This window comes from Cupriavidus necator (assembly GCF_040578825.1).
Taxonomy (GTDB): domain Bacteria; phylum Pseudomonadota; class Gammaproteobacteria; order Burkholderiales; family Burkholderiaceae; genus Cupriavidus; species Cupriavidus necator_E.
On the sequence record NZ_JBEFLI010000016.1, the window covers coordinates 1 to 57671 of the forward strand.

Annotated in this window: 43 protein-coding genes and 4 pseudogenes (1 of these 47 running past the window's edge); 20 read left to right on the top strand and 27 right to left on the bottom strand. The window is 67.3% G+C overall.

The genetic code is table 11. From position 1 onward, the window contains the following. Positions 1-154: 154 nt before the first annotated feature. The 5 genes and pseudogenes from AB1I47_RS10510 to AB1I47_RS10530 all read right to left on the bottom strand — a co-directional run bounded on the left by AB1I47_RS10510 (position 155) and on the right by AB1I47_RS10530 (position 5232). Positions 155-1129 (bottom strand): acetate--CoA ligase family protein, encoded by a 975-nt coding sequence (locus tag AB1I47_RS10510; protein ID WP_354683694.1) that lies wholly within the window; start codon positions 1127-1129, stop codon positions 155-157. A gap of 125 nt (positions 1130-1254) precedes the next feature. Beyond that, positions 1255-2079 (bottom strand): annotated as a pseudogene (locus AB1I47_RS10515) (thiolase family protein); the annotation flags it as partial. Between the two features lies 1 nt (position 2080). Further along, positions 2081-3318 (bottom strand): annotated as a pseudogene (locus tag AB1I47_RS10520) (ABC transporter substrate-binding protein). 42 nt (positions 3319-3360) lie between these two features. Beyond that, positions 3361-4416 carry a cyclase family protein gene (locus AB1I47_RS10525; RefSeq protein ID WP_354683695.1) on the bottom strand — a complete coding sequence of 352 codons (1056 nt, stop codon included), beginning with the start codon at positions 4414-4416 and terminating at the stop codon, positions 3361-3363. 3 nt (positions 4417-4419) lie between these two features. Further along, positions 4420-5232, bottom strand: a complete 813-nt coding sequence (locus AB1I47_RS10530; RefSeq protein WP_354683696.1) for an IclR family transcriptional regulator — start codon at positions 5230-5232, stop codon at positions 4420-4422. 378 nt (positions 5233-5610) lie between these two features. Here AB1I47_RS10530 and garD point away from each other — a divergent pair, with 378 nt between their 5' ends. Next, the gene (gene garD, locus AB1I47_RS10535) at positions 5611-7170 is read left to right on the top strand and encodes a galactarate dehydratase (protein ID WP_354683697.1); all 1560 of its coding nucleotides are present in this window, start codon (positions 5611-5613) and stop codon (positions 7168-7170) included. A 49-nt stretch (positions 7171-7219) separates the two neighbouring features. On the opposite strand, the gene AB1I47_RS10540 is transcribed toward garD, so the two are convergent. The 3 genes from AB1I47_RS10540 to AB1I47_RS10550 all read right to left on the bottom strand — a co-directional run bounded on the left by AB1I47_RS10540 (position 7220) and on the right by AB1I47_RS10550 (position 11370). After that, positions 7220-9001, bottom strand: a complete 1782-nt coding sequence (locus tag AB1I47_RS10540) for a cytochrome c biogenesis protein DipZ (protein ID WP_354683698.1) — start codon at positions 8999-9001, stop codon at positions 7220-7222. A gap of 307 nt (positions 9002-9308) precedes the next feature. Then, positions 9309-10058 (bottom strand): creatininase family protein, encoded by a 750-nt coding sequence (locus AB1I47_RS10545; protein ID WP_354683699.1) that lies wholly within the window; start codon positions 10056-10058, stop codon positions 9309-9311. Positions 10059-10083: 25 nt separating this feature from the next. Then, positions 10084-11370 (bottom strand): MFS transporter, encoded by a 1287-nt coding sequence (locus tag AB1I47_RS10550; RefSeq protein WP_354683700.1) that lies wholly within the window; start codon positions 11368-11370, stop codon positions 10084-10086. Positions 11371-11568: 198 nt separating this feature from the next. On the opposite strand from AB1I47_RS10550, the gene AB1I47_RS10555 reads away from it, so the two are divergent. After that, positions 11569-12516 carry a LysR family transcriptional regulator gene (locus AB1I47_RS10555; protein WP_354683701.1) on the top strand — a complete coding sequence of 316 codons (948 nt, stop codon included), beginning with the start codon at positions 11569-11571 and terminating at the stop codon, positions 12514-12516. On the opposite strand, the gene AB1I47_RS10560 is transcribed toward AB1I47_RS10555, so the two are convergent. Then, positions 12513-13364 carry a LysR family transcriptional regulator gene (locus AB1I47_RS10560; protein ID WP_354683702.1) on the bottom strand — a complete coding sequence of 284 codons (852 nt, stop codon included), beginning with the start codon at positions 13362-13364 and terminating at the stop codon, positions 12513-12515. The two genes, AB1I47_RS10555 and AB1I47_RS10560, sit on opposite strands and share 4 nt — an antisense overlap. A 94-nt stretch (positions 13365-13458) precedes the next feature. Between AB1I47_RS10560 and AB1I47_RS10565 the strand changes: the two genes are divergently transcribed. Together AB1I47_RS10565 and AB1I47_RS10570 are read left to right on the top strand one after the other, a co-directional pair. Beyond that, positions 13459-14769: a DUF3422 family protein gene (locus AB1I47_RS10565; protein WP_354683703.1), complete on the top strand. Its 1311-nt coding sequence runs from the start codon at positions 13459-13461 to the stop codon at positions 14767-14769. 194 nt (positions 14770-14963) lie between these two features. Continuing rightward, positions 14964-15383 (top strand): PaaI family thioesterase, encoded by a 420-nt coding sequence (locus tag AB1I47_RS10570; RefSeq protein ID WP_354683704.1) that lies wholly within the window; start codon positions 14964-14966, stop codon positions 15381-15383. 174 nt (positions 15384-15557) lie between these two features. Here AB1I47_RS10570 and AB1I47_RS10575 read toward each other — a convergent pair whose 3' ends face one another. Further along, complete coding sequence (locus AB1I47_RS10575; RefSeq protein ID WP_354683705.1) at positions 15558-16466, bottom strand: DMT family transporter; 909 nt, start codon at positions 16464-16466, stop codon at positions 15558-15560. A 213-nt stretch (positions 16467-16679) separates the two neighbouring features. Between AB1I47_RS10575 and AB1I47_RS10580 the strand changes: the two genes are divergently transcribed. Next, positions 16680-17366 (top strand): hydrolase, encoded by a 687-nt coding sequence (locus AB1I47_RS10580; protein WP_354683706.1) that lies wholly within the window; start codon positions 16680-16682, stop codon positions 17364-17366. 174 nt (positions 17367-17540) lie between these two features. Here the strand turns inward: AB1I47_RS10580 and AB1I47_RS10585 are convergent, their stop codons facing one another. Both AB1I47_RS10585 and AB1I47_RS10590 read right to left on the bottom strand, forming a co-directional pair. Next, a complete protein-coding gene (locus tag AB1I47_RS10585; RefSeq protein ID WP_354683770.1) occupies positions 17541-18122 on the bottom strand; it encodes a hypothetical protein in 582 nt (193 codons plus the stop codon). A 77-nt stretch (positions 18123-18199) separates the two neighbouring features. Then, a complete protein-coding gene (locus tag AB1I47_RS10590) occupies positions 18200-19606 on the bottom strand; it encodes a selenium-binding protein SBP56-related protein (protein ID WP_354683707.1) in 1407 nt (468 codons plus the stop codon). Positions 19607-19904: 298 nt separating this feature from the next. Between AB1I47_RS10590 and AB1I47_RS10595 the strand changes: the two genes are divergently transcribed. Next, a complete protein-coding gene (locus AB1I47_RS10595) occupies positions 19905-20855 on the top strand; it encodes a YihY/virulence factor BrkB family protein (RefSeq protein WP_354683708.1) in 951 nt (316 codons plus the stop codon). A 19-nt stretch (positions 20856-20874) separates the two neighbouring features. On the opposite strand, the pseudogene AB1I47_RS10600 reads toward AB1I47_RS10595, so the two are convergent. Further along, positions 20875-20976, bottom strand: a pseudogene (locus AB1I47_RS10600) (NAD(P)(+) transhydrogenase (Re/Si-specific) subunit beta); the annotation flags it as partial. On the opposite strand from AB1I47_RS10600, the pseudogene AB1I47_RS10605 reads away from it, so the two are divergent. Further along, a pseudogene (locus tag AB1I47_RS10605) lies at positions 20974-21818 on the top strand (RNA-guided endonuclease InsQ/TnpB family protein); the annotation flags it as partial. The pseudogenes AB1I47_RS10600 and AB1I47_RS10605 sit on opposite strands and share 3 nt — an antisense overlap. Here the strand turns inward: AB1I47_RS10605 and AB1I47_RS10610 are convergent. Then, positions 21812-22744, bottom strand: coding sequence for an MBL fold metallo-hydrolase (locus tag AB1I47_RS10610; protein ID WP_354683709.1), 933 nt, complete (start codon positions 22742-22744; stop codon positions 21812-21814). The pseudogene AB1I47_RS10605 and the gene AB1I47_RS10610 overlap by 7 nt on opposite strands. Before the next feature lie 387 nt (positions 22745-23131). On the opposite strand from AB1I47_RS10610, the gene imuA reads away from it, so the two are divergent. From imuA to AB1I47_RS10625, 3 genes are read left to right on the top strand one after another with little or no spacing between them, the layout of a single operon-like run. Then, a complete protein-coding gene (imuA, locus tag AB1I47_RS10615; protein ID WP_354683710.1) occupies positions 23132-24028 on the top strand; it encodes a translesion DNA synthesis-associated protein ImuA in 897 nt (298 codons plus the stop codon). After that, a complete protein-coding gene (locus AB1I47_RS10620) occupies positions 23961-25556 on the top strand; it encodes a Y-family DNA polymerase (RefSeq protein ID WP_354683711.1) in 1596 nt (531 codons plus the stop codon). The genes imuA and AB1I47_RS10620 overlap by 68 nt, the downstream gene beginning before the upstream one ends. Beyond that, positions 25553-28972, top strand: coding sequence for an error-prone DNA polymerase (locus tag AB1I47_RS10625; protein WP_354683712.1), 3420 nt, complete (start codon positions 25553-25555; stop codon positions 28970-28972). The genes AB1I47_RS10620 and AB1I47_RS10625 overlap by 4 nt, the downstream gene beginning before the upstream one ends. 303 nt (positions 28973-29275) lie before the next feature. Here AB1I47_RS10625 and AB1I47_RS10630 read toward each other — a convergent pair whose 3' ends face one another. The 7 genes from AB1I47_RS10630 to hppD form a co-directional block, all read right to left on the bottom strand. Next, positions 29276-30136: a MipA/OmpV family protein gene (locus AB1I47_RS10630; protein ID WP_407935820.1), complete on the bottom strand. Its 861-nt coding sequence runs from the start codon at positions 30134-30136 to the stop codon at positions 29276-29278. Positions 30137-30249: 113 nt separating this feature from the next. Beyond that, positions 30250-32460: a xanthine dehydrogenase family protein molybdopterin-binding subunit gene (locus AB1I47_RS10635; protein WP_354683713.1), complete on the bottom strand. Its 2211-nt coding sequence runs from the start codon at positions 32458-32460 to the stop codon at positions 30250-30252. Then, entirely contained in the window at positions 32457-33455 is a 999-nt protein-coding gene (locus AB1I47_RS10640; protein ID WP_354683714.1) for an FAD binding domain-containing protein, read from the bottom strand. The genes AB1I47_RS10635 and AB1I47_RS10640 overlap by 4 nt, the downstream gene beginning before the upstream one ends. 8 nt (positions 33456-33463) lie before the next feature. Further along, on the bottom strand, positions 33464-34084 hold the full coding sequence (locus tag AB1I47_RS10645) for a (2Fe-2S)-binding protein (protein WP_407935821.1): 621 nt from the start codon (positions 34082-34084) through the stop codon (positions 33464-33466). Between the two features lie 359 nt (positions 34085-34443). Then, positions 34444-35640 carry an amino acid aminotransferase gene (locus AB1I47_RS10650; RefSeq protein ID WP_354683715.1) on the bottom strand — a complete coding sequence of 399 codons (1197 nt, stop codon included), beginning with the start codon at positions 35638-35640 and terminating at the stop codon, positions 34444-34446. Positions 35641-35761: 121 nt separating this feature from the next. Then, the gene (locus tag AB1I47_RS10655) at positions 35762-37156 is read right to left on the bottom strand and encodes an amino acid permease (protein WP_354683716.1); all 1395 of its coding nucleotides are present in this window, start codon (positions 37154-37156) and stop codon (positions 35762-35764) included. A 188-nt stretch (positions 37157-37344) separates the two neighbouring features. Beyond that, complete coding sequence (gene hppD, locus AB1I47_RS10660; protein WP_354683717.1) at positions 37345-38424, bottom strand: 4-hydroxyphenylpyruvate dioxygenase; 1080 nt, start codon at positions 38422-38424, stop codon at positions 37345-37347. 407 nt (positions 38425-38831) lie between these two features. Here hppD and AB1I47_RS10665 point away from each other — a divergent pair, with 407 nt between their 5' ends. Then, positions 38832-39305, top strand: a complete 474-nt coding sequence (locus AB1I47_RS10665) for an Lrp/AsnC family transcriptional regulator (RefSeq protein WP_354683718.1) — start codon at positions 38832-38834, stop codon at positions 39303-39305. A 13-nt stretch (positions 39306-39318) separates the two neighbouring features. Here the strand turns inward: AB1I47_RS10665 and AB1I47_RS10670 are convergent, their stop codons facing one another. Continuing rightward, entirely contained in the window at positions 39319-41274 is a 1956-nt protein-coding gene (locus AB1I47_RS10670; RefSeq protein WP_354683719.1) for a PAS domain-containing sensor histidine kinase, read from the bottom strand. Between the two features lie 412 nt (positions 41275-41686). On the opposite strand from AB1I47_RS10670, the gene AB1I47_RS10675 reads away from it, so the two are divergent. The 3 genes from AB1I47_RS10675 (at position 41687) to AB1I47_RS10685 (ending at position 45101) form a co-directional block, all read left to right on the top strand. Beyond that, positions 41687-43630, top strand: a complete 1944-nt coding sequence (locus AB1I47_RS10675; protein ID WP_354683720.1) for a response regulator — start codon at positions 41687-41689, stop codon at positions 43628-43630. Positions 43631-43808: 178 nt separating this feature from the next. After that, on the top strand, positions 43809-44432 hold the full coding sequence (locus tag AB1I47_RS10680) for a response regulator transcription factor (protein WP_354683721.1): 624 nt from the start codon (positions 43809-43811) through the stop codon (positions 44430-44432). 45 nt (positions 44433-44477) lie between these two features. After that, on the top strand, positions 44478-45101 hold the full coding sequence (locus tag AB1I47_RS10685; RefSeq protein ID WP_354683722.1) for an Hpt domain-containing protein: 624 nt from the start codon (positions 44478-44480) through the stop codon (positions 45099-45101). A gap of 80 nt (positions 45102-45181) precedes the next feature. Here AB1I47_RS10685 and AB1I47_RS10690 read toward each other — a convergent pair whose 3' ends face one another. Together AB1I47_RS10690 and AB1I47_RS10695 are read right to left on the bottom strand one after the other, a co-directional pair. Continuing rightward, positions 45182-46084 (bottom strand): patatin-like phospholipase family protein, encoded by a 903-nt coding sequence (locus AB1I47_RS10690; RefSeq protein WP_354683723.1) that lies wholly within the window; start codon positions 46082-46084, stop codon positions 45182-45184. Between the two features lie 213 nt (positions 46085-46297). Then, positions 46298-47038, bottom strand: coding sequence for a YceH family protein (locus tag AB1I47_RS10695; protein ID WP_354683724.1), 741 nt, complete (start codon positions 47036-47038; stop codon positions 46298-46300). Between the two features lie 225 nt (positions 47039-47263). On the opposite strand from AB1I47_RS10695, the gene AB1I47_RS10700 reads away from it, so the two are divergent. Further along, a complete protein-coding gene (locus tag AB1I47_RS10700; protein WP_354683725.1) occupies positions 47264-49024 on the top strand; it encodes an FAD-dependent oxidoreductase in 1761 nt (586 codons plus the stop codon). Between the two features lie 11 nt (positions 49025-49035). On the opposite strand, the gene ada is transcribed toward AB1I47_RS10700, so the two are convergent. Both ada and AB1I47_RS10710 read right to left on the bottom strand, forming a co-directional pair. Further along, positions 49036-50100, bottom strand: coding sequence for a bifunctional DNA-binding transcriptional regulator/O6-methylguanine-DNA methyltransferase Ada (ada, locus tag AB1I47_RS10705; RefSeq protein WP_354683726.1), 1065 nt, complete (start codon positions 50098-50100; stop codon positions 49036-49038). Positions 50101-50126: 26 nt separating this feature from the next. Further along, a complete protein-coding gene (locus AB1I47_RS10710; RefSeq protein WP_407935822.1) occupies positions 50127-50939 on the bottom strand; it encodes a 2OG-Fe(II) oxygenase in 813 nt (270 codons plus the stop codon). A 222-nt stretch (positions 50940-51161) separates the two neighbouring features. Between AB1I47_RS10710 and AB1I47_RS10715 the strand changes: the two genes are divergently transcribed. Then, positions 51162-51641, top strand: a complete 480-nt coding sequence (locus AB1I47_RS10715; protein ID WP_354683727.1) for a nuclear transport factor 2 family protein — start codon at positions 51162-51164, stop codon at positions 51639-51641. Positions 51642-51736: 95 nt separating this feature from the next. On the opposite strand, the gene AB1I47_RS10720 is transcribed toward AB1I47_RS10715, so the two are convergent. Next, on the bottom strand, positions 51737-53452 hold the full coding sequence (locus AB1I47_RS10720) for a dipeptidase (RefSeq protein WP_354683728.1): 1716 nt from the start codon (positions 53450-53452) through the stop codon (positions 51737-51739). A 301-nt stretch (positions 53453-53753) separates the two neighbouring features. Here AB1I47_RS10720 and AB1I47_RS10725 point away from each other — a divergent pair, with 301 nt between their 5' ends. The 4 genes from AB1I47_RS10725 to AB1I47_RS10740 all read left to right on the top strand — a co-directional run. Continuing rightward, the gene (locus AB1I47_RS10725; protein WP_354683729.1) at positions 53754-54485 is read left to right on the top strand and encodes a glutathione peroxidase; all 732 of its coding nucleotides are present in this window, start codon (positions 53754-53756) and stop codon (positions 54483-54485) included. Between the two features lie 146 nt (positions 54486-54631). Further along, on the top strand, positions 54632-56023 hold the full coding sequence (locus AB1I47_RS10730) for a dihydrolipoyl dehydrogenase (protein WP_354683730.1): 1392 nt from the start codon (positions 54632-54634) through the stop codon (positions 56021-56023). 103 nt (positions 56024-56126) lie between these two features. Beyond that, positions 56127-56675, top strand: a complete 549-nt coding sequence (locus AB1I47_RS10735; RefSeq protein ID WP_354683731.1) for a TetR/AcrR family transcriptional regulator — start codon at positions 56127-56129, stop codon at positions 56673-56675. A 229-nt stretch (positions 56676-56904) separates the two neighbouring features. Then, positions 56905-57671: the start of a TonB-dependent siderophore receptor gene (locus AB1I47_RS10740; RefSeq protein WP_354683732.1), read on the top strand. It continues 1435 nt past the right edge of the window; 767 of the gene's 2202 nt are visible here — the first part of the coding sequence; it begins with the start codon at positions 56905-56907; the stop codon falls past the right edge of the window.

The following is a 57671-nucleotide window of genomic DNA, read 5'->3' on the forward strand; positions in this document are numbered from 1 at the left end:
CACCGCCAAACACCCAAGGCAGGAGCCCGGTGCGCGAATCGCGCACGCCGGGATCTGTGCGGGGGGTGCTCAGTAATGGGCATTCCTACCGCGACATCCGTATGGATGCAAGAAAAGTCTGGCTCTGGTAGCGGAAGACGCCCGCCGAGAACTCCTAGCGTGCGCTGTTCGCCACTTCCATCAGCGCATCGACCACCACCACGCCATCCTGGCCGGCCATTACCGGGTTCAGGTCGATCGCGCGGATCGCGCCGCCCGCCTCATGGATCAGCTCGCCGACCTGCGCCGCGAGCCGGCACAGCGCACCGATATCCACCGCTGGCTCGTTGCGCACGCCGCGCAGCACCGGGGCGATGCGCAGGCCGGACAGCGCCCGTTCCACGTCGGCTTGCCCGCAGGGGGCCAGCAGCACGGCGGTATCGCGCAACACCTCCACGTACTTGCCGCCATCGCCGATCACCAGCACCGCGCCGAAGACGGGGTCCCAGTGCGCGCCGATCATGCATTCGCGCTGGCCGCGTGTCATGCGGGCGACGACGATGCCTTCACAGTGCGCGCCCATGGCCTGCAGCGTGCGCATCTGGCGCGTGAAGGCGCTCGCGACGGCCTCGGCATCGTTGCAGTGCAGGGCGACCAGGCCGTGCTCGCTCTTGTGCGGCACCTGCGGCGAACTGGCCTTGACCGCCACCGGCGCACCGATGCGGCGCCAGCCGGCGACCGCGGCATCGACGTCCTGGCAGAGGTAGTGCTCGACTACCGGCATGCCGGCCGCTGCCAGGCGCGCCAGGCTGGCGGCCTCGCTCAGCGTCGCGCCCGGCGATGCGCCGGACTGCAGGGCTGGCGCCGCAGGCATAGGTGGCTCGCCTTCGGCCGCGATCTGCCCGAGCCGTTGCTGGTGCGATACCAGTTGCGCAAACGCGGCCAGCGCTTCGGCTGCGCTGGCGTAGGTTGGCACGCCGGCCCGGCGGAAGGCCTCGGCCACCGGCGGCTGCCACACCGCTACGGCGATGGGCTTGCCGGCCGTATCGGCAAAGGCGGCGGCATCGCGGGCAAAGCGCGGCACGTCGTAGCCCATGCCCGAGACCGGGATATCGAGCAGGAACAGGTCGGCGCTCGGGTCCTGCGCCACCACCGGCAGCACCTCGCCGAACAGCGTGCTGTTGGTCAGCAGCGCGGCGGTGACGTCGACCGGGTTGGCGGTGGCGGCAAAGCCCGGCAGGCGCTCGGCCAGCGCGGCCTGGGTGGCATCGGACAGAGGTAGCCGATGCCGCTGGCGTCGCCACCGGCTTCGGCAAAGGCGCGCCGCGCGGCATCGGCGGCACCGGTCTGCATCACGTCGTCGATGGCACTGAGGTGTTGGTGCCGGTGGGCTTGTCCCGCGCCAGCAATGCGCACCGGTGTGCCGGCGCCGGGCTCGGCCGACACCACCACCGCCACCGCGCCGTCGGAGATGGGGCAGCAGTCCGACAGCCGCAGCGGCGTGGCGATCGGGCGCGACGCGCGCGCGTCGGCGGCGGACAGCGGCTCGCGCAGGTGCGCATCGGGATGCGTGCCGGCATGCGCGCGCATCAGCACGGCAAAGTCAGACAGCGCATCGGCATGCATGCCGGTTTCGTGCAGATAGCGCGAAGCCAGCAGTGCGTAGTAGGCCGGCACCGAAGCACCGTTGGGCACCTCGGCATGCGGCTCGCCGACTTGCGCGAGCGTCTGGATCGACTGGTCGCGGCTTTGGCCGGTGAGGCGGTTTTCGCCGGCCACCACCAGCACGTGGCGGCAGCGGCCGGCGCGCACCAGCTCGTGCGCCAGCATCGCCATCACGCCGCCGGTGGCGCCGCCTGCGGCCACGCCGTGCGCATAAGCGGGCGTCATTGACGCGTATTCGCAGAAGCGGTCGGCCAGCATCAGGTGCGGCAGCGTGGTGGCATAGCCGCACAGCACGCCGTCGATATCGCTGCGGGCGAGGCCTGCATCGGCCAGCGCCGCATCGGCGGCCCGCGCCATCAGCGTCAGCGGCGTGCTGCCTTCAAGGCGGCCGAAGCGCGTGTTGCCGGTGCCGCGTACGTAGGTCCGGATCGCCATGTCAGCGCCTGAGCAGCGGACACTGCGACTTCGATGCCGGCATGAAGGCCTGCTCGCCGGGCACGGTGGCCAGCACCTTGTAGTAGTCCCACGGATATCTGGATTCCGCCGGCGACTTCACCTCGAACAGGTACATGTCGTGGATCATGCGGCCGTCCTCGCGGATGCGGCCGTTCTTCGCGAAGAAGTCGTTGATCGGTGTCGACTTCATCTTCTTCATCACCGCCGCGGTTTCATCGGTGCCTGCCGCCTGTACGGATTTCAGATAGTGCATCACCGACGAATAGGCGCCCGCCTGGCTCATGTTCGGCATCTTCTTCAGCTTGTCGAAGTAGCGGCGCGACCACGCGCGGGTGGCGTCGTTCATGTCCCAGTAGAAGGCTTCGGTCAGCACCAGTCCCGCTGTGGTCTTCAGCCCGATGGCGTGGATGTCGTTGATGTAGAGCAGCAACCCGGCCATGCGCTGCGTGTTGTTGCGCGTCAGCCCGAACTCGGAGGCGGCCTTGATCGCGTTGACGGTGTCGCCGCCGGCGTTCGCCAGGCCCACCACCTGCGCCTTGCTCGACTGCGCCTGCAGCAGGTACGAGGCAAAATCGCTGGCGCCGATCGGGTGGCGCGCGGCGCCCAGCACCTTGCCGCCGGTCTCGTTGACCACGGCGGTGGCCGAGTCCTGCAACGTATGGCCGAAGGCATAGTCGGCGGTCAGGAAGAACCACGACTTGCCGCCACGCTGCACCATCGCACGTGCGGTGGTGTTGGCGAGCGCATAGGTGTCATAGGCGTAGTGCACCGACACCGGCGTGCACAGGTCGTTGGTGATGCGCTCGGTGCCGGGGCCGGAGAACACCACGATGCGGTTCTTCTGCCTGGCGACTTCCAGCACCGCCAGCGCCGGCGCCGAAGCGGCGACATCGAGGATGGCATCGACATTGGCCGTGTCGAACCATTCGCGCGCCTTGTTGGCGGCAATATCGGCCTTGTTCTGGTGATCGACCACTACCAGCTCGATCTTCTGCCCAGCACCTTGCCGCCGAAGTCGTCGATGGCCATCTGCGCGGCGGTGGCGCTGCCGCGGCCGGTGACGTCGGCGTACAGGCCGCTCATGTCGAGCAGCATGCCGATCTTGACCACATCGTCAGAGATGGCGGCCTTGGGCTGCTGCGCCTGTGCGCTGCCGCAGGCGAGTGCCGCGGCGATGGCAAGGGCGCTGGCCGCCCTGCGGCAAATCGAATGGTTCATGGCGTCTCCGCTGACTTGTTGTTGTCGGCTTATGTTGTGGGATTACACGGTGGCGACCGGCGTCACCGGCGACCCCACCGCGCCAGGCAGGCGCAGCGGCGGCGCGGTGAGCTGGAAGCGCGTGCGCCCGTTGGCGCGCAGCCAGTCGGCCAGTTCGCGCAGGTACCACAGCTCGCCCAGCGGCAGGCCCAGCTTGAACAGGCAGTGGTGGTGCAGCGGCAGCAGCGGGTGGCTGTTGTCGCCATCGGGCGCGGGGCGGGCCGGGTAGCGCTCGACCGCGTAGTTGTCGGCGATCAGCGCGGCGATACCGGCATCGGTGATCCAGTTCAGCAGCTTGTCGTCGCGGCCATCGAGCGCGCTGCAGCTATGGTGCAGCACGGCTTCATCGGGCTCACGCTGCATCGACAGCACCACCTCGGCAAAACCGGTGCGCAACAGCAGCATGTCGCCGCTTTCCACTTCCATCTTGTCCGCGTCCATCGCGCGCATCAGGTCGTCGTAGCCGATATTGCGCAAGTCCGTGCCGAAGGTGTGGGCCAGGTCGACCAGCACGCCGCGGCCCTGCATGCCCTTGACCGCGAAGTTTTCGATGCCTAGCGCCTGCGCCGCGCTGTGGTCGTGGCCGCAGGGATGCGCGGCGAAGTGGTCGTCCTCGGCATAGTCCACCGGGCCGACGATATGCTCGTTGGCCCGGTAGCCGTTGTAGTAGACGCGCTCGGCCCGGCCGTCGCCATCGGCATCGAACAGCGCGCCCACGTGCGCCAGCGCATCCCATTGCGTGCTGTACTGCAGGCACATCAGCACCTGGTCGTCGCTGATGACGTCGGTGGCGGCCGGATCGACCTTCGCCAGCGGGAAGTTGACGTAGGGGCTGTCGTCGCGGAACGTCGGGCGCAGCACTGGCGGATGGCGGCGCGGGTTGAGCTTGTTGCCGCCGGGATAGTCCAGCGGCAGCGACAGGCAGAAGCTGATGCCGGCCTGTACCTCGCGCGCACCCTTGACCACCTGCTCGGGGCCGATCAGGTTGACGCGGCCAAGCTGGTCGTCGGGGCCGAAGTCACCCCAGTTGGAACCTTGCGGACGTTGCCTCCAGCGCATCGGTCATGCCTCCTCTCGCGTACGTGGCCGGGTGGCCGGCCGGTCTGTGGTGGGGATGGCGCCCCCGTGGGAGCGCCAGGTTGTGCAGATGGTGTCGGCCTCGCGCCGCAGCGCGCGCGCCATGGCGGCCACGCGGCCGGTAATGCGTTCATTGAGGGCGGCGATGCTGAGCGCACCCAGTGGGTAGCCGTCCGGGCCCGGCAGCGCGATGGCGATGCCGCCCATGCGCTCGACCACGACGTCGAGCAGCACCGCATAGCCGCGCGCGCGCGTGGCCTGCACATGGCCGAGCAGCATCTCGCGGCTGAAGCGGGGGTAGCGGCGCATGGCCGGGGCGATGCCCTCGAGCACGGCATCGACCTCGGCATCGGGCAGCGCGGCCAGCAGCGCCAGGCTGCCGGCGCCGATGCCCAGCGGCCGGCGGCTGCCGATCTCCAGGTAATTGGCGCGGATCGGGAAGGTGCCCAGCCGCAGTTCGATGCAGACGGATTCGCAGCCGCTCGGCACCGACAGGATCGCGGTGTCCTCGAAAGTGTTGGCCAGCCGGATCAGCGCGGGCCGCACCAGCGGGCGCAGGTCGGTGCGATGCAAGGTGGCGGCATGCAAGGCCAGCCATTCCGGACCTGGCGTGAAGGCCTTGGTGGCCGGGTCGCGCTGCACCAGGCCTTCGGCGGTCAATGTTTCCAGCAGCCGCAGCGCCGACGCCTTGTCGACGCCGGCGGCCAGCGCCAGGTCGGTCAGCCGGCTGTTGCGCACGTCTGTCAGCGCGCGCAGCAGGCGGCAGGCTTTCTGCAGCGAGGTGCTCTGGGTGGTCACGCCGGTCGTCTCCTGTCCGGTTTTCGTTACGTGAAACCGGTATGTGCCTTTATAGACGATGAAACAACGGGGAGCCTCCTGCGATGCCGCAAAGTTTTGCGGGTTGAAATCGTGGGGGCCTGGGGGAAGGGCCGCGCGGCGCAGATGCGGCCCGGCCTCATATGTTGTCGTACAACTGTGCGACGACTTTATTTTTTTAATGGAGGGCCGTTCGATAGAGTGGGGCTAACGCCACTCCTGACAATGAAAATGCTGGCGGTAACTCCAAGATGTAAGGGAAATCCCGCAGTCGAAGCCTCGATATAACAGATAGAATGTCGTCAGACAACGTAACACTATCGCAGGCGCCCCGTGCCGCCCGCCCCGGAGCAACAAACAATGAGTGAAGCGATTTCCGCGCAGGCCGTGCGCCCCCTGTACATCACGATGCATGCGAACGACAACGTCGCCATCGTGGCCAATGACGGCGGCCTGCCGGTGGGGGCAACGTTCCCGTGCGGCCTGACGCTGGTCGAGGGCGTGCCCCAGGGGCACAAGGTCGCGCTGGCAGACCTGCGCGAGGGTGACGCGGTGATCCGCTACAACGTGGTGATCGGCTACGCGCTGAAAGACCTGCCACGCGGCAGCTGGGTCAACGAGCGCGTGATCCGCATGCCCGCGGCGCCTGAACTGCACGACCTGCCGGTCGGCACCCGCGTGACGCCGCTGCCGCCGCTGGAAGGCTATACCTTCGACGGCTACCGCAACGCGGACGGCTCGGTCGGCACGCGCAATATCCTCGGCATCACCACCACCGTGCAGTGCGTCGAGGGCGTGGTCGAGTTCGCGGTGCGCCGTATCAAGGAGGAACTGCTGCCCACCTACCCCAACGTCGACGATGTGGTCGGCCTGGAGCACACCTATGGCTGCGGCGTGGCGATCGACGCGCCCGATGCCGGCATTCCCATCCGCACCATCCGCAATATCGCGCTGAACCCGAATTTCGGTGGCGAGGTGATGATCGTCAGCCTGGGCTGCGAAAAGCTGCAGCCCGCGCGCCTGGTCGGCGCCGGCACCATCCCGATCCAGAAGGAGGGGGAGCCTGACGTGGTCTGCCTGCAGGACGAGCAGCACGTGGGCTTTGCCTCGATGATCGATTCGATCATGGCCACCGCGGAAAAGCACCTGCAGCGCCTGAATGCGCGCCGGCGCGAGACCTGCCCGGCCTCAGACCTGGTGGTGGGCGTACAGTGCGGCGGCAGCGATGCGTTCTCCGGCGTTACGGCCAACCCGGCGGTGGGCTTTGCCACCGACCTGCTGGTGCGCGCCGGCGCCACGGTGATGTTCTCTGAAGTGACCGAGGTGCGCGACGGCATCGACCAGCTCACCGCGCGCGCGGCCTCGCCGGAAGTGGCCGAGGCACTGGTGAAGCAGATGGCCTGGTACGACCAGTACCTGGAGAAGGGCCAGGTCGACCGCAGCGCCAACACCACGCCGGGCAACAAGAAGGGCGGCCTGTCCAACATCGTGGAAAAGGCCATGGGCTCGATCGTCAAGTCCGGCACCGGCCCGATCCACGGCGTCAGCGGCCCGGGCGAGAAGGTCACGCAGAAAGGGCTGATCTATGCGGCTACGCCGGCGGGCGACTTTGTCTGCGGCACGCTGCAGCTCGCCGCCGGCATGAACCTGCACGTCTTCACCACCGGTCGCGGCACGCCTTACGGCCTGGCCGAGGTGCCGGTGATCAAGGTCTCGACCCGCAACGACCTGGCGCGCCGCTGGCATGACCTGATGGATGTCAACGCCGGCCGCATCGCGACTGGCGAAGCCACCATCGAAGAGGTGGGCTGGGAGCTGTTCCAGACGCTGCTGGCGGTCGCAAGCGGCAAGAAGTCATGGGCCGAGCACTGGAAGATCAAGAATGCGCTGGTGCTGTTCAACCCGGCGCCGGTGACCTGAGCCTCAGGCGGCAGGGGGTAGCTGCTGCTGCTGCTGCGGCGGCGCCGCATCATCCGAAGGTAAAGACGTAGGCCTGGACGCCGGGGTCGAGAAACCGGATTTCAAAGGTTCGCTCACCGACTTCGCCGGCCTGGCGCACGAGTTGGTAGAGACGCGTGTCCATGACGGTCCCACTACCCGCTGCATCGACGTCCGCGCCGTGATTCGCACCGGGCGCCTTGCCGTCGATGGTTACCTGGAAGCGCACCGGTTTGCCGTCGGCCGCGGGCCCGAGCACGAGATGGAGGTCGCGCGCGCGAAACCGGTAGGTAATACCGCCGCCCGCGCGATTGAGCGTAGCCTGCTCGGGATTCACGGTCCAGTTGCCGCTCAGCCCCCACTGGTTCAGCGACGGCTTCGCGATCGTGTAATCCCGCGCGGCGTCAGGACTCAGCCCCTGGGATGAAGCGAAATTCGACGCCTGCCGATAGCCGAGATAGGTCTCGGGAGTGCGGACGTTGCCGAGATCGGGAGCCGCTTCGGCGCCGCTCGCCTGCGGCTGTACGGCATCGATCGCGGTCGCCTGACTGCCGGCTTCCCTCAGCAACGCCTGGATGGCCTGTTCCGACTTGTCATAGTCGCCCTCGCCGAACTGGTGATGACGAACCTGCCCCTTCGCGTCGATGACATAGAAGGCCGGCCAGTACTGATTGCCGAAGGCGCGCCAGATCGCGTAGTTGCTGTCCACGGCAACGGGATAGCTGATGCGGTGCCTGTCGATCGCCTTGCGGATGTTGCCGGTGTTCTTTTCGAAAGCAAACTCCGGGGTGTGCACCCCGATGACGGTCAGGCCCTGATCCCTGTACTTCGCCTCCCAGGCCCGGATATAGGGAAGGGTGCGAAGGCAGTTGATGCAGGAGTAGGTCCAGAAGTTGACCAGCACGACCTTGCCACGCAGTTGTCCGGCCGTCAGCGGCGGCGAATTCAGCCACTCGACCGCGCCATTGAGCGACGCTATCTGACCCTCGACGGGGAGGCCGCTGCGGAACGCCCGCTGCGTGTCGGCGACGGCCCGCATCATGCCGTCGCTCGCCGCCGGAAGCGTCGCCCGCTGCGGCTTGCTGGCGGAGAAGGCATTCAGGACGCCTTGTTCGAGGCGCGTGGTGCTGGCGCCTGAGAGTTCGGCAAGCAGGCCGACATCGGCGCCCAGCCCGATGGCAGCGACACTGCCAAGGACGGCCGCCCCGAGCCCGCGCCGCAGCCATTCTCCGGCAACCAGCGATCGCTTCATGGCCGCAAAGACGCGGCCACTGACCAGCAGCGCGACGGCGAGCGAGGTGGCTGCGCCAGCCGCATAAGCCATCAGCAGCGCGGCGGTCTGCGCGCTGGCGCCATGCAGCGCGGCACCTGTCAGCACCAGGCCCAGGATCGGCCCCGCGCATGGCGCCCAGAGCAGCCCGGTGGCGATGCCGAGGAGCAGCGCCGCACCGGTCGCCGGCGCCGGCCGCGGCCCCGGCCCCTTGGACGGCCTCAGCAGGCGGTTTGCCAAAGCCACGACCGGCTGCGTCAGCTTGCTGGCCAGCGGCGGTGCCAGCAGCGTCACGCCGAACACCGCAAGCAGCGCCAGGGCGACGTACCGGCCATACGTATTGGCGTGGATCGCCCAGCCAGCGCCGGCCGCGGCCAGCGTGGCAACGGCGGCAAAGCTCATTGCCATGCCGGCGAGCATCGGGAGGGTGCTGCGGACAAAGGGCTGGTCCGCGCGCGCAAAGACAAACGGCAGGACGGGCAGGATGCACGGACTGAGTATCGTCAGCACGCCCCCGATGTAGGCAATGATCAGAGCAGTCATGATTGGGGTCTCCGGCATGTTGCTGGGGCCACGACTGTGGGCCAGCGATGCATGCAGACAGGGTAAGCCGCCACCGTATCAGTCATGTATCGGGGACTGGCTGCGGATGTAAGGCAGGTTATCCGCGCGCCCGCCGGATGCATTGCGATACAAAGCGATGGCCCCGACTGCCCCGAAGCGGCGCAACTGCCATGGCGGCGCCGCATGCGAGGTCGTCGGCTCTTCCGCTCCCTTCCCAAACGTGTCCCGCATCGGCAGAGTGCCGCGCGCAGCATTTCCCGACGTCCCGCAGGCAGGTCCGGCGCAATCAGGCGGGCACCGGCTCGCGGCTGAAAGCCTCCAGTTCCCGTGCCAGGCTCTGTGCCGCCAGCCGGACGAGCGCCTCGCCCTTTGCCGGCGTTGCCTGCCCGGGGTCGGAGCCAATGCGGCCGTCGGGATAGCGCGCGCGGAAGTCGAGCGCCTCACGGATCGGACCTGACGGGGCGATCCGCGGCGCATAATCGGCCAGTTTGATGGCGTCGGGGAAGGCCCATTGCGTGACGGCGATCTCGGATGGCGTGGCGTGCGAGCCATGGCCGGTGGGGAACTGCTCGCGCGCCAGTTCACCGACGCCCTCCAGGTCCCACCAGTTGCACAGCTTGAGCGCGAACCCCGCGCGGCGCCTGCCGAAACTGGCTTCCGCGTAAATCTCCGAGAACGCGGCCTCGATCGACGCGACGTTGCCGCCATGGCCGTTGAGGAACAGGATCTTTTCGAACCCGTGGCCCGCCAGCGAGCGGATCCAGTCACCGATGGCGGCGATAAAGGTCGACGGGCGCAGCGAGATCGTGCCGGGGAAGCCGAGATGATGCTGGGCCATGCCGATATTGAAGGTTGGCGCAACCAGGATATCGGCATCCTTCTCGGCTTCGCGCGCGATGATCTCCGGGCACAGCCAGTCGGTGCCGAGCAGTCCGGTCGGACCATGCTGCTCGTTCGAGCCGATCGGGACGACGATGGTGCGGCTGCGCGACAGGAACTGCTCGACTTCAGCCCAGGTGGATAGATGTAAAAGCATTGGTACTCCTTTCTTCTGAAGGGGATTACTGTCTCGCGGGCAGCTTGTGGGCGAGGATGATCACTGCGGCGACCACCGGCAGCAAGGCCATCACCAGCACGCCGAAGTGGAGGTTGCCCGTGGCCGTCTTGGCCCATCCGATAATGGCCGGGTCCCAGAAGCCGCCGGACAAACCGATGGTGTTGATCAGTGCAATGCCGCCCGCCGCGGCCGGGCCCTTGATGTACTCGGCTGGCATGGCCCAGAACACCGTATAGGCCATCCAGAACGCCATGGTCGCGAGCGTAAGCAGGATCAGCGACACGACCAGGTTGCCATCGGCAAGGGTCGACGCGGCGAGCAGCAGGCCGCCGGCCAGGGCCGGCACCGCGCTGTGAAAGCGCCGTTCGCCGACGCGGTCGGACCTGCGGCCCATGACAAACATGCCGAATGCGGCAGCCACATAGGGCAGCGCCGAATACCAGCCCAGCTGCACGGTATCGTTCACGCCCTGTGCCTTGATCATGGTCGGCAGCCAGAAGCTGATGGCGTAGATGGTCGCAATGATGCAGAAATACGCGAGGGCGAGGACATAGACCCTGGCATCCTTCGCCACTGCCATGAAGGAATGCTTGTGCGCCGCGGGGACCGCAAGTTCAGCCTCGAGCAGGCGCTTTTCATGGTCGGTCAGCCAGGTCGCTTCCGACGGCCGGTCCGGCACCAGCCGCAGCGCGAGGATGCCGAGCAGTACGCAGGGCAGGCCCTCGACCAGGAACATCCATTGCCAGCCGGAAAGGCCGGCGGTGCCTGCCAGCGCGGTCATCAGCCACGCGGATACCGGGCCGCCGACAATGCCGCCAAGCGGGCCGGCGATAAAGACGATCGCGATGGCGCGGGCCATGCGCTGCGGCCCGTACCAGCACGACAGGTAGTAGATCATGCCCGGCGCGAAGCCGGCCTCGAAGACGCCCAGCAGGAAGCGCATCGCATAGAACATCGGCACGTCGCGAACGAACAGCATGCAGGCCGAGGTGATGCCCCACAGCACCAGGATGCGGCTGAAGGTCTTGCGTGCCCCCACCTTCGGCAGCAGCAGGTTGCTCGGCAACTCGAACAGCACGTAGCCCAGGAAGAAGATGCCGGCGCCCACGCCATATGCGGCATCGGAAAAGCCCAGCTCGCTTTGCATCTGTAGCTTGGCGAAGCCGACGTTGACCCGGTCCAGGTAGGCGAACAGGTAGCAGACCAGCAGGAAGGGCAGCAAGCGCCAGTTGATCTTGCTGTAGAGCGACGAGGCGTCGTCGACAGCGCTCGTGGTGGGAATTGCCAACATGCCGGTCTCCTGTATTGCGCGTGGTTTAGTTCTTCGTTTTGCTGATAGTGGCAGCGCAGGGTTTAGCCACCAACAGCAACTAAGTCCACGATTCGTTCCCTTTTGAGCAACACACCGCCGCATGGGCCGGCAGGATCGCCGCGGTTCAGGTATGGTTGGCGCCGGTTCAATCCCCCTCGGCGAAGTGGATGTTTCGATATGCGCGAAATCAATCAGCAGCGGCTGCGGTATTTCCGTGAAGTCCTGGCCCACGGCACCATCCGCGGGGCTGCGGACAGCCTCAACACCTCACCCTCTGTGATCACCCGGCAGATCAAGCTGCTCGAAGACGAACTGGGCGCCACGCTGTTCGAGCGGGAGCCGCGCGGGCTCAAGCCGACCGCGGCGGCCGCGCACCTGCTGGAATTCTGGCGGGGCTACCGCTCGCACCAGGAGAAGCTCGAGGACCAGCTGCACGCGCTCAAGGGGCTGCAGCAAGGCGAGGTCCAGATTGTGCTGAGCGAGGGTTTTGTGGATCCGCTGGTCAACGAAGTGCTGGCGCGGTTCTGTGCGCGCTACCCCAGGCTCGATATCAGCATGCAGATCCTGCCGGTCGACGACGTGCTGAACGAAGTCGCGGAAAGCCGCGCGCATATCGGCCTTGCCTACAATCCGCCGCCGCATCCGCGCATCGAGTACCGCGCCAGTTCATCGCAGCCCGTGGTATTGCTGGTCCGGCCCGATCACCCGCTGGCCCTGCGGGGCGGTGCCGCCAGCCTCCAGGACATGCTGGCCTATCCGCTCGCGATGATGCCGGCATCGTTCGGCATCGGACATGCGGCCAAGATGGTCGAGTTCGCCGAGAACATCAAAATCCGCCCGACGCTCGTCAGCAACTCGCTGACCGCGCTCAAGCAATTCGTTGCGTACGAGAACTTCGTGACGCTGATCGGCGAGTTCGCGGCCTATCGCGAGATCGCGGCGGGCACCCTTGCCGTGGTACCGGTCGATCATCCGCTGTTCCAGGGCACCCAGGCACGGCTGCTGGTGAAGACCGGCAGGCCCTTGCCCGCCGCGGCGCTCGAACTGCTGGACCATATCTGCCTGCACATGACGATGTTTGCCGGGCGCGGCGATTCAGGCGCCGGGCCGGCAACGCCTCACTAGCGCTGCAGTTCGGACAGGATCTGTTCGGCCAGGAAGTCGCACGGCGGCCGCTTCGACTTTGCGCTGCGCGCCAGCACCAGCTCCAGCGAGGCCAGCTCCGGCAGCCCCTGCGCCGGGCCAAGGATGGTGAAATGCGCCGGCACGGCGCAGCGCGCCAGCGGCGCCACCGCCAGCCCCGCTTCGACCATGCTGAGCAGGCCGAGCAGGCTGGGGCTTTCATAGGACATGCGATACGCGATCCGCGCCTGCTCCAGGCTGCGGATCGCGATGTCGCGGGCGACGCTGCCCGCCTGGAACACGGCGATGGGCAGCGGCCGCTCGTTCCAGATCTCGTGCGCGGCCGGCGAGGCGGCCCACACCATGGGCTCCAGCCGGATGAACTCGCCGGACAATCCCTTGACCCGCGTCGCGCAGACCAGGTCGACCGCCCCGTCCTTGACCATGGGCGCCAGCGCCACGCTAGGCTGCCCGATAACCTGGATCTCGACCTTGGGGTAGGTCGCGGAAAATTTCTTCAGGATCGCGGGCAGCAGCGATGACGCATAGTCGTCCGGCATGCCGAGCACCACGCGCCCGGTCACGTCGGGACGGACCACGGCGGCCCAGGCTTCGTCGCGCAAGGCCAGCATGCGGCGCGCAAAGCCCAGCAGCACTTCGCCTTCCGGCGTCAGCAGCACGTTCCTGGGTTTGCGCACGAACAAGGGCTTGCCCAGTGCCTGCTCAAGCGCCTTGATCTGCATGCTGACCGCCGACTGCGAGCGATGGACGAGCTCCGCCGCACGGGAAATGCTGCCGGTATCGGCCACCGCCACCATCATCGTCAGCACATCCAGGTCAAGCGCTTTCATTGGTATCAGGAAAACTGAAGCAACGGATCAATATTACGCGTTTTTCTTAACCATCGGCGCTCAGGCATACTGGCTCGAAATGTTTGCAACCTTTATGGCACAGCCGATCATGGACCACCCGTTGCGCGACAGCCTTGCGCGTGAATTGCATGCCCGACCCTTCCTGCGCATCGGCGGCTCCGCGTCGCTCGCGCATTTCGCCATCTATGCCGACGGCGATACCGCCGTCCACCACGCCTTGCTGACCTCCTTGTGCCGGCTGACCGGGCTGGAAGAACCGGCCGATGGCGTGACGCACTATTCCGGGCAATGGGGCGGCGACAAGCAACTGAAGTGGGAGCGGCACACCGAGTTCTCCACCTTCACCTTCGTGGCCCGGCGCGGCGATACCGACTACTTCTCCGACCTCGCCACCTCGCATATCCCGGCCGACTGGTTCGACAATTTCGCCGGCAAGCGCCTGGTGGCGCTGCGCATGGAACTGGTTTCGGGCGAGGCCGCGGCCTATGCGCGCGACAACGTGCGGCAATGGATCGATGGCCCCATCCTGGCGGGCAGCCACGTGCTGGGCGGCGGTGAGGTGTTCTGCGACTGGACCATCCCGCCGGACGGCTTTTCGCGCTTCCTGATCATCGACAACGGCTTTCGCGAAGTGCAGGGCGGGCGACTGCTGCAGCGGCTGTACGAGATCGAGACCTACCGGATGATGGCGCTGCTGGCGTTGCCGGTGGCGCGCGACCTGGGCCGCAGCGTGGATAACCTGCAGCGCTCGCTGGCGCCGCTGATGCGCAGCATGGACACAAGCGAAGGCGGGCGCCATGATGCCGAATTGCTGGAGCGGCTGACACACCTGGCGGTGCGCATCGAGGCGCTGGCCGAATCCGGCAACCGCTTCAGCGCGTCGCGCGCCTACGAGAAGCTGGTGCTGGCGCGCATCCAGGAACTGCGCGAAGAGCGGATCGAAGGCATCCCCACCATCGCCGAATTCATGGAGCGCCGCTTCGCCCCGGCCATGGAGACGTGCCGTTCGGTCTGGGCGCGGCACGAGCAGTTTGCCGGCCGCGTGGCGCGCGCGCTTGACCTGCTGCGTACCCGCGTGAACCTGGCGCAGGAGCAGGACACCACGCGGCTGCTCGAGGGCATGGACCAGACCGCGCGCAGCCAGTTGCGGTTGCAGCACGCGGTGGAAGGGCTGTCGGTCGCGGCCATTTCCTACTATGTGCTGTCGCTGGCGGGAACAGGGCTCAAGGCGCTGCATGCGGTCCATATTCCGCTGGACCCGGAGCTGATCAAGGGCATGCTGATCGTGCCAGTGGTGCTGCTGGTGCTGCGCGCCACCAGACGCAGCAAGCATGCGGGGGAGAAGACTGCAGCGCGGCGGCCGGCGGCGAATCAGGCGGCATGAATCAGCGGCGTAGTGCTCAGGGGTAGGTTGGCCGAGGGAGGTATTCACGCAAGCAAAAGGGGTGGTTCGCGAAATAGAGATTTACCGGGATGGGCAAATCGCGCGGAAATTACGCCCTGGCCATCGCTTGAGAGCTTACCGGTCTCGCCAAGCAACATGATGACGGTACCGGAACCACAGCGAGCATGCGTGACATGACAATCCCATCCACCGATCCCTCCCCGACCGAAGCGTTCTGTCTCGATAACCCCGCACTGGAGAGCATCGGCGTCAGGATCAGCCAGTGGCGCTGTGATTACGTGGAGCTTGAACTGGCGGTCGGGCCCGAGATGCTCAACCGCAGCCGAGTGATCCATGGCGGCACCCTCTGCACGTTGCTCGATGCAGCCACTGGCTACTCCGGCCTTTATTCGGCGCCGGGCGAAACGCCGCTCCATGCCGTCACGCTGTCGCTGACCTCGAACTTCCTCAGCAATGGCACGGGTCGCCTGCTGACCGCGAAAGGCTTCGTCGATCGGCGCGGCCGTTCCATTTTCTTTTCGCGCGCAGAGGTCTGGCTGGACCAGGACTTGCTCGTGGCCACCGGCGTCGCCACGATGAAGTACCTGAACTAGTGTCCTGTTCCGCAAATACCTTGCCATGAAATCGCCCAGTTAGCCGCCATGCGTCGTTGCCCGTCGTTGCCATCGCTACGGCTATGGCGCCTCCTCGCGCCTAGCCTGACGACCAACTGCACGATTTCATTTTGGCAAGCTATCTACGGAACAGGACACTAGCGGCCGGCGCAATCAGCGCCGCTGCGCCAGCCAGATGCCCGCGCCGATGGCGGCGAGCCCCACCGCGTGGTACCAGCGCGGCCAGTCGCCCAGCAGCAAGGTCGACAGCAGCGCCGCGAACACCGGCGTCAGCGTGATGAAGAACACCGGCAGCTGCGCGCCGGCGCGCGCGATGGCGCGGTCCCAGGCAAAGTAGGCCAGCAGGGAGGGGATCGTCGCCACATACAGCAGGATGGCAGCGACCTTGCCGTTCCATTGCAGCGGCTGGTTCAGCGTCATCAGCTCCCACGCCGTCACCGGCGCGCTCGCCACCAGGCCGGGGACGATCTGCGCGAACAGCAGCACGGGCAGCGGCACTTCGGGACGCTGCTTGCGCAGCAGCCAGGTATAGGCGCTCCAGGCAATGGTCGCCGCCACCATGAACAGGTCGCCAACGACGAAATCGAGCTGCGCAAGCCGGCCGAGCTCGCCGCGCACCAGCACGAACCCCACCCCCACCAGGCATAGCAGCGCGCCGGCGACATGCCATGGCTTTACCCGTTCCTTGAAGAAGGTCGCGCCGATCACCAGCAGGAACAGCGGCGTGGAAGCGCCGATCAGCGTCACGTTGATCGGCGTCGATGTGGTCAGCGCCAGGTACTGCAAGGCGTTATAGCTGGCGATCGACAGCATACCCATGGCGCAGATGACGCCGGCATGCCGGCGCAGCACCGCCCGGTGCTCGATCACGCCACGCCAAGCATAGGGGGCCAGCAACATCCCGGCCAGCAGCCAGCGCACGAAGTTCAGACTGATCGGCGGCACCGTGCCGGCGGCAAGGCGGCCGACGATCGCATTGCCGGCCCAGCTCAGCGGCGGGAAGGTAAGCAGGAACAGGGTGGTCCAGTCGATACGTCGGGTGCCGTGGATGGTGGCGTGCATGGGAAGCGTTGCTCTTGTTGGTGGCGCATTATCCGCCGGGACCCGGATGGCCGCCGGCAGCGGGCGACGGGGCTTGTTTCAAAAAATTTGAATGACTTTGTGATGCATGAGTCCGCTCGTACGTCACTTATCTCCGTATAGTTCATCCCATCGCAGCGCTGTAAGCAAAAGCGCGTTGCTTAAATCCACTGAACGATTAACGGAGAAAAAACCATGTCGAACCCCAAGCTGGAAGTCCTGACCCCGCAAAACAGCCAACTGATCTTTATCGATCACCAGCCGCAAATGGCATTCGGCGTCCAGTCGATGGATCGCCAGCTCATGAAGAACAACGCGGTGGGCCTGGCCAAGGCAGCCCGGATCTTCGACATCCCCACGACGATTACCACGGTCGAATCCGATTCCTTCTCCGGATACACCTATCCCGAACTGCTCGATGTGTTCCCCGGCAAGGAAACGCTCGAACGCACCTCGATGAATTCCTGGGATGACCAGAAGGTGCGCGATGCGCTGGCCGCCAATGGCCGCAAGAAGGTGATCGTGGCCGGGCTCTGGACCGAGGTCTGCAATACCACCTTTGCGCTGTGCGCGATGGCCGAAGGCGACTACGAGATCTACATGGTGGCCGATGCCTCGGGCGGCACCAGCAAGGAAGCGCACGACTACGCCATGCAGCGCATGGTCCAGGCCGGCGTGGTACCGGTGACATGGCAGCAAGTCCTGCTGGAATGGCAGCGCGACTGGGCCCGCCGCGATTCCTACGACGAAGTGATGGCGCTGGTGAAGGAGCACTCGGGTGCGTACGGCATGGGCGTGGACTACGCCTACACGATGGTGCACAAGGCCGCGCAGCGCACGGCCGGCAAGCACGAATCGCTCGCTCCGGTGGCCGCGGCTTAAGCGGCTGACATCGCCAACAGCCAGCCATCCCGACCGGAGAACAAGATGAACGTACGTCAGAGGCTCTTGCAGAGCGCATGCCTGCTGGGATGCTGGCTGGTGGTGAGCATGGGCAGCGTCGCCGCCGCCGCGGTGGTGGTGCAGACACTGCCGGCCTGATCGGGCCGCGGGTGCTTACCGTGGCACGAAAGCCAGCGCCAGGACCCCAACCAGAACCAGGCTCAGCGCCCAGACCTTGTCCAGGTTGAACCAGCTTCGCGCCACGAACTTCAGCCCGAGGTAGCGGTAGACCAGCCAGGCCATGGCGCCGCCGACGGCGACCATGGCAAGGGTATGGACAACGGAAACCACCACCGCCATGCCGAGATTGGCCGTTGCCAGCACACCAGCCGCCCGGTGTCCCGGATCGGTCTCGGCCCGGCAAAGCCCGAGATAGATCGGCACCAGCATCAGCCCGGCGCCGTGCGCGATGGCCACGGCAAACGACCACAGCGCCAGCCGCGATGGCGCGATACGCACCAGCGCCCGCGGATGGCGCGGCCAGATCAACAAGGTGATGCCAAAGCCGATGAGCAGCAGGCTGGCAACGAGCTGGATCTGCGCTTGCCACGCGATCACCGCGGCAAGCATGCCAAAGGGCAGCGTCACCGCCAATACCGCAAGCGCGTGTCCGACTGCAAGATAGCCCAGCGCCGCGAGCAGCGCGCGCCGGCTTTGTTCCAGCAAGCCGTTCGACACTGCCAGCGGCCACCCCATTGCCGGGTTAAGGCCGTGGTAGAAGCCGCTTGCCAGCACCGCCGACCACAGGCCGATCTGCTCCCAAGGGGGACTGATCAAGATCTGACCGAGGGATAGCAGAAAGAATCGGTCGAGCAGTCGCCGCCTTCCAGCCGGATCTGGTGGGCGCGGTAGCCTTCGGGGAAGTCGACCCAGTAGTCATCGGCCAGGACCAGGCCGCCACCGGGATCGGCGCGTGCCATGACCTGTGTTCCGGGAATGCCGTCCGGGTAGAACTGGTTGTCCCAGGTGGAGTAGAGCGAGTTGGTCCAATAGACGCGCTTGCCGTCGCGGCTGATCTCGACCATTTGCGGGCCGCCCGTGAAGGCTTTGCCGTTGGGGTGTGGCGTGCGCCGGGCGATGCCGCCCAGATGGACCGAGCCGGACAGCTTCGGTTTGCGCGGGTCGGTCACGTCATACTGGCGCATCTCGCCCGTGCCCCAGCATGAGACATAGAGAAACTTGTCGTCGAGCGACAGATCGATATCGGTCACCAGCGGCGGCACCGCGCCGAAGCCTTGCAGCAATGGCGGCAGCAGATCCTTGGACGCAGGCTCCGGCGGGATGGTCGCCGTTTTTTCGACATGGAATTCGCCGCCTTCGCGCCACCAGGTCCAGATCGACCCTTCCAGGTTGGTGGTATCGACCACCACGCCAACGAAGCCATATTCGCGGATCGGGTCGTGCGCCGGCCTGACTTCCAGCGCCATCTGGTGATTGGCGCCAAGGTCGATGGTCTGCACATTGCGCCGCCCGCGCAGATCCCAGAAATGCAGCTTGTGCCCGTATCGGTTGGCCAGCAGGTCTTCGGCCACCAGGCCGTTTTCGAACTGCGGCGGCAGCGCCCATTCGCTGGACACCATGTAGTCGCGCGGCAGGTTCCACCAGAAGTCGTAGTGCTTCTCCTGCTCGCCGCGGTCGATCTCCCAGCGCCCGAGGACTTCGAACGTTTCGCAGTCCATGATGAAGATGCCCGGCTTGCCGTCCGTGCCATCGATGCCGCCACCGCCAAGCGTGCTGACGTAGATGCCCTCGGGGCCGCAATGGACGGTATGGGGCCGGGAATAGCCGGTCTTGCGCAAGACCTCTTCCGGCTCCACGATCTTGTGGATGCGCGCCTGGGTCGGATGGGGCTTGGTGTCGACGATATACAGCCGCGACGAGCGCATGCCCGGAATGATCAGGTAGCGCCGTTCCAGGAAGGCATGGCCGGTCAGCGGCGACAGCGCCGACGAGCATGCATTCCAGCCGAAGTGGTGCAACTCGTCGCCCTTGTGCGTCATCGGCACGGTGTGCACCACCGTGCTGTAGGTCGGCGAGTCGGGCGCTACGTCGATCACGGCGAGGGCGTCGGGCTGGGAGCCGTCCGGGTTGAGCAGCAACGTATAAGCATAGGCTTCCGCCGGCGCGCTCATCGCGAGTTCCGGCGACGCGTGAAACGTGGGATCCGGCCGCATGTTCATGGTAAGCCCCCTCATCGTTGTGCCGGATCGCACGTCGCAAGATCGCCTGCGCGTCTGCCTGCGCTTCCGAAGTGCATATCAAGCCTACTCAGACTAGGACGTTCTCAATGGCGAGTCAAAGCGCTTCATTGCAGCGCGGCAATTTGTAAAGGCTGCAAGCAAGCCGGAACGGAATGGATGGGGAAGGCGGGCGCGCGGCACATCTGCTCGCCTGCATTTGCCGGTATGGCAATGCGGTCGGGCCGGCAGGAACGGGAATTGCGTGGAGCAGGGCCAATATCCGCTCTTGGTCACAGCGATGCCATCCGTTCTGACTGTGCTCAGGTCCTCTCCCCGAGCCTTCTACGAGCTGCTGCGCGACACGGTCAATGCCTGGATCGATGACTACGCGCCCAGCATGGGGGCGGCGCTGGCTTACTACACCGTCTTCTCCATCGCACCGCTGCTGGTGATCGTGATTTCGGTGGCCGGCGTGGTATTCGGGGCGGAGGCCGCGCGCGGCGAGGTGTTTGCGCAGTTGCAGGGGCTGCTGGGGCCGGACGGGGCCAAGACCATCGAGACCATGCTGCTGGCGGTCAGCGAGCCGGCAGCCAGCACGCTGACCGCCGTGCTGGGCGTCATCGTGCTGCTGATCGGCGCGACCACCGTATTTGCCGAGCTGCAGTCAGCGCTGGACCGGATCTGGGAGGTGCCGGAGCGCCGCAAGACCTCCGGCATCCTTGCGCTGCTGAGGGCGAGGATGCTGTCGTTCGGCATGATCCTCGGCATCGGCTTCCTGCTGGTGGTGTCGCTGGTGATGAGCGCGGCCATTTCGGCGCTCAACCGGCTGTGGGGCCCGTTGTTCGGCGCGGAGGAGCTGGTGGGCCATATCCTCGACATGGTGGTCAGCCTGGTCCTGATCACCGTGGTGTTCGCGATGATCTACAAGATCATGCCGCGGGCCAAGGTGCGCTGGCCCGACGTATGGCTGGGGGCGGCGGTGACCGCGCTGATGTTCACGCTCGGCAAGTTCCTGATCGGCCTGTATATCGGCAAGAGCGGTGTCGCCAACGGCTACGGCGCGGCCGGTTCGCTGGTGGTGCTGCTGCTGTGGGTGTACTACTCTGCCCAAATATTCCTGCTGGGGGCCGAGTTCACGTGGCAGTATGCGCGGCGTTTCGGCTCGCGCCGGCATGAGGCGCAGGCAGAGCGCGCCGAGGCGGAGCGGCAGAAGGCGGGCCAAGCACCAGGGCAGGAGCGCAAGGTGTAGGCATCGGGCAGGTTGAGAATCACTCGGCGGCCTTGAGCATGTCCTCGACCACCTTCTTGGCGTCGCCGAACACCATCATGGTCTTGTCCATGTAGAACAGCTCGTTGTCCAGCCCGGCGTATCTCTGCATGCGGGCAAGTGGGTTGTCTCGATCCAGACCGTGCATGAGGTGGAAAAGCCGGTGCCGCAAGCAACCAGCGCAGTCGGCATCGATGTTGGCATCACCCGGTTCGCTACGCTCAGCGATGGTACGTTCCTCGCTCCGCTCAACAGTTTCAAACGGCACGAAGCCAGATTGCGCCGCGCTCAGCGGGCGATGAGCCGCAAGACGAAGTTCAGCAAAAACTGGAGCAAGGCGAAAGCCAGAGTCCAGCGCATCCACGCCCGCATCGGCAACGCCCGCCGCGATTACCTGCACAAGGCCACGACCACGATCAGCAAAAACCACGCGATGGTCTGTATCGAGGACTTGCAGGTACGTAACATGTCCAGGTCGGCGGCGGGAACAGGTGAAAGCCCAGGCGCGAATGTTCGGGCTAAGTCCGGCCTGAACAAGGCCATTCTCGACCAGGGCTGGTTCGAGTTCCGCCGGCAGTTGGAATATAAGCTGGCGTGGAAGGGGACTGGCTTATCGCTGTGCCACCGCAGAACACGAGCCGGACGTGTCCGTGCTGCGGTCAGGTGTCGGCGCAGAACCGTACGACGCAGGCAAGATTTTGCTGCGTCCAGTGCGGATTCGAGGAAAACGCCGATGTGGTCGGAGCGATCAGCATTCTGGCGCTGGGACACCGCGTTGCAGCCTGTGGAGAGTCGGCGCAGTCGGGCCGCTCGGTGAAGCAGGAACCCACCGCAGCGACTGCGCTTCATCGCGTAGCGCCGAAGGAATTCCTTCCCTTTCCGCCGTCAGGCGGTGGCCGCAGGCCGAGGGAGGGGAGGATGTCAAAGTCGCGCATCCATCAGTAATCCCACGGCACCGGCACGAAACGGAAGCCTTCGCCGTTCTTTGCAATGTGACCGATGGACGGGAACGCGACATGCGCTGCGGCCAGCAGGGCGCCGGTTTCAGCGGCTTCGTCGAGCAGCGCGATACGCACGGCCACAGCCACTTCAGGATCGTGCTCGAAGCCATTTTGCCATGCCGGCTTGTCGAAGCCGACTTCGAAAATCGCGTCGCCTACGAACGTCAGTTTCTCGCCGTTCGATGCGACATCCACGACGCAGTGCCCCGGCGTGTGCCCACCCGTCACGCGCGCCGACACGCCCGCTGCGACTTGCACTGTCTGATCGAACTGCACGATGTTTTCGCTGTAGAGTTCCGCGAACTTTGCAGCAGCCTTGCGGAGCGCGGGAGGAACCGTTTCCGGCATCACCGTCTTGCTGAAGTCCGGATTTTTCCAGAACTCCACTTCCGCGGCCGACACGTGAATGCGAACGTCCGGGCGCAGCTTGGACTTGACGCCATCAACGTTCAGCCCGCCGACGTGATCCATGTGCATATGCGTAATCACGATATCGGTGATCGCAGCCAGGTCGATGCCAGCCGATTCCAGGCGCATTACCGACCGACCGGCACGCGTGAAGTATTCGAAACCGTCGCCCACACCCGAGTCGACCAGGATCAGGCGTTCGCCGCTGCGCACGAGCGCGATATTCAGCGCCCAGTCGAACATGTCACGTTGCAGGAAACGGCCATCGAACCATTCGTTGCGGTCCGTTTCGCTCACGTTGGTGGACATGGTGGAGGTCGGCAGCGGCAGAATGCCATCGCTGATCAGCACCACGTCGACGTCGCCCACACGCACGGCGTAGCGGGAAGGCACGAGTTCGCCTGAACCTTCTTTGCCAAGGTTGGCGGTAACCGGCTGCATATTGCGGGTTGTTTCGCTCATGTTCAGTAGTCCTGTCAATTCACTGGGTAAGCCGCACTGGGCGGCGGCGTGCGGTCCGCTTCGTTGCGCGGACATCCTCCCCGATCGTCGCAACGGCTTTTGCAACTATCGTCGCAACGGATTGTAGGCAGGGGGGACGAACGCCAGTAGCATCGCGAAGGCCTTCAGTATGTTGTCCGAACGGCAACAATCGACGACGACAGGCAATGAGAGGTAACCAGACCAGCTAACCGGTACGCAGTCCGGCAATTCCGGTTTCCCACAGGCTCGCGGGCACCCCCTGCCGCATTACGCATTACCCCTTGCGCTCGCACCCGATACTGTATAAATATACAGTTATCGTAAACATCCTAAAACTCGCCCCCGGCGAGCGACGCCCACTCCACAATGACTGCGCAACTGCACGCAGCCCCGTCCCCGGCGGCGCAGGAATTGCCTTTCCCTGCGCCAGCCTCCGCCGAGCCAGCTCCCGCCACGCGCCAGCAGGCGCTGTCGGCGCTCGAGCAGCGCTATCCCGGCCTGTGGCGGGCCGGCCAGCTTGGCCGTGCCGGCAGCGCCGCGGTGTGCCCGACTGGCTATGACGCGTTGTCGGCGGAACTGCCTGGCGGCGGCTGGCCGGCCGGCGGGCTGACCGAGCTGCTGACCACGCAGGGCGGTGCGGGCGAGCTGCGCCTGCTGCTGCCGGCGTTGCGCACGCTGGCCGGCACGGGGCGCCGCATCGCGCTGGTGGCGCCGCCTTACCTGCCCAATGCGATGGGGCTGGCCGCGGCCGGATTGCCTGCGCGGCAGCTTTACTGGGTGCGCCCGCCGGCCGGTTCCGCCAAGGCCGCGCAGGCTGACATGCTGTGGGCGGCCGAGCAGGTGCTGCGCAGCCAGGCCTTTGGCGGCGTGCTGGTGTGGCTGCCGACGGCGCGGCCCGAGGCACTGCGCCGGCTGCAAGTGCTGGCGCAGGGCGGCGACGCGGTGGTGTGGGCGCTGCGCCCGGCCGCGGCACTGCGCGAATCGTCGCCCGCGGTGCTGCGGCTGCTGCTGGCGCCGCAGCCCGGCAATATGCTGTCGATCGTCTTCCACAAGCGGCGCGGGCCGGTGCGGGATACCCCGCTGCTGTTGCGGCTGGACGGGATGGAAGCCGCCACGCGCACCGCCGCCTGGCCGTCGCTCGCGCGGGAACCTGCCCTGGTTTCTTCGCCTTCTCAGCTTTCTCAGTCTTCTTCCGATGCCGTACTGGATCGCGGTGCACCTGCCGCGCCTGCCCCTGGACGCACTGCAGCCCAACTGGCCTGAGCCGGTGCCCGCTGCCGCGGCCTCTCCGACCTCCCCGACGCCGTCCTCCGCCACTGGCACGCTGCACCATGCGCTGCCGGTGGCGGTGATGGCGCAGGAGCAGGTGGTGCTGGCCAACGGCCCGGCCATGCAGCTCGGCGTGCGCTACGGCATGCGCCGTGGCGGCGTGCAGGCGCTGTCGGCCGATATCGTGCAGCTTGAGCGCGACCCCGTCGCCGAGTCCGGGTTGATGGAGGCGGTGGCGCTGGCGCTGCTGCGTTTCACGCCGGCGGTGACCTTCGACGAGGAGCCGGAAGCGGCCACGGTGATGCTGGACGTCACGGCCAGCCTGCGCCTGTTCGGTGGCCACCGCGCGCTGTGCCGCGCGGTGCGCGCCTGCGTGCGCCAGCTCGGCACCATTGCCCAGGTAGGCTCGGGCCCGACCGCGCACGGCGCCGCCTGGCTCGCACGCCAGCCGCTGCGGCGCACGCGGCGCGGTGTGGTCCGACCCGCGCGCCGGGCGGTGGGCATGGCGCGTCTGCACCGGCTGCTGGATCGGCTGCCGGTGGAAGCGCTGCATACGCTGGCCGATCCGGCGTGGCTCGATGGCATCGGCTGCCGCACGCTGGGGCAGGTGCGGGGCCTGCCGCGCGCGGGCCTGACGCGGCGGCTGGGCCCGGCGCTGCTGGCGCGGCTGGACCAGGCCTATGGCGACGCGCCGGCGCGCTTTGCGTGGTACGCGGCACCGCCTGCGTTCGCGCAGCGCATGGACCTGCCCGGGCGTATCGAGTCGGCCGAAGGCGTGCTGGCCGGCGCGCAGCGGCTGCTGCTGGCGCTGGCGGGCTGGCTGGCGGTGCAGCAGGCCGGCGTCACGCGCTGCGTGCTGGTGCTGGAGCATGAACGCTACCGGCGCGGCGCCGATACCGAAGGCACCCCGGTGCCGCTGGGCCTGGCCCAGCCCAGCCGCGATCCCGCGCACCTGTCGCGGCTGCTGCGCGAAAAGCTCGACAAGCTCAATTTCCACGCCCCGGTCACCGGCCTGGCGCTGCGGGTGGAGGCGATGGCCGCCTGCGTGCCGCAAAGCGACGCGCTGTTCCCCGAGCCCGGCGGCACGCCGGAGGACCTCGGCCGCCTGCTCGATACGCTGATGGCGCGGCTGGGCCGCGACAACGTGCTGCAGCCCCGGCCGCTGGCTGACTACCGGCCCGAGCGCGCCAACCGCTGGTGCCCGGTCGACGAGCCGCAGCCCGGCGGCAAGGCCGGCGCGCTGCCAGGGCCGCTGCCGGAGCGCCCGCTGTGGCTGCTGCCGCAACCGTTGCCGCTGCCGGTGCAGCAGCATCGCCCCTGCCACGGCGGGCCGCTGGCGCTGCTGAGCCGGCCTGAACGCATCGAGGCCGGCTGGTGGGACGGCGCGCTGGCCACGCGCGATTACTTTATCGCCGAGCGTGCCGACGGCCTGCGCTGCTGGATCTTCCGCGAGCGCCCCGGCCCCGCGGCGCAGGACGATGGCGGCGAGTACCGCTGGTTTTTGCACGGGTTGTTCGCATGACGGTCCTGCCATCGCTGCCCGGCTCGCTGCCGGGGTTGTTGCCGTCCTTGCCCGACTATGTCGAGCTGCACTGCATCTCCAACTTCACTTTCCTCACCGGCGCCTCGCACCCGGGCGAGCTGATCGAGCGCGCGTTCGAACTGGGCTACCGCGGGCTGGCGCTGACCGACGAATGCTCGGTGGCCGGCACCGCGCGCGCGCACGATGCCATCGAGACGCTGCGCAAGCGCCTGCGCGACGCGGTGGCGCGCAGCGCGGCACGCGGGGAAGAGGGCGTGGACGATCCGCTGCTCGGCAACGATGACGAGCCGCAGCCCGACACCGACTGCGACCACGGCGATCCCCATGCCCACACCACCCGGCACCAGCGTCTGCAGGCGCTGGCCGAAGCCGCCGATGCCTTCTCGCTGCTGATCGGCAGCCGCTTCAGCCTGACCCCGGCCGATGGCTCGGAGCGCCCGCCGCTGCGGCTGGTGCTGATCGCCCAGCACCGCGACGGCTTCGGCAACCTGAGCGAGCTGATCACGCTGGGCCGCCGCCGCGCGCCCAAGGGAACCTATCGCCTGCATCCCGAAGACCTGTCCGCGCCCGCGCCGGACGAGGCTCACCTGCGCGGCATGTCCGGCTGCCTGGCGCTGCTGCTGCCCGACTATTGGGCCGATCCCGAACTGCTGCGCGAACAGGCGCAGTGGTGCCGCGAGGTCTTCGGCGAGCGCGCCTGGATCGCGCTGGAACAACTGCAGGGCCACGCCGATGCGCTGCACCGTGCGCGCCTCGAAGCGGTATCGGCACAGACCGGCGTGCCGCTGGCCGCGGCCGGTGCGGTCACCATGCATGTGCGCTCGCGCAAGCCGCTGTCCGATGTGCTGACCGCGATCCGGCTGGGCCAGCCGCTGCCCGAGTGCGGCATGGCGCTGGCACCCAATGCCGAGCAGCACCTGCGCATGCGGCAGGTGCTGTCGCGGCTGTATCCACGCGAGGCGCTGGCGCAGACGCTGAAAATCGCGCAGCAATGCGATTTCTCGCTCGGGATGCTGCGCTATGAATACCCGGAGGAGCTGGTGCCGCCGGGCGAGACGCCGATCTCCTACCTGCGCAAGGAAGTCGAGCGCGGCATGCACGAGCGCTTTCCCAACGGCATGCAGCAAGAGTGGAAAGACCAGCTCAAGGAAGAGCTGGCGCTGATCGAGGAAAAGCAGTACGAGCCCTTCTTCCTGACCGTGCACGACATCGTGCGCTTTGCGCGCGCCAACGGCATCCTGTGCCAGGGGCGCGGCTCGGCCGCCAATTCGCTGGTGTGCTTCTGCCTGTATGTCACCGAGGTCAGCCCCGAGCAGGCCAACCTCCTGTTCGGCCGCTTCCTGTCGCGCGAGCGCGATGAGCCGCCCGATATCGACGTCGACTTCGAGCACCAGCGGCGCGAGGAGGTGATCCAGTACATCTACCAGAAGTACGGCCGCCACCGCGCCGCGCTGGCGGCGTCGCTGATCACCTACCGCTCGCGCAGCGCGCTGCGCGATGTGGGCCGCGCGCTGGGCATCGATGCCAGCGTGGTCGAGCAGGTGGTCAAGGGCCAGGCGTGGTGGGACGGCGGCCCGGGCTTTGTCGACAAGATCGCGCGTTACGGGCTCGATCCCGATTCGCCGGCGGTGCAGATGTGGGCCAGCCTGACCGCGCAGCTACGCGGTTTTCCGCGCCACCTGTCGCAGCATGTGGGCGGCTTTGTGATCGCGCGCCACAAGCTGTCGCGGCTGGTGCCGATCGAGAACGCGGCGATGGCCGACCGCAGCGTGATCCAGTGGGACAAGGACGACCTGGAATCGCTCGGCCTGCTCAAGGTCGATGTGCTGGCGCTGGGCATGCTGTCGGCGATCCGGCGCGCGCTGGAGATGATCCCCAACCCCGACCCTGCACGCGCCGCGCTGCCCACGCGGATGGAAGACATCCCCAAGGAGGACAAGAAAACCTACGACATGATCTGCAAGGCCGACACCATCGGCGTATTCCAGATCGAGTCGCGCGCGCAGCAGTCGATGCTGCCGCGGCTGCAGCCGCGCAAATACTACGACCTGGTGGTCGAGGTGGCGATCGTGCGCCCCGGGCCGATCCAGGGCGGCATGGTCCATCCCTACCTGAAGCGGCGCGAGGCGTTCCGCCGCACCGGCAAGCTGCCGGTCTACTTCAACGCCGTGATCGAGAAGGTGCTGGGCAGAACGCTGGGCGTGCCGATCTTCCAGGAGCAGGTGATGCAGCTCGCCATCGACGCGGCCGGTTTCTCGCCGGGGCAGGCCGACCAGCTGCGCCGCTCGATGGCGGCCTGGCGCCGGCGCGGCGACCTGCGCCAGCACCAGGATGCGCTGGTGCGCGCGCTCACCGGCAACGGCTATCCGGAGTCCTTCGCGCTGGCGATCTGCAAGCAGATCGAGGGCTTTGGCGAATATGGTTTCCCCGAGAGCCATGCGGCCAGCTTTGCCAAGCTGGTCTATGTCAGTTCCTGGCTCAAGTGCCACCATCCTTCCGCGTTCCTGTGCGCGCTGCTGAACAGCCAGCCGATGGGGTTCTATTCGCCGTCGCAACTGGTGCAGGATGCGAGCCGGCATGGCGTGCGGGTGCTGCCGGTCGATGTCACGGTGAGCCAGTGGGAAAGCACGCTGGAGCCGGTGGCCGAAGCGGGGCCGGGCAAGCCGCGGCAATCGCCATACCCGCTGGTGCGCCTGGGCCTGAGCCGCGTCAAGGGCATGCGCCAAGAGGCCGCGCTGCGCATCGAGGCGGCGCGCGCGCAGCGCGCCTTCGACAGCGTCGAGGACCTGGCGCTGCGCGCCGCGCTGGACCGGCACGATATCGACGTGCTGGCCGCCTCCGATGCGCTGGCGCCGCTGGCCGGCCACCGCCACCAGGCCCGCTGGCAGGCGCGCGCCGCGGCCGGCCATGCCGCGCACCGCGACCTGCTGTACGAGGCGCCGCCCGCCGAGGCCGCGCTGACACTGCCCGCGCCGCGGCTCGGTGAAGACGTGGCGGCGGATTATGCCAGCCTGGGGCTGTCGCTCAAGTCGCACCCGCTGGCGCTGCTGCGGCACAAGCTGAAGGCGATGCGCTTTGCCACCGCCAGCCAACTCGAGCGCTGCGCCAACGGCCGCCGCGTGCGCGCCTGCGGCATCGTCACCGTGCGCCAGCGCCCGTCCACCGCCAGCGGCACCATCTTCGCCACCATCGAGGACGAGACCGGCACCATCAACCTGATCCTCTGGCCCGACCTGGTCGAGCGCCAGCGCAAGGAGGTGCTGGGCGCGACGCTGCTGGGCGTGGTCGGCACCTGGCAGCGCCAGGGCGACGTGCGCCACCTGGTGGCGAAGGAGCTGGTGGACCTGAGCCCGATGCTGGGCCGGCTGATGGTGGGGAGCCGGGACTTCCACTAAGCCGCGCCGGCATGCGTCAGCGCGTGCGCGGAGTCATCCAGACATCGCTCCAGAACCGGTTCCACCGGCCCGGGATGCCTGACGGGATCCAGGCAAGTCACGGCGTGTCCTGGGTGGCCACGGCGGCGAGGTACAGCTTCAGGGTGTTGCCGATGCCGTCCAGCTTGCTCTTGAGCAGGCTGAAGACCGTGTCATCGATTTTCTTGTCGATCATGGCCTCCACCTTGGCCCTGACCTCCGCCCACACGTCCACCGACGACGTCGGTACATGGCGACGGCGGCCATCGACGGCGGCTTGCCGTCTCAGAATTCATAGTTGATCGAGAAATCGACCACCGCGTTGGTCTTCTTGCGCGTGATCGGACTGTCCGCCGCATCGCCGGCGAGCTGGGAAATCGCCACGTCAGAGCTGGCAAACCAGTGCCTGGCGAAGTACCACACGGCCGTCACGCCGAACCCGTACGACTTGATGCCGCCGCTCGCATCGTAGGCCGGCCGTCCCGGGCGCGCCTGCGCTGCGCTGACGCCGTACCACGCGTTCATGTAGCGCGAATCGGCCAGCGTGACGGTGGGTCCGGCGAACCAGAAGAACCTCTCCGAACTGCCCGGCATCGGCATATAGGCGCCGATATCGCCGATCCAGCCATCGCTGCCGCCCAGGCTGCGGCGCGCGTCGATGCGCAGCACCAGCGGGAATGCCTTCGAGATCGCGTATTCCGCGAACAGCTTGGCCTCCGGCGCCGGGTTGATATTGCCCATGCCATCCAGGTGCGGCGAATCTTCCTGCCCGCGCCGGCCGAGGTTGTAGGTGAGCGCGACGCCCGCGCGCCAGTTCCTGCCGCGCAGCAGGTTGACGCCCAACCCTTCGCCGACCGAGGCGAACGCCAGGTCGCGGTAGCGGATGTCGATGCTGGGGCCGCCCAGGACGATGTATTCGGACGAGCCGTCGTAGCGCGGCCGGAACATCGCCGCGCCGCCCAGCCGAACCTGCCAGTCGGGGATGTCGTCCTGGAAGAGCTTCTGCAGCGGGATGCCGGCCGAGAACTGCCATTCGGCCAGTGGTGCGGGAGTCTGGGCGCTGGCCAGGCCCGGGGCCCAAAGGGCGCCAGCGGCCAGCAGCGCGGGGATGCAAGAGGACGGACGCTTGGGATTGAGCTCGGTCACGGCAGCCTCCACGCCCGCCTGGCGGGCAGTCAGGTTGCGGGCGGGGGGCCCGTGGGCGACATCTTTTCACTGGATGGCCGCTTGCGCAACCATCCGTTTGGCGATGCGCCGGCTCAGTCCACCAGCTTGTCCGGCGTCATGGGCAAGTCGCGCACGCGCCGGCCGGTGGCGTGGTAGACGGCATTGGCGATGGCCGCGGCCACGCCGACGATGCCGATCTCGCCGATGCCCTTGGTGCCGAGCGCGTTGATATGGGGATCGTCCTCGTCCAGCACGACCACGTCGATGGTGCCGACGTCGGCGTTGACCGGCATGTGGTATTCGGCCAGGTTGGCATTGGCGATGCGGCCGGTGACCGGGTCCAGCTCGGTCTTCTCATGCAGCGCCATGCCGATGCCCCAGACAATGCCGCCCATCAGCTGGCTGTGCGCGGTCTTGGGGTTCAGCACCCGACCGACACCGTAGCTGGCCACGATGCGGTGTACGCGGATCTCGCCCAGGTCGGGGTCGACGTGGACCTCCGCAAACACGGCGCCGAAGGAATGCATCGAGTATTTATTCCTTTCTTCGCCGGGGTGCGCGCTGGCCTTCGCTTCGATCGGGCGCCCGCCAGCGCGGGCGATCGGCGCGCAGACAGGTTCATGCTTCATCGGATCGGAAATCCGGCGCAGCCAGCCGTCGGCGATCTCCACGTCTTCCACCGGGGTGCCGGCCAGCGGCGAGGCGGGGTCGGCGACGGCCTGGCGGATCAGCTTCATGCGTGCGGCCGCGGCGGCCTCCTGTACGGCCGGCCCGACGCTCGCGACCGACTGCGAGCCGCCCGATACCGGAGCCTCGGGGAAGGCCGTGTCGCCCAGCTCGAAGCGCACGCGTTCGGGCGGCAGGCCCAGCGCGTCGGCGGCGACCTGCGTCATTACCGTGTAGGTGCCCGTGCCCAGGTCCTGCGAGCCGGAACGGACCAGTGCGGTGCCATCCGGCAGGATGCGCGCCATGGCGCTGGCCTCGGAGCGGTGGGCGGGGTAGGTCGCGGTGGCCATGCCCAGGCCGATCAGCTTGCCGTCGGCCTGCATCGAGCGCGGCGCGGGATTGCGCCGCGCCCAGTCGAAGCGCTCGGCGGCCACGCGGTAGCATTCGCGCAGCGACTTGCTGGAGAACGGCTTCTGCTTCTGCGGATCGGTGTCGGCGTGGTTACGCAGGCGCAGCTCGACCGGATCGATGCCGAGCTTCTCCGCCAGCTCGTCCAGGGCGCATTCCAGCGCAAAGCTGCCGGGGGTCTCGCCCGGCGCGCGCATGAAGGTGGTCGTGCCGATGTTGAGCCTGGCCAGCCGGTGGCTGGTCTGCTGGTTGGGGCAGGCGTAGAGCATGCGCGTGACCAGGGCGCACGTCTCCAGCCACTCTTCCACCACCGAGGTACTGGCGATCACGTCGTGGCGCAATGCAGTCAGCTCGCCATCTTGCGTGGCGGCGGCGACCAGGTGTTGCTCGGTGACGGGCCGCGCGCCTACCGTGCCGAACATCTGCGAACGGTCCACCACCAGCTTGACGGGGCGCCCCGCCCGCTGCGCCGCCATCGCCGCCAGCACCACGTGCGACCATACCGAGCCCTTGCAGCCGAAGCCGCCGCCCACGAACGGGCAGACCACGCGCACCTTTTCCGCCGGGATGCCGAGCGTGCACGACACGGCCTTGCGCACGCCGGTGATGTACTGGGTCGAGTCGTACAGCGTCAGTTCGTCGCCATCCCAGCTTGCGATGGTGGCGTGCGGCTCCATCGGGTTGTGGTTCTCCATTGGCGTGGTGTAGACCGCGTCGACCATGCAGGCTGCCTTGCGCAGTCCTGCATCCAGATCGCCGCGGCGCGTGTCGGCGCCGCCGTCCTCCTCCTCCGGCTTGCAGGCCTGCGTGCGTGCCCTGGCAAAATCCAGCACGGCATCGGTCAGCCGGTAGCGCACCGCCAGGCGGCTGGCGGCATCGCGCGCTTGTTCCAGGGTGTCGGCCACCACCACGGCGATGGGCTGGTTGTTGTGGTGGACGGCGGTATCCTGCAACAGGCTCAGGACGTGCCCGGCGATCGGCGTGCCCGCAGCCGCCTTGCCGCCTTCAGGCAGGCGCGGCGCGTTAAAGGGCGTCATCACCAGGCGCACGCCGGGCATGCGTTCGCACGCAGCGGTGTCCATCGCCGCGATCTCGCCGTTGGGGATGGTGCTGGTGACCATGACCGCGTGGGCCAGGCCCGGCAGCGGATAGTCGGCGGCGTAGCGCGCGCGGCCGGTGACCTTCAGGACGCCGTCGACGCGATCGATGGGGGCACCGGTCACGCTCATGGGGATCCTCCTTGCTGCCGGTTGGCGACTTGCAGCGCGCGCACCACGGCGCGCTCTGCCAGCCCGATCTTGAATGCGTTGTGCTCAAAGGGCTGCGCCCCGGCGAGCAGCAGGCGCGCGGCTGTCGCGGCGCTCAGCGCGCTCAGCGGGCGGCCCACGAGGGCCTGCTCGGCCGCGGGCACGCGCCACGGCTTGTGCGCCACGCCGCCGAGTGCCAGTCGTGCGCTGCGCACGGTGTTGCCGGACAACTCCAGCGCCGCGGCCACCGAAACCAGCGCAAAGGCGAAGGTGGCGCGGTCGCTCACCTTCAGGTAGCACGCGTGCGCCGCGTAGGGCGAGGGCGGCAGGTCCACCGCGACCACCAGTTCGCCCGGCGCCAGCGTGGTGTCGATCTGCGGCGTGTTGCCCGGCAAGCGGTGGAACGCTGCGATCGGGATGCGGCGCTCGCCGGCGGGGGCGCGTGCCACGATCACCGCATCGAGGGCGGCCAGCGCCACGCACATGTCCGACGGATGCACGGCGATGCATTGCTCGCTCGCGCCCAGGATCGCATGCATGCGGTTGATGCCCCCCAGCGCGCCGCAGCCCGAGCCGGGCTTGCGCTTGTTGCAGGCCGGGAAGCCGGTGTCGTAGAAGTAGTGGCAGCGCGTGCGCTGCAGCAGGTTGCCGCCTACGGTCGCCATATTGCGCAACTGGCCGGAGGCGCCGGACAGCAGCGCCTGCGCCAGCAATGGGTAGCGCTCACGCACCAGAGGGTGGTTGGCCGCATCGGTGTTGCTGGTCATCGCACCGATACGCAGGCCGCCATCGGGCAGCGCCGCGACCTGCGCCAGCGGCAGCCGGCTGACGTCGACCAGCAATTGCGGCGTCTCGACACCAGCCTTGACCAGGTCGAGCAGGTTGGTGCCGCCGCTCAGATAGCGCGCGCCCGGCTGGCTGCCCAGGCGCAGCGCTTCGTCGACCGAGTCGGGCCGCTCGTACGAGAAGGGATTCATGCCCGTGCTCAGCTCGCGCCGCGCTTGCCGGCTACCTCGCGGATGGCGGCAACGATATTGGGATAAGCGCCGCAGCGGCAGAGGTTGCCGCTCATGCGCTCGCGGATTTCGTCGTCGCTGAGCGGTAGCGGCGGCGGTGCCAACGGCTGCAGCGCGCTGGCTTCGCCGGCGTCCGCCTCGGCCAGCATGCCTACTGCCGAGCAGATCTGCCCCGGCGTGCAGAAGCCGCATTGCAGCGCGTCGTGCGCGACAAAGGCGTCCTGCAGCGGGTGCAGCGCGTCGCCGCTGGCCAGGCCTTCGATGGTGGTGATCTCGCGTCCTTCCTGCATCATCGCCAGCGTCAGGCACGCCTGGATGCGCCGGCCATCGACCAGCACCGTGCAGGCGCCGCACTGGCCGCGGTCGCAGCCTTTCTTGGTGCCGGTCAGGTGAAGCACTTCGCGCAGCACGTCGAGCAGCGTGGTGCGCGGCTCCAGCTGCAGCGTGTGGGGCTTGCCGTTGATGTGCTGCGTGACGGGGCGCGCGGCGGCGCCCGGAGGCTGGCCGGGATCGCGGGGGGCAGTGGCCTGTGCCGGTGCCTTTGCGGGCATGGTGGCCGCCGGTGCGTCGCGGGTCTGGTTCTCGGACATGCGCTGGCCTTTTGTGGAAGCTCCGGCACGGGTGACGATGCCGGATGCTGAAGGGCAGCAAGTTCGGTGCCGGGCAGGGTGCGGCTAGGGGCGTTTGGGACAGCAGCGAGCACACCGTGGGGGATACGCCAAAACTCCACGGGTTTTGTAGAAATTACGCTGGTGCGTGGCTGTAAAAGAAAAAGGGCGCACGATGGCGCCGCTTGATGATGCCGACTACGTCGGGCTTGTTTGTGCACACAGCCGCGCATCGCACGCTCGCACATCTGAACAAGGCCACGAGCCCACGCATACGCTCCCCTCTCCCGCAGGACCCGCAGGCGGGAGAGGGGCGCAAACCGGCAGATGGATTTGAGGCCTTAGTCCTTTAGCACGCTGCCAATCGCCTTCGCCACGACGCCGACATTGCGCTCATTCAACCCCGCCACACACATCCGCCCCGAACGCAGCAGATACACGCCATGCTGCTCGCGCAGCCGCTCAGCCTGGTCAGCGGTGAGACCGGTGTAGGTGAACATGCCACGCTGCGTCAGGTAGCGCGACAACCCTTCACCACTGACGTAGTCGCGCAGGTTGTGGTGGATCGCCTCACGCATGCGCGCAATACGCCCGCACATCTGGCCCAGTTCCTCTTCCCACAGCTGGCGCAGCTCAGGCGTGGTCAGCACCTTGGCCACCACGCGCGCACCATGCGTCGGCGGGTTGCTGTAGTTGGCGCGCACCGCGCCGGTCAGCTGCCCCAGCACATTGGCGGCTTCGCCGGCGGTGTTGCAGAACACGCTCAGGCCGCCGCAGCGCTCGCCATACAGCGAGAAGTTCTTCGAGAACGAGTTCGCCACCAGGCATGGCACTTCCTGCGCCACCAGTTCGCGGATGGCGAAGGCATCGTCCTCCAGCCCGGCGCCAAAGCCCTGGTAGGCCATGTCGACGAACGGCAGCAGCGCATTGGCCTTGAGCAGCGCGATCAGCTCGCGCCACTGGTCCTGGTTCAGATCCACGCCGGTCGGGTTGTGGCAGCAGGCGTGCAGCAGCACGATGCTGCCCGCGGGAATGGCGCGCAGCGCGTCCATCATCGCGTCGAACTTCAGGCCGCCGGTGGCGTCGTCGTAATACGGGTAGGTGTTGACGGTAAAGCCGGCGCGCTCGAACACCACGCGGTGGTTCTCCCAGCTCGGGTCGCTGATCCACACCTGCGCCTGCGGGTAGTAGCGCTTGAGGAAATCCGCGCCCACGCGCAGCGCGCCCGAGCCGCCCAGCGTCTGCAGCGTGGCGATGCGGCCGGCGGCGCGCGCCGGCGAATCTTCGCCGAACACTAGTGCCTGCACCGCGTTGCGATAGCCCACCAGACCCGACATCGGCAGGTAGGGGCGCGGGCCCATGTCGGCCAGCAGCGCCGCCTCGGCCCGCGCCACCGCCTGCATCACCGGCAGGCGGCCGTCGTCGTCAAAGTAGATGCCGATGCTCAGGTTGACCTTGTCGGTGCGCGGGTCCCGCTGGAAGTCCTCGTTGAGCGAGAGGATCGGATCGCCGGGAAAGGCCTCGATGTGTGCAAACATGGGATGCGATGGAATTGGGGTCTGAGGGGGGCTGCTGCCGCGGCGCGGGGCGCCGCGCAGCAAGGGATTCTAACCTGCGCCAACCGGCGGCGCCCGCAGCCTGCAGGCGCCACCGGGCCGTTCAGCGCAGCTGCTGGGCAGCGACGCCATCCTGCAGCGCCGCGGCGGCGTTCTTCTGGCGCAGCACGTAGCTCACGCCGAGCACCACCAGCCACACCGGGATCAGGTACACCGAGAGGCGCAGGCCCGGCGTCAGGTACATCACCACCAGGATGCCGGCCAGGAACACCAGGCACAGGTAGTTGGTCAGCGGGTAGCCCCAGCTCTGGAAGCGGGTGGCCTGGCCGGCCTTGCGCTTGTCGGCGCGGAACTTCAGGTGGATCAGGCTGATCATGGCCCAGTTGATAATCAGCGCCGACACCACCAGGCCCATCAGCATTTCGAAGGCCTTGCCCGGCATGAAGTAGTTGATCACCACGCACGCCGCGGTGGCCACGGCCGAGAACGCCAGCGCCGTCAGCGGGATGCCGCGCTTGTTGACCTTGAGCAGCGCCTTGGGGGCATTGCCCTGCTGCGCCAGGCCGTACAGCATGCGGCTGTTGCAGTACACGCCGCTGTTGTAGACCGACAGCGCCGCGGTCAGCACCACCACGTTCAGCACGTTGGCGACCCAGTTGCTGTTCAGCGCATGGAAGATCAGCACGAACGGGCTGCCGCCGGTGACCACGTTCTCCCACGGATACAGCGACAGCAGCACCGCCAGCGCGCCAACGTAGAAGATCAGGATGCGGTAGATCACCTGGTTGGTGGCCTTTGGAATGGTCTTCTCGGGCGAATCCGCCTCGGCCGCCGTGATACCCACCAGCTCCAGCCCGCCGAACGAGAACATGATCACCGCCATGGCCATTACCAGCCCGCCCATGCCGTTGGGGAAGAAGCCGCCGTGCTGCCACAGGTTGGCCACGCTCGCCTGCGGGCCGGCATTGCCGGACACCAGCAGGTAGCCGCCGAAACCGATCATGCCGATGATGGCCGCGACCTTGATGATCGAGAACCAGAACTCCATCTCGCCGAAGGACTTCACGCTCGACAGGTTGATCGCATTGATGATCACGAAGAACGCCAGCGCCGAGACCCAGGTGGGGATCTCCGGCCACCAGTACTGCACGTAGATGCCCACCGCCGACAGCTCGGCCATGCTCACCAGGATGTACAGCACCCAGTAGTTCCAGCCCGAGATAAAGCCGGCGAAGTGGCCGCAGTACTTGTCGGCGAAGTAGCTGAAGGAGCCCGCGACGGGCTCGTCCACCACCATCTCGCCGAGCTGGCGCATGATGAAGAACGCCACGATGCCGGCGATCGCATAGCCCAGCAGGACCGAGGGGCCCGCCATCTTGATGGTCTGGGCGATGCCCAGGAAAAGCCCGGTGCCGATGGCGCCGCCCAGCGCGATCAGCTGGATATGCCGGTTCTTCAGGCCGCGCTTGAGCGTGCCGTCATTGTTGCTTGCATGCATTCAGTTGTTTCCTCTACCCATTCTCATGGAATGCGGGCCCGCGCCTCTGGCTGTACGGAGTCGGACGCTTGGGCCGGGGGACGTCACCGCCCCGCGCGGCAGGGTGACTGCCGCGTGGGAGGTGTGCGCTATACCGGAACCGGCTGGTGCCTGTCAAAGGCGGCCGGTCAGGGGAAGGCCGATGCCGGTCAGGCCTCGACCTTGAGCGTGCCGCGTTCGATCTGGTCGCGTTCCAGCGACTCGAACAGCGCCTTGAAGTTGCCTTCGCCGAAGCCTTCGTCGCCCTTGCGCTGGATGAACTCGAAGAACACCGGGCCGAGCGCGGTCTTGGAGAAAATCTGCAGCAGCAGGCGGGGCTTGCCGCCTTCGGTGGTGCCGTCCAGCAGGATGCCGCGCGCCTTGAGCTGGTCCACGGGCTGGCCGTGGCCGGGCAGGCGCTTGTCCAGTGCCTCGTAGTAGTAGTCGTTCGGCGCGGTCATCAACGGGACGCCCGCGAGTTGCAGGTTGTCGATGACTTCAATCAGGTTGTCGGTCAGGAAGGCGATGTGCTGGATGCCCTCGCCGTTGAAGGCCATCAGGAACTCTTCGATCTGGCCGGCGCCCTTGGACGACTCCTCGTTCAGCGGAATGCGGATTTTACCATCCGGTGCGGTCATGGCCTTGGAGGTCAGGCCGGTGTACTCGCCCTGGATGTCGAAGTAGCGGATTTCGCGGAAATTGAACAGCTTTTCGTAGAAGTTCGCCCAGTAAGCCATGCGGCCACGGTAGACGTTGTGCGTCAGGTGGTCGATCAGCTTGAGGCCGTGGCCGACCGGGTGGCGGTCGACGCCCTCGATGAACTCGAAGTCGATGTCATAGATCGACTTGCCTTCCTCGAAGCGGTCGATCAGGTACAGCGGCGCGCCGCCGATGCCCTTGATCGCCGGCAGGCGCAGTTCCATCGGGCCGGTCGGGATCTCCACCGGCTGGGCGCCGAGCGCCAGCGCGCGGGCGTAGGCCTTGTGCGAATCCTTGACGCGGAAGGCCATGCCGCAGGCGCTCGGGCCGTGCTCGGCGGCAAAGTAGGCGGCGTGGCTGTGCGGCTCGCGGTTGACGATGAAGTTCACTTCGCCCTGGCGGTACAGCACCACGTCCTTGGAGCGGTGCTTCGCCACCAGCGTGAAGCCCATCTGCTCGAACAGCGGCTCGAGCACATTGGGGGTAGGCGAGGCGAATTCCACGAATTCGAAGCCCATCAGTTGCATCGGGTTGTCAAACAGGTCGGCCATGGCTTTCTCACTAAAGGCGGAGGTTAAGTGATTGGATCGATGCGATGCCGGCAGAGTTGCCGGGCGGCGGCGGGCAGGCTCGCATCGGATGTCTGGGAAAGATCCGGTTCAGCGGCCCTCGCTGTCATGGCGGGCGCGTGGAGTCCGAGGCAAGGGCGGCAGGTTCGTGGTCATGGGGGCGTTCGGAACCGGTCAGTCGGGAAATAATATTGCAGTGGCGGCGCCCAGCTACGATATGGCGCCGCCGCCAGTCGACGCAGCACAAACCGTTAGGGGGTGTGCCTGCTATCGGCTAGCTTGGGATGCAGTGTATATTCTGGGCAGCAAAATTGGATTTCGTAAGTCACGCAGGGAAACCCTAGATTATGAAATCTTGTTGCGTGAATAACTGAATCGAGGAAACTGACATGCAATCGATCGAGCTGGACCGCACCGATCGCCGCTTGCTGGGGGTGTTGCAGGAGCACGGCCGCGCTTCCAACCTGGAACTGGCCGAGGCCATCGCGCTGTCGCCGGCGCAGACTTTGCGGCGCCACCGCCGCCTGGAAGAGGCGGGGCTGGTCAAACGCTACGAGGCGCGGCTGGATGCCGCGGCGCTGGGTTTTGGCGTGGTGGCTTTTATCCACGTGACCATGGAGCGGGGTCACATCCGCGACCTGTCGAACTTCAAGCGGCTGGTGGCGGAACTCGCCCAGATCCAGGAGTGCTTCTCGGTGACCGGCGATATCGACTACGTGCTCAAGGTGGTCGCCAGGGACCTGAAGTCGCTGTCGGACTTCCTGCTCGACACGCTGATGCGCATCCCGGGCGTCAGTGGCGTGAAGTCCAGCGTCTGCCTGGACGAGATCAAGTGCACCAGCGCCGTGCCGATGGAGGCATGACCGGCGCCTGGGCTTAGTCCGGCTCGGCGTCGAGCCGGCCGCACTGCACGTTCATTTCCCGGCACACCGCGCACCACATCGGCTGCGAACCGGGTTTGGCGCCGCAGTGCGCGGCATCGTCGGCCCCCTTGGGCGGTGCCACATGCACGGGCACCGCCACCCGGTGCGTCGGAAAGCCGCCGGCGCAGGCGCGCGCCACCGCATCGCCAAGCGCCTGCAGGCCGACCGGCTTGACGATCACGGCATTCATGCCGGCGTCCAGTGCCGCCTGGTGGTCTTCTGCCACGGCGCTGGCGGTACAGCCGATCACCGGTACGCAGCAGATGGCATCGTTGCGCGCCCGCAGGGCCCGTGTGAAGGCCAGGCCGTCCATGACCGGCATCGCGCAGTCGCACAAGATGACGTCGAAGCGGGCACCATCGAGCTTGGCCAGCGCGTCGCGGCCATCGCAGGCGGTGGTGACCCGGTGGCCCAGGTGTTCGAGCTGGCGCTGCAACAGCAGCCGGTTGGGGGCGTGGTCGTCGATCACCAGGATATGCGCGTGGCGCCGCGCGCAGCCGGCCGTTGCCGTGGACGGCGCGCCAGGCGTCGTGTCGCCGATGGCGTCGGCATCCGCTTCGGCAACCGCCAGTGGCAGTGACACTTCCACCCGCGTGCCTGCGCCGGCCTTGCTGGAGAGCGTGATGTGGCCGCCCATTGCGCCCACCAGCCGCTGGCAGATTGCCAGCCCCAGCCCGGTGCCGCCCGCCTGCGGCCGCGACAGGCCATGCGCCTGCTCGAAGGGTTCGAACACCCGCGCCTGCGCCGCTTCATCGATGCCGATGCCGGTATCCGATACCGTCAGCACCACCTGCTGCACGCCATCGCGCGGCGGCTGCGCATCCAGCGCGACATGGATCGTGCCGCTGTCGGTAAAGCGCACGGCATTGGAAACCAGGTTGGCCAGGATCTGCCGGAAGCGCAGCCCGTCGACCTGGTGCAGCGGCGCCAGCCCGGCGCCGAGCGCGCTGGTCAGCGGCAGTCCCTTCTGCGTGGCCACCGGGCCGAAAATCAGCAGCGTGTCCTGCACCAGCCCCGCCAGCGCGGCGGGTGCCGGCGCGATGCGGAACTTGCCGGCCTCCATCTTCGACAGATCGAGGATGTCGTCGATCAGCGCCAGCAGCCCCAGCGCCGACTTGTGCGCCGTGACAAGCTGCAGGCGCTCGTCGTCCGATAGCTGGCAGCGCGCCAGTGTCAGTTCCAGCATGCCGGTGATGGCGTTCATCGGCGTGCGGATCTCGTGGCTGACCGAGGCCAGGAACGTTGACTTGGCACGGTTGGCGGCCTCCGCCTGCGCCTTGGCCTGTGCCAGTTCGGCCAGCATGTCATGGCGTTCGGTCAGGTCCACGCAGCCGCCCGCCAGCCCCTTGACCGTACCGTCGGCGCCGCGCAGTGGCGTCATCCAGTTCAGCACATGGTGGTTGCGATTGCCCAGCCGCAGGCAACGGTCCTTGTGCAGCGGCACGCCGTCTTCGATCACCTTGCGGTAGTCGCGCGCCACCTCGGCCATGTCGGTGACGAGGGGATGTGCATGGCCTGTTGTGTCCAGCCCCTGCCCGCGCAGCGTGTCGCGCGTGGCGCCGAGCAGTTCCTCATAGCTGCGGTTGCAGGTGATCAGCCGCAGCGAGGCATCGCGCAGGTAGACGGGTTGCGGAATGCCGTCGAGCAGCGCCGACTGGATCGCAACGTGGTCCTTCAGCGCCACTTCGGCGGCGCGCCGCCGCCGCACCTCGCGATACAGCGCGACGATCCATGCCAGCAGGAACGGCGTGACGAAGCACAGTACCGAAGCGGCCCACCACAGCAATCGTTCATGGGGACTTGCCTGCGAGGCCGCGGCCGCGGCCGCCTGCAGCGCCTCGGTGGCGGCCTGCTGGACGGGCTCGGTGGTTGACTGCGCGCCGGCGTGGCCCGATAGCGCGAACAGCAACGTTGCGGCAATACGCGAAGCACTGCGCAACGCAATGGGGGTGGGGGAGCGGGAAGACAAGCGGCGAGACAAGCGGCGAGACTAGCGGGGCGGCCAGGAATGATGGAAAACCGGGAGCGTCCGCGGCGGTGCCAGTGCAGCAGCGCAACGGACGCAGGCTTGTCCTTACTCTATGAGCGCGGTCGCGCTGGCTCAGTAAGACGTGTCTGAGAATGCTTGCTGAAATTTCCGAATCGCCTGCAGTAAGGGCCTACGGCGCCACGTTTCGACATGAATGCGGCAGGCACTCCATACGTGCGGCATGCATGCACTTAAGCACGCGCCCGGTCGGAAATTTCTGAACTTTCTGGAACCCGCTTTTTGCGATATCGCGGCGTTATGATTCCGCATCCATCCGGAACGGAGTGTGCCCATGGCCTTGGTGTTGAAGGGCTTGCTCGCCGCGGCCTCGCTCGCGGCAGGAGTATGGCTGGGGCGGACGCGGCCGCGCGCGGCGATGGCGCCGGCGGTGCCGCAGCCCGGGCAGGCGTTGCTTGACCATATTGCCGCCACGATGTCCGTTGCGCTGTTCCGGCTGGCCGATGCGGGCAATGATGGCGACTATCGCTTCGACGCCTTTACCGGCAAGCTGCCAGGCCTGCCTGACTGGGCCGAAGCGGATTTTCTCGCCGTGCTCGCCGGCAGCCACCTGGACGTACATCGCGAGGACCGCGGCATGCCGGCCGAGGCACTGGCGCAATCGGCCGCCACGGGCGAGCCGGCCTGCGTCGAAGTGCGCGTCCATGCCGGTCCCGAGACCCGCTGGCTGCGCTTGTCTGCCAGCGCGCCGATGCCCGGCGGTGGCCGGGTCGGCTACTGGGAGGACGCGACCGAGGCGCACCGCCAGCAGGCCTTGCTGCTCGACGCGCAGTTCGCCGGGCAGGACGTGTTCCAGGCCAAGGCCCGGTACGAAGTCGGCGTGACCCACGAAATCCGCACACCGCTGGCCACCATCGTCGGCGCGCTCGAGCTGCTGCGCGCCTCGCCGCTGACGCCGGCGCAGGCCGGGCAGGTGGAACTTGCCGAAGGCTCGGCACGGCTGCTGATGGATATCGTCGGCGGCGTCTTTGCCTACTTCCGCGAGGAGGCCGGGCAAATGGTGCCGGAAAAGCTGTCGCCGGATCTGCGCGCGGTCATCGACGACGTGCTGCAGGCACAGTATCCGTCCGCGGCCGCAAAGGGTTTGCGGCTGTCCGCCCAAGTCGATGCCGGTATCGCGCCGCAACTGGTCAGCGATCCCACGCGGCTCAAGCGCGTGCTGCTGAACCTGACCGGCAATGCCGTCAAGGGCACGCCGGCGGGCGGCATCGCGCTGGCGGCGGTGCTGGTGGAGGACCAGGACGAGCGCCAGCATCTGGAGATCTCGGTGGCGGACACTGGCGTCGGCATGCCGGCGGCCGCCACGCAAAGCCGGCCAGCCGCACCTGGCGAGGCCGAGGCCGTGATCCTGAACCTGTCCAACGGCAGCGGCATGGGCCTGGCGCTGTGCAACCGGATGTTGCGGCTGATCGGCGGCGATCTGACGCTGCACAGCGAGCCCGGCGCCGGCACGCGCGCGGTGATCCGCATCACGCTGCCGGTCGCGCCGCCGGCCGAGCCGCCATTGCTGGCCGGCCGCCGCGTGCGCACCGACGCGCTGCGCGATAGCGCCGATGCGCGGCTGGTGCGCGAATACCTGACCGCGCTCGGCGCAAAGCCGTGGACAGCCGACGACAGCGTCCAGCCGGACCTGCAGTGCGCCGATGCGGATGCCGCGCATGACCTGATGCCGGGCGTGCCGGCCATCGTGCTGGTGGATCGCGCATGCGCCAGCGTCGCGGCGGTGCCGGGGATCCCGCTGCTCGCCGGGCCGGTCTGGTGGCACGGCCTGCGCGACGTCTGCCGCCAGGCGCTGGCGCTTGGCGCTGCCGCGGCAGCGACGACCGAAGTGCCCGCGCCACTGCAGGGAAAAGCCATCCTGGTGGTGGAGGACTACCTGCCGTTCCAGGTGATCATGCGCCGCCAGCTTGAACTGCTGGGCCGGCAGTGTGCGCTGGCGACCAACGGTGCCGAGGCGCTCGACATGCTGGCACAGCAGCCCTACGCGCTGGTCATCACGGACTTCCAGATGCCGGGCATGGACGGCTTCGAGCTGGCCGCGCGTATCCGCGCCGCCGGCGACGGACCCAACGCCGGCGTGCCGGTGGTGGCCCTGACCGGCGTGGCTGACCAGGACCTGGCGCAGCGCTGCGAAGCGGCAGGGATCAGCGCCCACCTGACCAAGCCGGTACGGATGCCGGAGCTGCGCCAGTGCATCGAACGCTGGGCACGGGCGTAAGACAGGAATCGCCATGGGCTTGCTCTCAATACGGGAGCCGCGAAGCTTTCGGGAAAAATCGCGGTTCTCGTCGGAAGATTCCGGCGCCTTTAAGAGCAAATGCTGAGCACAATGTTGTGACACCTTGCTGCGTGCCCGCTCACCGGGGCACAGAGGAGCTAGTGATGGAGCTAAAGCCGTGGCCACAATCCTGATCGTCGACGACCACCCGCCAGTGCGCGTCGTACTGAAGACGCACCTGTCGCAGGTGCTGGGCGTCACGCATGTGCTGGAGGCGGACAACGGCCAGGCCGCGATCGAGATCGTGCGGCAATACGCGCCGGACGTGGTGATCCTGGACATCGACATTCCCAAGATCAACGGCCTGGAGGTGATCCCGCGCCTCAAGGCCATTCATCCCGCTGTGCGCATCCTGGTCATCTCCGGCCAGGACCAGAACACCTTCGCGCCGCGCGCGCGCCAGGCGGGGGCGCACGGCTATGTCAGCAAGACGCTGGAACTGGCGGAAATCGTGCGCTGCACGGAGTCCGTGCTCGCCGGCTATACCGTGATGCCGGATACCAGCCGCAGCAAGGCCGAGCAGACCGGCGAGGATGCCCGGCTGGCCAGCCTGTCGGATAAAGAGCTGATCATCATGCAGATGCTGGCCAAGGGCATGACCAACAAGGAAATCGGCGAAACCCTGTTTATTTCCAACAAAACGGTCAGCACGCACAAGACCCGGATCATGGAAAAACTGGGTGCAAAATCGATTGTCGATGTCATCGATTTTGCGCGACGCCACCATATTGCGATCGGCTAGCATGGCAAATCCTCATCGTTCCGCTGTGCGCTCGCAGGCGTTTGCATGACCGGCGCACTGCTGCTTGCCGGGGCCGGGACCGGCCACGCGGGCCGGGTCGCCGCCACGGGCGAGATCCTGCGCGCGCTCGGCTTCACGGTGTACACGGACGCACCCACGGTTCAGTCCGATGTCTCAGTGGTCATTGCGGGGCCGGACGACGCCGGCGCGCTGGACGCATGGCAAGCCGCCGGGGCGGTCTGCATCGCCACTTCCGGCCTGCCTGAACCCGTGACCGAAGCCGCCATCCTGGCCGCGCTGGCCAGCCACCACTACCTGGCGTTGTCCGCGCGCGAGGCGGCCGGCATCGCCGACGCCATCGCTGATCAGACCGCGGGCGACGCTGATTTCGCCGCCGAGCTGGCGCAGGCGCTGGTCACCTCGACCGAGACTGACCTCGCGCAGCTGCGCGCCGCGGACGGCGACCTGGAGACGTTGCGCAGCATCGCCCACCGGCTTAAATCGTCGGCGCACTACGTAGGCTGCCAGACGCTGCGGGTACTGGCGCAGCGGCTCGAGCATGCCGCCCGCGACGGCGACGCAGCCACCGCCGTGGCACTGGCCGCGATATTCGAGCCGACGGTGGCGCGCCTGCTCGAACTGCTGGCGGTGCTGCCGGCGAGAAAATAAAACGACAATAAAACGGCGCGACCGCCTGCTGGCGTGGTTGCCGTGATTAGTGCCCCAGCATCGGCGCCAGCAGGTCCGGCTCAATGCGGTGCCGCCGCCGGGATATCGGCGCTGCAGCTCGGCGCCGCGTCATCGTGCGTATGCACGTGCAGCGCGCCGGGCACATGGCGGCTGTCCAGCCCGTTGGCCTTGAGCCATTGCGCGGTGGTGGCCGCGGCGCGGTCGATCAGCTCGCCGCACTTGGTGTAGTCGTAGGGCGAGATATCGAGCGGGCACAAAGGCGGCACCACGCTGATATGCGCGCGCTCGGCAAAGTGCTGCAGGTCGTTCACGAGCTGGCGCGCCACCAGCAGCGACAGCGCGTTGAAGGCGTGCTCGAGCGCGCCGCGCGGGGGCCGGCGTTCGGCGCAGGTAAAGCCAGCGGGCAGCACGATCACGCGCGTGGCGCCCAGTGCGATGGCGGTGGACACCGGCGTGTTGTTGGCCACGCCGCCGTCGATCAGCGTGCGGCCTTCGAACTGCACCGGCGGAAACACGCCGGGGATGGCGGCACTGGCCAGCACCGCCTCGACGATGCTGCCGCTGGACAGGAGCACTTCGTCGCCGCTGTGCATGTCGGTGGCCACCACATGCAGCGGCAGGTCGGCGGCTTCCAGCCGCCGCGGCCCGAAGTGGCGCGCCAGCAGGCCGCGCAGGCCGACCGATTCCACCAGGTGACCGCGGCTGCCGCCAACCATGCTGAAGACGCTGCGCCAGCTCCACGGCATGATGTCGGCGCGCCGGATGCCGCGCCACAGGCTGTCGAGCCGGCCTGCGCCGTCCACGCCCGGATTGCAGGCGAAATACGCGCCGTTGATGGCGCCGGCCGAGGCGCCGATGACGATATCGGGCTTCACGCCCCAGTCCACCAGCTCGCGCAGCATGCCCACCTGGATCGCACCCAGGCTGCCACCGCCGGCAAATACGAAGGCTGTCTTGTCCATAGGCTGTCAGTGCGGCGCCGCGGCGGCGGCGCCGGTCTCCCCTTTCCGTGTCTGTCCGCACTGAGCAAAGCATAGGCGACACCGAGCCGCGCGGGCAGGGCGTTCGTGCCTGAATTGCGCAATTAACCGCCAGAAATTTGCAACGACCGCAAACCCCGGCCTTCAGCGTTGGCCTTCAGCGTGGGTTTGGGGCCGGTGGGGGAGTGTGAGCCGCTAGCTGAGGAATTCGTCCGCGGAGATGCCGAGCTGGGTCGCCATATGCTCGACCAGCGCCTGCAGCCGGGCCACCTTATCGGTCAGGGCCTGGTGCCCGGCTCGCAGCTGTTCCAGCTCGCCAGGCGAGATGCCGGCGTCCTCCGCGGCGCGCTCGCCGCCTGCGGCCGCGGCGGCACTGATTTCGGCGCTGACTTCGCCGCTCAGCAGGTGCATCCAGCGGTTTTCCCGGGCGCCGGGCGCGCGCGGCAGCCGGATGACAAAGGGCGGCGTGCGGTTGGCGAGTTCGTCCAGGAACGCCTCCACCGACGAAATATCGGCAAAGGCATGCAGCCGTGCGGTATTCAGGCGCAGTTCCGCCGCGGTCTGCGGGCCGCGCAGCAGCAGCAGCGCCAGCAGTGCGACGGACTGGCTGGGTATGCCCAGCGCTCGCTGCATATTGTGCTCGAAGCGGGGGACGCGGCTGCTGCTGCCTTCGAACACCAGGCTCAGGCCTTTCAAGCCGTCGATGGCCTCGAGGATATCGGCTTCGCTGACGTTCATCACCGGTGCGCGGGCGGTCTTCTGGTTGCAGCCGGAAGCCAGCGCGTTGAGCGACAACGGGTAGGTGTCGGGCACGGTGTGTTGTTTCTCGACCAGCACCCCCAGCACGCGGCCTTCGACGGCGGTGAGGGGGCGCAGCGCGGCACGGGCGGGGCGTTCGCCGGGTTGGCTGGCGTCGGATTCAGGGTTGGATTGCATCAAGACTCGGGTTAAGGACTTTGGGCGGCGGATGGCGGCGGATGGCGGCGGTTGGGGCGCCGGCGGGCCAAGGCGATCATTCAATCCCAAGCCGGCGTAATCCGCAACTGTGGCGCGCTGGGCGCACCGCGGCAAGCGCCCTCGCATTCTGCACCGCGCCGACTACTATCGATAAGCTTGCGCCGCCACAGCCGGGCGGCGCGCATCCGGACAAGGGGGAGCAGCATGGCGATTTCGCAGGCGGAAGCGATGGCAGCAGGCGCCGAGCAGGCGCCGGAAAGTGGCACGGAAGCGCCGGCGGAACCGGTCGTCGGCCTGGAAGCGCCGTACTCCACGCTGGAGACGCGCTGGCACCAGATGTTCCCGCAGCTTAACGCGGACGATATGGCGCGGGTGCGCCGCTTCGGCACGCCGCAGTGCTGGCGCGCCGGCGAGAAGCTGTTCTCGATCGGCCAGTCTGGCCGCGGCATGTACCTGGTGACCAAGGGCTGCGTGCGCATCGTGCGGCGCGACGGCCTGGGCCGGGAGCACCAGATCACCGAGCAGGGCCCCGGCCATTTCCTGGCCGAGGTCGGCACGCTGGCCGGCCGCCCGGCGCTGGTCGATGGCGTGGCCGTCACCGATACCGAAGGCTACGCGATCCCGCCCGAGCGCCTGCGTGCGCTGCTGGTGGCAGAAGCCGAGCTGGGCGAGCGCATCATGCGCGCGCTGATCCTGCGCCGGGTCGGGTTAATCGAATTTGGCAGCGGGCCGGTGCTGGTGGGCCACGGCGCCGAGCCGCTGCTGCTGGCGCTGCAGGCCTTCCTGCGCCGTAACGGCTACCCGCACACCGTGATCGACATGGATGCCGACCACGACTGCTCGGCGCTGCTCGAATACGCCCATGCGCCCGCCAGCGACTTTCCCCTGGTGATCTGCCCCGACGGCCGCGTGCTGCGCGCGCCGGATGAGGGGCAACTGGCGTCGTGCCTGGGGTTGTTGCCGGAGTTCGACCCGCACCATGTGTATGACGTGGTGGTGGTCGGCGCCGGGCCGGCCGGGCTGGCGACGGCGGTGTATGCGGCGTCGGAAGGGCTGTCGGTCGCGGTGATCGATTGCCGCTCGCCTGGCGGACAGGCTGGCGCCAGCGCACGGATTGAGAACTACCTGGGCTTTCCCACCGGCATCTCGGGGCAGGCGCTGGCGGGGCGCGCCTTCGTGCAGGCGCTGAAGTTCGGCGCGCATATCGCGATCCCGCTGGAAGTGAAGGCGCTGCATTGCGGCGCCGACCCGATCCAGTTGGAGTTGATGGACGGGCGCATGATCCCGACCCACACCGTGGTGATCGCCACCGGCGCGCAGTACCGGCGTCCGGGCATCCCGGCGCTGGAGCGCTTCGAAGGGCGCGGCGTGTACTACTGGGCCTCGCCGGTGGAGGCCAAGCTGTGCCGCGACGAGCCGGTGATGCTGGTCGGCGGCGGCAACTCGGCGGGGCAGGCCGCGGTCTACCTGGCTTCGCATGCGGCGCACGTGCATATGCTGGTGCGCGCGGCCGGACTGGCTGCGACCATGTCGCGCTACCTGATCGACCGCATCGGTGCGCTGCCAAACCTCACACTGCATACGCATGCACAGGTCAGCGCATTGTCGGGCGACGGCTGGCTGTCCGGCGTGCGCTACGACGCGCCGGCGGAAAGCCCGCAGCCGGTCGAGATGGAGGTGCGGCACCTGTTCCTGTTTATCGGTGCCGATCCCAATACTGCATGGCTGCATACGTGCAATGCCGAGGTCGACGACAAGGGCTTCGTGCGGACCGGTGGCGGCGCATTGGGCTGTGCGGCAGCGGTGCCGTACCCGCTGCAGACCAGCGTGCCGGGTGTATTCGCCATTGGCGATGTGCGTTCAGGCTCGACCAAGCGCGTCGCCGCTGCGGTGGGCGAGGGCGCCGCGGTGGTGGCGCAGATCCACGACTACCTGGCGAAGACGCAGGTGGCCGTGGCCCACTGACGGCGCACCACTTACGACTGCGCCTCGCGCTCGAGCAGCTCGCGCTTGCGCGCGACACCCCAGCGGTAGCCGGACAGGTTGCCGTCGCTGCGCACCACGCGATGGCAGGGAATCGCCACCGCCAGATGGTTCGCGGCACAGGCTTGCGCCACCGCCCGCACCGCCCGCGGCGCCCCGATCCGGGCCGCGATCTCGGCATAGCTCGCGGTCGTGCCGGCCGGGATCTCGCGCAATGCCTGCCACACCCGTTGCTGGAACGCGGTGCCGCGCACATCGAGCGGCAGTTCCAGCCCGAGCGACGGCGCTTCGATCCATCCCACCACGCGCGCCACGAGCTGTTCGAACTGCGCATCGCCGCCGATCAGGTTGGCGCGCGGAAACTGGTCCTGCAGGTCCTGCAGCAGCGCCTGCGGATCGTCGCCCAGCAGGATCGCGCAGACGCCGCGCTCGCTCTGCGCTACCAGGATGGCGCCCAGCGAGCACTGGCCGATGGCAAAGCGGATATCGGCATCCACGCCGCCGGCACGGTAGCGCGACGGTGTCATGCCCAGCACCGCGTCGGAGGTCTCGTAGAAGCGGCTGTTGGAGCCAAAGCCGGCGTCGTAGATCGCCTCGGTCACGGAGTCGCTGGTGCCGAGCTGCTCGCGCAGCTTCTTCGCGCGATGCGCGGCGGCGTAGGCGCGCGGCGTCAGGCCGGTAGCGGCCTTGAAGATACGGTGGAAATGATAGGGGCTGACGCCCGCTGCACTGGCGAGTTCAGGCAGCGTCGGCAGCCCGTCCGCCGCCTCGATGCGCCGGCATGCCTGCGCGACGATGGCCGCGTGCTGCGCGGCAAGCGCGGGCGCGGCGGCGCGGCGGCTGGGGCGGTAGCCGGCGGCTTCGGCCGCGGCGGCATTGTCGAAGAACTCGACATTGGCGGGGTGCGGCAGCCGCGACGGGCTGCTCGGCAGGCAGTAGACGCCGGTGGTCTTGACCGCGTAGACGAAGGCCTCGTCGGCGCAAGGATCGCGCGCCAGCACGCGGGCCCAGCGGGGGTCGTTCTCGACGGTGGCGGGTTTTCGATGTGGAGTCGGCATGGTGTCGCGAGCCCTCAGGCGGCCCATCACGTAGCGTCGTGGAAGATGATGCCGAGCGTATAGCGCTGGCCCGCATGCAGCCTGCTGACGCCATGCCGCAGGTTGACGCGGTAGGCGCCGCGGCTGCCCTGCACCGGGCGCTGGCTGACGGCAAAGACCACGGCATCGCCCTGATGCAGCGTCACCACCTCGGCGCGCGACTGCATCCGTGGCCGCTGCTCGGTCATCACGAACTCGCCGCCGGTGAAGTCGCGTCCCGGCTCGGACAGCAGGATCGCGACCTGCAGCGGAAACACCTGTTCGCCATACAGGTCCTGGTGCAGGCAGTTGTAGTCACCGGGGCCGTAGCGTAGCAGCAGCGGGGTGGGGCGCAACTGGCCGGCGCGGTGGCAGCGCGCCAGATAGTCCTCATGCGCGGCCGGGTAGCGCACGTCGATGCCCATCGCGGCATTCCAGCGGTTGGCCACCGGCACCAGGCGCGGGTACAGCGCCGAACGCAGGGCCGCGACGATCTCCGGCAGCGGATAGGCAAAATACTTGTATTCGCCCTGGCCGAAGCCATGGCGGGCCATCACGATGCGCGAGCGGTACAGCACGTCCTGCGCATAGCCGGCGGCCAGGGCCTCGCATTCGGCGGGCGCCAGCACGCCGCGGATCGCTGCGCAGCCATAGCTGTCCAGCTCGCCCGCAACCGTGTCCCAGTCGGCGTGGTCGACCCGCGTCGCCATATCGGTCCCTTGCGCTGCCCGTGTCGCCGCCCCGCGGGCCACGGGGACCGGCCGGCGCGGACCCGCGACCGCGGCGCTGGCTTCGGGACGCTGTGCCTGCTTGATGCTCACTGCCGTTCTCCTGTGTCTGGCTTGCATGGTGCCAACTTTAGGCCGAGGGCGGGCGCCGCACACTCCGGGTCTTGCTTTTGAATTCTGGCCATTATCGGTCTTGACAAGACAGACTTGTCTACCCATAATGAGACAGGTCTGTATCATTGTGCGTGACGACGCATCTCAACAGACTCTCATTCGTGTGTTTCCTCCCCTTTACGCCTTGCAGGAGAACCCCTCATGTCCGCACAGCCCGAAGTCCGTCCGCCGCTGCCGCCCTTCACCCTCGCATCCGCCAGCGCCAAGGTCCGCGCCGCCGAAGACGGCTGGAACAGCCGCGACCCCGAGCGCGTGGCACTGGCCTATACCGTCGACAGTGCCTGGCGCAACCGCGCCGAGTTCGTCAACGGCCACGCCGATATCGTCGCCTTCCTGGCGCGCAAATGGCAGAAGGAACTGGATTACCGGCTGATCAAGGAGCTATGGGCGCACGACGGCAACCGCATCGCGGTGCGCTTTGCCTACGAATGGCACGACGACTCCGGCAACTGGTACCGGTCGTATGGCAATGAAAACTGGGAGTTCGACGAGGCGGGACTGATGCGCCGGCGCTTTGCCTGCATCAACGATGCGCCGATCAAGGCGGCGGACCGCAAGTTCCACTGGCCGCTGGGGCGGCGTCCGGATGAGCATCCGGGGCTGAGCGAGTTGGGGTTGTGACGGTTTGCGCAGAGCGAAATCGTCTGGACTACCTAAAGCCGGTCCCCTCTCCCGCCCGCGGGAGAGGGGAGCAAACAAGCCGTAGCGCGAGAGCCTTACTGCATCTTGTCCAGATTCCCGATCCGGACCAGCATTTCCGTAAACATCTGCATATCCAGGTTCAGGTCCGCCACTTCCTTGAACTCGCGCGCATTATGCGCGGTGTATTTCTTCCCCGGCATCGCCGGCCCGAAGTTGATCGCGTTCGGCATCTGCTTGGCCGTGGTGCTGCCCGCGGTCGAAACCGGCCTGGCTTCCAGCCCGGTGGTATCGCCAAAGATATTCAGCAGCGTCGAAAGCCATGCCCCCTTCGGATCGCGCGCCATCCAGTTGCCCTGGTCGTACTTGATCTCGACCGGTCCATGCGTGGCGGCCCAGCCAAAAATGCGCTTGGTGATCTTGCCACCAAGCTCGTCGGGCGTACGGCCGCGCGGCATGCGCACGTTGGTGACCACGTCGACGTATTCGCCGCGCTCGCGCACCAGCGTCGGCGACATCGTCAGCGGGCCCATGAACGGATCGCGATAGGCCACCTCCATCTTGTTGCCGAGGTAGTCCAGCCCGTACAGGTCGTTCAGGTAGCGGACCGCGTTCAGATAGTGGTTTTCGGCAAAACGGATGCCGCTGGCCTGCAGGAACAGCGCCAGCCGCGGCAGCGGGTTGACGCCTTCCTCGGGGCGCGAGCCGTGCGCCGAGGCGCCGGTGACCTTGACTTCGACGTCGTTGCCGGCGCGCTTGATCTCGATCGAGAACTTGCCGCGCGGCGTGTGGCGGCGCAGGAATTCCGGCTGCGCCTGTTCCAGCGCGGCGGCCACGGTGGCGGCATCGCCGGCGATGCGGGCGGTGGCGGTTTCCGGGATGGCGTTGGCCGATGCCGCGCCGCGCATGGCGACGATCGCCGGTGTCTTGCTGTCGGCCTTGCCTTGCTCTGCCTTGCCGTCGGCCGACTTGATGCCGAACGAAACCGTCAGCGTGCCGGCGCCTTTTTCCGCGACCACGGCGGGGTACTTGCTGTCGAGCACCACGTTGTATTCCGGCAGCGTGGTCTGCTGGCGGTAGTACTTCATGCCGTCGCCGCCGGTTTCCTCGGTGGTCTCGATCATCAGCCGGATGGTGCGCTCCAGCGGCACGCCGCTTTCCTTGACCGTCTTCATCGCGTACATCACCGCGGCGATCGAGCCCTTGTCGTCGATGGTGCCGCGCCCGTACAGCATGTCGCCGATGCGCGTCAGTTTGAACGGGTCGAGCCTGGTGCCGTCGTCCAGCACCCATTCCTCGGCCACCGCCGGCACCACGTCGGCGTGCGTCAGGATGCCGAAGGTGCCCTTGCTGCCGCCGGGCAGCGTGACCTCGAACACCCGGTTGTCGACGTTGCGGTAGGCCAGCCCGAAATCGCGCGCCATCGCCTCGACCAGCCTGCCGAATTCGATGATGGCGGGATTCTCGTGCTGGGCGATCTTCTCGTCGCGCACGGTGCGCAGCGCCACCATCCTGCCCATGGTATCGATCACCGCGGCCTCGTTGCGCACGCGGTTATAGACCCCCAGCAGGCGGCCGATATTGACCAGGTTGTCGCCCGACAGCGGCGCCTTGGCCTGCCATGCGGCCACGGCCGGCGCCACCGCCGGTTCGGCCTTCGCAGCCGCCGCCATGAAAGCCTGCAGGTCGGCCTGGGCAGCCGGTCTGGTGCTGCTGACCAGCGCTTCGAGCGCCGGCTTTTTCAGGGTCTGCGCCTGCGCGGGCTGGGCCAGCATCAGTGACAGCGCAAGCATCGGGGCCCACCGGTACAGGGTTGGCAGGCGGCAAGGTCGGGTCATTGCACGAAAGCGAGTCTGAGTGGATGCCGCATGATAGGGCACTCCCCGGTGTTTTCCGAAAAAATATGCTTTTGCGTCCGCGCAGACGGCAAGGCTGTTGGCGTAATAGGCGCCGGCTATGCCGGCTTGATAGCGTCAGCCAATCATCGCGTTTGAAACGATGAATTGTACAAATCACATCCCGGTCGACAGAATGAGGCCTTCGCTGCAACCCGCAGCCGAAACCAACCGATCCAACAGACCAAGGAGTGAACTGATGCTGCAATCCCGTGAAGGCCAACGCGTTCCCAATGTCGCTTTCCGTGTCCGTGAAGACAACGAGTGGAAGACCATCACCACCGGCGAGCTGTTCAGCGGCAAGACCGTGGTCGTGTTCTCGCTGCCGGGCGCCTTCACGCCGACGTGCTCGTCCACCCACCTGCCGCGCTACAACGAACTGGCGCCGGTGTTCGCCAGGCACGGCGTCGACGACATCCTGTGCGTGTCGGTCAACGACACCTTCGTGATGAACGAGTGGGCCAAGGACCAGGAATCCGGAAACATCACCATGATCCCCGACGGCAACGGTGAATTCACCGAAGGCATGGGCATGCTGGTGGACAAGGCCGACCTGGGCTTCGGCAAGCGTAGCTGGCGCTATTCCATGCTGGTCAAGGACGGCGTGGTGCAGAAGATGTTCATCGAGCCGGAAGAGCCGGGCGACCCGTTCAAGGTGTCTGACGCCGACACCATGCTGGCCCATATCGCCCCGGATGCGCGCAAGCCTGACCAGGTGGTGGTGTTCTCCAAGGTCGGCTGCTCGTTCTGCGCCAAGGCCAAGCAACTGCTCGACGACAACGGCTTCGACTACATCGACGTGCCGCTGGACAACAAGGTGCGCGGCAAGGTGCTGGGCGCCGTGTCGGGCGAGATGACCGCTCCGCAGGTCTTTATCAACGGCAAGCTGATCGGCGGCGCCGAAGCGCTGCAGCAGTACCTGGCCAGGTAAGCCCCGCGATCCCCATCGATTTCCGCCCCCGCGGACCGGCAGTCGCCGGACCCGATGGCGCCGCCATGCCCGCGGGCTGCGGCGGCGCCATCCAGCCCGCTGATTGACACCAAGTTGACACCACAAGAACAGAGGAACCGTACGCCATGACTACCATCCAGACCGACGTCGCCGTGATCGGCGCAGGCACCGCCGGCCTTGCCGCCTACCGCGCCGCGATTGCCGCCGGCAAGCGCGCCGTGATCATCGAAGGCGGCCCGTACGGTACCACTTGCGCCCGTGTGGGTTGCATGCCCTCCAAGCTGCTGATCGCCGCCGCCGAGGCCGCGCACGAGCTGCGCCATACCGCGCCGTTCGGCGTGCATGTCGATGGCGAGATCCGCATCGACGGCCGCGAGGTGATGGCCCGCGTGCGCAGCGAGCGCGACCGCTTTGTCGGGTTCGTGGTGCGCGGCGTGGAGAACATCCCCGAATCCGACCGTATCCGCGGCTACGCCCGCTTTATCGACAACACCACGCTGGAAGTCGACGGGCAGACCACCGTGCGCGCCAGCCGCGTGGTGATCGCCACCGGCTCGACGCCGACGGTGCCGGCACCGTTCAAGGCCTTCGGCGACCGCCTGATCGTCAATGACGATGTGTTTGCATGGGAAGACCTGCCCCGCAGCGTGGTGGTGTTCGGCCCCGGCGTGATCGGGCTGGAGCTGGGCCAGGCGTTGTCGCGCCTTGGCGTGCGGGTGCGCGTGTTCGGCGTCAGCGGCTCGCTGGGGCCGCTGACCGATCCGGTGATCCGCGCCTATGCCGCTAAGACGTTCAATGACGAGTTCTGTCTTGATCCGGACGCCAAAGTGACGGAGATGGGCCGCGACGGCGACCAGGTGGTGGTGACCTACCTCGATGGCGAAGGCCGCGGCGTCACCGAGCGCTTCGACTACGCGCTTGTCGCCACCGGCCGCGAGCCCAATGTGCGCGGCCTGGGCCTGGAAAACGCCGGCCTCGCGCTGGACCAGCGCGGCGTGCCGCTGTTCGACGCGCAGACGCTCCAGTGCGGCAATGCGCCGGTGTTTATTGCGGGCGATGCCAACAATATCCTGCCGCTGCTGCATGAAGCCGCGGACGAAGGCAAGGCCGCCGGCGAGAACGCCGCCAGCTATCCGAGCGTAAAGCCGCTGGCGCGGCGCGCGCCGATCGCGGTGGTGTTCTCGGACCCGCAGATCGCGATGGTCGGCCAGCGTTATGCCGACCTGGCCGAGGGCAGCTTCGTCACCGGCGAGGTCAGCTTCGAAGACCAGGGCCGCAGCCGCGTGATGCTGAAGCACCGCGGACTGATGCACGTCTATGCCGACAAGGCGACCGGCCGCTTCGTCGGGGCTGAATGGACCGGCCCGCGCGCCGAGAATATCGCCCACCTGCTGGCATGGTCGTACCAGCAAGGCCTGACCATCGCACAGATGCTGACTATGCCGTTCTACCACCCGGTGGTGGAAGAGGGCCTGCGCACGGCGCTGCGCGACGCGGCGGCTAAGCTGGCCGACTGACGCGGCACGGCGTTTGCTAGACAGGTCTGTCTGTCATAGTATTGCCGCATGAAAGCCGGGCAGCGCGCTGCCCGGCCACTCCCGCCGACTACCTCATCCCCCAATGGCCACGCCTTCCGCCCGCGACCGCATCCTCGACACCGCCGCCCGCCTGTTCTACCAGGAGGGCTACCGTGCCACCGGCATCGACAAGATCATTGCCGAGTCCGGCGTGGCCAAGATGTCGCTCTATCGGCATTTCGCGTCCAAGAACGACCTGATCTCCGCGTTTCTGGCGCGTCGCCATGACGAATGGATGGCGTGGTTCCGCCAGGACGTGGAGACGCGTCTGGCCGAGCGAGCGCATCTGGACGTGATCGCCGACGCGCTGGCCGACTGGTTCACCACTGACTTCCGCGGCTGCGCCTTTATCAATGTGGTGGCCGAGGCGGGTGGCGATCCGCGCGCGGCTGAGCAGGCAGCGGCGCACAAGGCCGAACTGGCGGCGTTCGTCGCCGATATCGCCAGGCGCCTTGGGCTGGAGCAGCCGCAACAGGTGGCCGAGGAGGCGATGCTGTGCATGGAAGGCATGATCGTGCGCTACCAGATGCAGCCGGATCCGGCGGTGATCGAGGCCGGGCGGCGCTTGCTGGGGCGGCTACAGGTGCATTGATTGGTCGTTTGAGTCGCTGCGCCAGTCCCCCCGTGCAGCGACAGCTCCAACGCCGGAGCGGCTCGCGGCTCATCGCAGAGCCCCTACGAGCCACATGAATTGTCTCTCTTCGGACACATTCAGGTTACAATCGGAATGTAAGTGCGAAGTATTCGCATTCGCAATTAACAATTTCCTCTTGCGAACCGTGCCAGGTTGATAAGGCACAGCGCATTCCGACCTCTGAGTGATGACTTCCCACCCGACCCAGCGGGCTAAGCCTCGCTTTGCCCGTCCCGCGCTGGCCACCCCGCGCGGCCTTTCCCTGACCACCCTCGCGCTGAGCCTGCATGCCGCCGGCGTATTGGCCCAGCCGGCGCCCGCGCCGGCACCGGCCAATGCTTCCGCTGAGCTGCCCACCGTCACGGTCCGCGCCTCGAACGAAGACGAAACCGCCACCGGTCCGGTCCATGGCTTCGTTGCCAAACGCAGCGCCACCGCGACCAAGACCGATACGCCGGTGATAGAGACCCCGCAGTCGATCACGGTAATCACCCGCGACCGGATGGAGGCGCAGGGCGCCCAGACTGTGCAGCAGGCCATCGGCTACAGCGCCGGCGTCTATGCGGGGCCTTACGGCAACGACGCGCGCGGCGACTGGGGCAAGTTCCGCGGCACCGACTTCACGCAATACCGTGACGGCCTGCTGAACCAGGTCGGCTTCTACAACAACGTGCGCGCCGACGTGTACGCGCTGGAGCGGATCGATGTGCTGCGCGGGCCGTCGTCGATGCTGTTCGGGCAGGGCGCGGTCGGGGGCATCCTGAACCTGGTCAGCAAGCGTCCCCAGCCCGAGGCGGCGCGCGAGATCGGCGTGCAGTTCGGCAACTACAACCGCAAGCAGGTGCAGGCCGACCTGACCGGACCGCTCGATGCCGACGGCAAATGGCTGTACCGGCTGGTGGCGCTGGCGCGCGACAGCGACACGCACGTGGATTACGTCAAGGACAACCGCTA

Bases quoted from the DNA above. Each gene is read 5' to 3' on its own strand.
- AB1I47_RS10525 (WP_354683695.1), bottom strand. From the start codon at position 4,416: ATGCGCTGGAGGCAACGTCCGCAAGGTTCCAACTGGGGTGACTTCGGC.
- garD (WP_354683697.1), top strand. From the start codon at position 5,611: ATGAGTGAAGCGATTTCCGCGCAGGCCGTGCGCCCCCTGTACATCACG.
- AB1I47_RS10540 (WP_354683698.1), bottom strand. From the start codon at position 9,001: ATGACTGCTCTGATCATTGCCTACATCGGGGGCGTGCTGACGATACTC.
- AB1I47_RS10545 (WP_354683699.1), bottom strand. From the start codon at position 10,058: ATGCTTTTACATCTATCCACCTGGGCTGAAGTCGAGCAGTTCCTGTCG.
- AB1I47_RS10550 (WP_354683700.1), bottom strand. From the start codon at position 11,370: ATGTTGGCAATTCCCACCACGAGCGCTGTCGACGACGCCTCGTCGCTC.
- AB1I47_RS10555 (WP_354683701.1), top strand. From the start codon at position 11,569: ATGCGCGAAATCAATCAGCAGCGGCTGCGGTATTTCCGTGAAGTCCTG.
- AB1I47_RS10560 (WP_354683702.1), bottom strand. From the start codon at position 13,364: ATGAAAGCGCTTGACCTGGATGTGCTGACGATGATGGTGGCGGTGGCC.
- AB1I47_RS10565 (WP_354683703.1), top strand. From the start codon at position 13,459: ATGGCACAGCCGATCATGGACCACCCGTTGCGCGACAGCCTTGCGCGT.
- AB1I47_RS10570 (WP_354683704.1), top strand. From the start codon at position 14,964: ATGACAATCCCATCCACCGATCCCTCCCCGACCGAAGCGTTCTGTCTC.
- AB1I47_RS10575 (WP_354683705.1), bottom strand. From the start codon at position 16,466: ATGCACGCCACCATCCACGGCACCCGACGTATCGACTGGACCACCCTG.
- AB1I47_RS10580 (WP_354683706.1), top strand. From the start codon at position 16,680: ATGTCGAACCCCAAGCTGGAAGTCCTGACCCCGCAAAACAGCCAACTG.
- AB1I47_RS10585 (WP_354683770.1), bottom strand. From the start codon at position 18,122: ATGGGGTGGCCGCTGGCAGTGTCGAACGGCTTGCTGGAACAAAGCCGG.
- AB1I47_RS10590 (WP_354683707.1), bottom strand. From the start codon at position 19,606: ATGAACATGCGGCCGGATCCCACGTTTCACGCGTCGCCGGAACTCGCG.
- AB1I47_RS10595 (WP_354683708.1), top strand. From the start codon at position 19,905: ATGCCATCCGTTCTGACTGTGCTCAGGTCCTCTCCCCGAGCCTTCTAC.
- AB1I47_RS10610 (WP_354683709.1), bottom strand. From the start codon at position 22,744: ATGAGCGAAACAACCCGCAATATGCAGCCGGTTACCGCCAACCTTGGC.
- imuA (WP_354683710.1), top strand. From the start codon at position 23,132: ATGACTGCGCAACTGCACGCAGCCCCGTCCCCGGCGGCGCAGGAATTG.
- AB1I47_RS10620 (WP_354683711.1), top strand. From the start codon at position 23,961: ATGCCGTACTGGATCGCGGTGCACCTGCCGCGCCTGCCCCTGGACGCA.
- AB1I47_RS10625 (WP_354683712.1), top strand. From the start codon at position 25,553: ATGACGGTCCTGCCATCGCTGCCCGGCTCGCTGCCGGGGTTGTTGCCG.
- AB1I47_RS10635 (WP_354683713.1), bottom strand. From the start codon at position 32,460: ATGAGCGTGACCGGTGCCCCCATCGATCGCGTCGACGGCGTCCTGAAG.
- AB1I47_RS10640 (WP_354683714.1), bottom strand. From the start codon at position 33,455: ATGAATCCCTTCTCGTACGAGCGGCCCGACTCGGTCGACGAAGCGCTG.
- AB1I47_RS10645 (WP_407935821.1), bottom strand. From the start codon at position 34,084: ATGTCCGAGAACCAGACCCGCGACGCACCGGCGGCCACCATGCCCGCA.
- AB1I47_RS10650 (WP_354683715.1), bottom strand. From the start codon at position 35,640: ATGTTTGCACACATCGAGGCCTTTCCCGGCGATCCGATCCTCTCGCTC.
- AB1I47_RS10655 (WP_354683716.1), bottom strand. From the start codon at position 37,156: ATGCATGCAAGCAACAATGACGGCACGCTCAAGCGCGGCCTGAAGAAC.
- hppD (WP_354683717.1), bottom strand. From the start codon at position 38,424: ATGGCCGACCTGTTTGACAACCCGATGCAACTGATGGGCTTCGAATTC.
- AB1I47_RS10665 (WP_354683718.1), top strand. From the start codon at position 38,832: ATGCAATCGATCGAGCTGGACCGCACCGATCGCCGCTTGCTGGGGGTG.
- AB1I47_RS10675 (WP_354683720.1), top strand. From the start codon at position 41,687: ATGGCCTTGGTGTTGAAGGGCTTGCTCGCCGCGGCCTCGCTCGCGGCA.
- AB1I47_RS10685 (WP_354683722.1), top strand. From the start codon at position 44,478: ATGACCGGCGCACTGCTGCTTGCCGGGGCCGGGACCGGCCACGCGGGC.
- AB1I47_RS10690 (WP_354683723.1), bottom strand. From the start codon at position 46,084: ATGGACAAGACAGCCTTCGTATTTGCCGGCGGTGGCAGCCTGGGTGCG.
- AB1I47_RS10695 (WP_354683724.1), bottom strand. From the start codon at position 47,038: ATGCAATCCAACCCTGAATCCGACGCCAGCCAACCCGGCGAACGCCCC.
- AB1I47_RS10700 (WP_354683725.1), top strand. From the start codon at position 47,264: ATGGCGATTTCGCAGGCGGAAGCGATGGCAGCAGGCGCCGAGCAGGCG.
- ada (WP_354683726.1), bottom strand. From the start codon at position 50,100: ATGCCGACTCCACATCGAAAACCCGCCACCGTCGAGAACGACCCCCGC.
- AB1I47_RS10715 (WP_354683727.1), top strand. From the start codon at position 51,162: ATGTCCGCACAGCCCGAAGTCCGTCCGCCGCTGCCGCCCTTCACCCTC.
- AB1I47_RS10720 (WP_354683728.1), bottom strand. From the start codon at position 53,452: ATGCTTGCGCTGTCACTGATGCTGGCCCAGCCCGCGCAGGCGCAGACC.
- AB1I47_RS10725 (WP_354683729.1), top strand. From the start codon at position 53,754: ATGCTGCAATCCCGTGAAGGCCAACGCGTTCCCAATGTCGCTTTCCGT.
- AB1I47_RS10730 (WP_354683730.1), top strand. From the start codon at position 54,632: ATGACTACCATCCAGACCGACGTCGCCGTGATCGGCGCAGGCACCGCC.
- AB1I47_RS10735 (WP_354683731.1), top strand. From the start codon at position 56,127: ATGGCCACGCCTTCCGCCCGCGACCGCATCCTCGACACCGCCGCCCGC.